Origin of the sequence: Devosia riboflavina (genome assembly GCF_000743575.1) — a bacterium.
Classification (GTDB): Bacteria; Pseudomonadota; Alphaproteobacteria; order Rhizobiales; family Devosiaceae; genus Devosia; species Devosia riboflavina.
This window is the reverse complement of record NZ_JQGC01000015.1, coordinates 1-56,814: the sequence shown is the minus strand read 5'-3', so window position 1 is coordinate 56,814 and position 56,814 is coordinate 1. Positions and strand designations below refer to the sequence as shown.

Genomic DNA, 56,814 nt, shown 5'->3' with positions numbered 1-56,814 from the left:
GGTAATTGTGTAGGAACCGAGTTCGCAGATATCGATGCCGGGCTCGATCAGCTCCGCGCCGCTGTCCATCACGAACTTGAAGTCATAAAGGCACTGGTCCGAACCATCGCCGATGGTCACGGTGCCATTATAGCCGGATTCAAGCGTGCCGGTTTCGCCCAAGAGATCATAGCCCCAACTGTCTTCATTGCTCGGCGTCGTATAAAAATAGTGCAGCGCCTGCGAGCTCTCGTTGATCAGCGTGAACTCGACATTCTGTGCCGCGGCCGGCGCGACGCCAGCCACAAATGCCAGGGCGGCAAAAGCGCCCAGCAGTTCGGTTTTCATTTGGAATTGCCCTCACACCGGGCGCCCCTGCGCCCGGACGCCACTATCTGCCATGCCGCAATTTCCCCGCCAAGGGGCGGTGCTCGGGCGATTTCATTATTGCCCGGACCAAACCTGGGCACCCAAGCCCAGCGCCTCCCTCCCCCTTGTGGGGAGGGAATGAGGGTGGGGGTGTCGGCAATCGCAAAAGGGCGAAAATCCCCCTTCGCCCCTCGATGCAAACCCACTAAAACCCCCATCATGTTTTCATCAGGCACCGTGCTCCTCCACGACAATCTTTCCCCCCACGGCCAGAGCCGCCTCTTTTCCGAGCCGAAAGAGGTGTTTTGTGCCTTTGATGCCAATGCCGCGCGCGCGGCCCTGAAGCGCATCGCCGAGGCGGGAAAAGAAGGTCTCTGGGCCGCCGGCTATTTTGCCTATGAGCTCGGTTTTCTGTTCGAGGAGCGCCTGGAGAAATTCCTGCCCGAGCGCAGCAAAACGCCCCTGCTTTGGTTCGGCCTCTATGACGCCCCAAAACCCTTCGCCGACTTTCCTGAGAGCCGGGAGGGCACCGCCGAAAACCTCGCCCCCTCAACAAGCTTCGCGGACTATGCATCTGCCTTTGACGCTGTAAAAAACTACATCGCAGCCGGCGATACCTATCAGGTCAACCTGACCTTCAAGGCCAGTTTCCAGCTCTCCGGCTCCCCCCTCGGCCTTTACCGGCGCCTCGCCCAGAGCCAAAAAACCGCCTATGGCGCCTATATCCACGCTGGCGACCATTTTGTCCTATCGCGCTCCCCCGAACTTTTCGTCTCGGGCACGGGCGACATGCTCGCCGCTCGCCCGATGAAGGGCACCCTTCCCCGCGCCCCGCTCGCGAGCAAAGATGCCGCCGACCGTGCCGCCCTCGCCAATGACGAAAAGAACCGCGCCGAAAACCTGATGATCGTCGATCTCTTGCGCAATGATCTCGGCCGCATCGCCGAAATCGGCTCGGTAGAAGTGACCGACCTCTTTACGGTCGAAACCTATTCCACCCTCCACACCATGACCTCGGGTATTTCAGCCAGGCGCCGCCCCGACGTCACCATGCTGGACGTGTTGGAAAACCTCTTTCCCTGCGGCTCGATCACCGGCGCCCCAAAACTGCACGCCATGGAGATCATCCGCGAAGTCGAAACCTCGCCGCGCGGCCTCTATACCGGCTCCATCGGCTATATCGCGCCCAATGGTGATTTTGCCTTCAACGTCGCCATCCGCACCGCCGTCATCGATGCTGACGGCAATGGGGAAATCGGCATAGGCGGCGGCATCGTCGCCGACAGCGAAGCCCAGTCCGAATATGAAGAGGCCCTGCTCAAATTGCGCTTCCTCAGCGACCCTGCCCCGCCGGTCACCCTGATCGAAACGCTAAAATGGTCACCTGAAGAAGGTTTTGTCCTCCTCGGCCGCCACCTCGCCCGGCTTCTCGCGTCCGCTGCCTATTTCGGCCTCCCCGCCGACGCCGCCGAAGCCACCACGCTCCTTCTCGCCGAAAGCGCAAACTGGACCGCCCCCATGCGCGTCCGCCTCACCCTGTCGGAAACCGGCATCGAGATATCAGCCGTCCCCCTGCCGCCAAACCCCGAAAAATTCCGCTTCATCATCGCCAGCGAAACCCTCGCCTCCACCTCGGTCTGGCTGGCCCACAAAACCACGAACCGCGCCTTTTATGACCAGCCCCGCATCGCCGCCCACGACACGCTCGGCGTCGACGAAGTCGTCTTCCTCAACGAGCGTAGCGAACTCACCGAAGGCTCCATCACCAATCTTTTCCTCCAGCGCGGTGGCAAACTTCTTACGCCCGCCCTCTCCTCCGGCCTTCTCCCCGGTACGCTCCGCGCTGAACTCATCGAAACCGGCGAGGCCCAAGAAGCCATTCTCACCCTTGCCGATTTGCATTCCGCCGATGCAATCTTCCTCGGCAATTCCGTGCGCGGCCTCCTCCGCGCCGAGTTTTTCCAACCGGAGAAGGCCGCCTCATGACCCCCATCACGCCCGAAGACGTGCTCGTCGTCGTCGATGTGCAATATGACTTCCTGCCCGGCGGCAATCTGGCCGTTTCCGGCGGCGACGAAATCGTGCCGCTGATCAATGCGCTCGCCAAAAAATTCAAAAACGTCGTCTTCACCCAGGACTGGCACCCGGCCGACCACATTTCCTTCGCGAGCAATCACCCCGGCAAAGCCCCTTTCGAAACCGTGGACCTCGACTACGGCACGCAAGTCCTCTGGCCCGACCACTGCGTCTGGGCCACTCGTGGCGCTGAACTTTCAAGCGATCTCGACATCCCCCACGCCCAGCTCGTCATCCGCAAGGGTTATAACCGCGCCATTGATTCCTATTCCGGCTTCCAGGAGGCCGACCGCGAAACCCTTACGGGCCTTGCCGGCTATCTCAACGAACGCGACGTCGGCCGTCTCTTCATCGTTGGCCTCGCCACCGATTTTTGCGTCGCCTGGACAGCTCTGGATGGTGCCGCCGGCGGATTTGACGTCACGGTTATTGAAGACGCCACGCGCGCCATCGATGCGAATGGCTCGCTCGAAAAAGCCTGGGCTGATTTGGCAGAGGCCGGCGTCGAGCGCATCATGAGTCGCGAAATTCTGGGCTAAGCTGACACAGGAGCCGTCCCAGTAGCCCTCATGGTGAGGTGCCCCGGGTTTGACCCGGGGCCTCGAACCACGGGGGGCGTGGCACCGGTCTCCACTCGCCCAACCTCGCCCTTCGAGGCTGCGCTTCGCTCCGCACCTCAGGATGAGGTTTTCAAAGTATCAAAACAAAAAGGGCGCCTCGCAGCGCCCTTTCCCAAAGAACCAAAAAAGAATCAGACGTTCTTGTCGACGCCCTCGGCCACCGGAGCCGCCCCGCCACCCTTGGCGACACCCACCATGGCCGGCCGCAGCACGCGCTCGCCAATGGCAAAGCCCTCTTGTACCACCTGCACAACCGTACCTTCCGGCACATTCGGGTTCGGCACTTCAAACATGGCCTGATGCTTGTTCGGGTCGAATTTCTGGCCCGCCGCTTCGATCGGCTTCACGCCGTGCTTGCCCAAGAGGCGCTGCATTTCACGCTCGGCCAGCTCCAGCCCTTCGATGAGGCTCTTGAGCGTGCCTTCGGCAGTCGCCCGCGTTTCCTCGGGGATCACCAGCAGCGCGCGGCTCAGCGCGTCGGTGGCGCTCAGCATGTCGCGGGCAAAGCCGGCAATGGCGTAGGAGCGGGTGTCCGCCACATCGCGCTCGGTGCGCTTCCTGAGGTTTTCCATCTCGGCATGCGTGCGCAGCACGCGGTCCTTCAGCTCGGCATTTTCCGCAAGCAGGGCCTCGACGGGATCGACTTCCGGCGTTTCGGTGGCCGGGATTTCGGTCTCCGGCGTTTCGCCCTGGGCGGCGTTCTCGTCGCTCATCATTTCTGCGTGGACCTCAGTAGTAAAAGTTTCGCCCCGCATATCGGCCAATACGGAGCGTATTTCAATAGTTCAACACTTCAGGGGCGTTTCCGTGCCATCAGCCGCGTCAGCACATTGGCGGTATAATCCACCACCGGCACGATCCGCGCATAGTTGAGCCGCGTCGGCCCGATCACCCCAAGCACGCCCACCACCTTGTCATTGGCATCCTTATAAGGCGAGAGAATCACCGAAGAGCCTGAGAGGGAAAACAGCTTGTTTTCCGAGCCGATGAATATCCGAACCCCCTGCGCCTTTTCCGCGTCGCCCAGCAGCTCCAGCAGCCCCTCCTTGCTCTCGAGCTCATCGAAAAGCTGCCGCATCCGCTCCAGCTCATCGCTCGCCATGGCGTCATTGAGCAGGTTCGCTCGCCCCCGCACGATCACCCGCGGCGCCGTCGCTGGCGAGTCCTGCACCAACGTCGCAATCCCGTCGTCCACGAGCTTTTGGGTGAGTTCATCCAGCTCAGCCCGCTGTTCCGCCCGCCGCTCATCCAGCGCTTTTCGCGCCTCCGACAGCGTCCGGCCGACAACATAGTGCGCTAAATAATTACTCGCCTGCTGCAGCGCCGCCGCCGTAAAGCCCGGCGGCAGCTCGAGAATGCGGTTCTCCACCTGCCCATCGTCGCCGACCAGAATCGCCATGGCCCGTGAATTATCGAGCCGCACGAATTCCACATGCCGCATCACCATGTCGGCCTTGGTGGCAATCACCAGCCCCGCGCCCTGGCTGAGCCCGGAGAGCAGCGAACTCGCTTCCGTAAGCAGGTCCTCCACCTGCCGCCGCCCAGCATGGCCTTCGATGTGCTGGGCAATGCTGCGTTTTTCGCTCTCATTGACCGCGCCGACCTCGAGCATGGAATCGACGAAAAACCGCAGCCCCTGCTGCGTCGGCGCGCGCCCCGCCGAAGTATGCGGCGCCGCAATCAGTCCCAGATCCTCAAGATCGGCCATCACATTGCGCACCGAAGCGGGCGAGAGTTCCGTCTGCAAAAGTTTGGAAAGATCGCGCGACCCCACCGGCAGGCCGGTATCGAGATAGCGCTCCACCAGCCGCCTGAAAATTTCCTGGCTGCGCGAATTGAGGACGCTCAAAAATTCGTCGTGCGGGTGGACCATGATGTTTTGAATGAAACTTTTGGCTTTAACCTTGCTCCCTCATTTAAGCGTTCAGTGCAAGGGCGGTAAGCGGCGCGGCGCTTGTTCCGCGCGGCTAGGAAGGTTAAGAGGCGGTAAATAGGAAAAAAGAGACCAAAGCATGCGGCCTTCCGGACGCGCCCCTGATGCAATGCGGGCTGTCACCATCGAGCGCAACGTTGCCATGAAAGCCGAAGGCTCCTGCCTCATCGCTTTCGGCAATACCAAAGTGCTCTGCACGGCTTCGGTTGAAACCAGCCTTCCCGGCTGGCTGCGCGGCAAGGGCCAGGGCTGGGTCACCGCCGAATATGGCATGCTGCCCCGCGCCACCGGTACGCGCACCCGCCGCGAAGCCACTGCCGGCAAGCAGTCGGGCCGCACGCAAGAAATTCAGCGCCTCATCGGCCGCTCGCTCCGCGCCGTCGTCGATCTGACCGCGCTCGGCGAATCTCAGATCACCCTCGATTGCGACGTGCTTGAGGCCGATGGCGGCACCCGCACCGCCTCCATCACCGGCGCCTATATTGCGCTGGCCGACGCGGTAAGATGGCTTGAGGAACGCAAACTGACCAAGGGCCCGGTGCTCAAGGAATCGGTCGCCGCCATTTCCTGCGGCATCTATCGCGGCGCCCCCGTGCTCGATCTCGACTATCTCGAAGACGTGGAAGCCGAAACCGACGCCAATTTCGTCATGACCGGCTCGGGAAAATTCGTCGAAATCCAAGGCACCGCCGAAGGCGCCCCGTTTGATCGCGAAGAGCTCAACGCCCTGATGAACCTTGCCGGCAAGGGCATTGGTGAACTCACCGAGTTGCAGAAGGCCGCGCTTGCCGCATGAGCATTTTCGATCTCCTGAAGAAGAGCCCCTCCGGCGTTGCGCAGAAGAAAAGCGCGGCGGACCCCTCGCTTCCCCTCCCTCTCGGGGAGCGGGCGGATCGCGCGAAGCGCGAGACGGGTGAGGGTGCCTTTCAGGCGGCAAACTGCGCCATCTGGAACGACATTCAACGCGCGCTGGAGTCCAAATGACCATCCCCAAACTCCGCCGCGGCGACCGTCTTGTGCTTGCCACCCACAACGCCGGCAAGTTGAAAGAATTCCAGGAGCTTTTCGCTCCCTTCGGCCTTGAGCTGATTTCCGCTGGCGATCTCGGCCTGCCCGAGCCCGAAGAAAACGGCACCACCTTTGCCGAAAACGCCCGCACCAAGGCCCATGCCTCGGCCAAGGGCGCCAATATGCTGGCGCTCTCCGACGATAGCGGCATTTCCGTCGATGCGCTCGATGGCCAGCCCGGCGTCTACACCGCCGATTGGGCCGGCGTGCCCCGCAATTTCACCAATGCCATGCAGCGGGTTCAGGACGAATTGCTGGCCAAGGGCGCAACCGCACCCGCCGATCGCACCGCCGCTTTCAACGCCACGCTTTGCCTCGCCCATCCCGATGGTCGCGACGTGCTCTATGTCGGCAAGTGCGAAGGCATTCTTATTTGGCCGCCCCGCGGCACCCAGGGCCATGGCTACGATCCCATGTTCCAGCCAAACGGCTACGACATCACCTTTGGCGAAATGTCGCCCGAGCAAAAGCATTCCTGGTCACCCGGCGAGCAGGGCCTTTCCCACCGCGCCCGAGCCTTTGCCCAATTCGTGGAGAACCAGATTGAACAGAGCTGAGAGCTCTTTCGCACAATCTGACCTCCCCCACCGGGCTGCCCTCGGGCTTGACCCGAGGGTCACTTTAGACGCCCCCGCAGCTGCGGTGCTTGCCGCGCTTGGCCCTCGGGTCAAGCCCGAGGGCAGCACGGAGCTTTTGGCGGGCAGACAGCACGCGAGTCGATCAGCATGAGCAATCCCAACGACCTGTTCGGCGTCTACGTGCATTGGCCGTTCTGCGCGGCCAAATGCCCCTATTGCGACTTCAATTCCCATGTTCATCGCGGCCCCTTCGACGAAGACGCCTTCGTTGAAGGATACAAGAAAGAGATCGCCCATATGGCGAGCCTCTCTCCGGGCCGTCTCGTGCAATCGATCTTCTTCGGCGGCGGCACGCCCTCGCTGATGTCGCCAAAGGCTGTCCAGACCATTTTGGACACCATTGCCGGCCACTGGCAGATCGACAGCAACGCCGAAATCACCCTCGAAGCCAACCCGACCTCGGTCGAAGTCGACCGCTTCAAAGGTTTTCGCAGCGCCGGCATCAACCGCGTTTCGCTCGGCGTCCAGTCCCTGCGCCCCGGCCCCCTGGCCGAACTCGGCCGCCGCCACACGGTCGAAGAGGCAGTCGCCGCCGTTCGTATCGCCCAGTCGGTTTTCGATCGCTCAAGCTTTGATCTCATCTACGCCCGCCCCAAGCAGACGCTTGAGGATTGGGAGGACGAATTGAAAGAGGCCATCTGGCTGGCTCGGGGTCACCTCAGCCTCTACCAGCTCACCATCGAGCAGGGCACGCGCTATTTTGACCTCTTCAATGCCGGCAAATTGCAAATGCCGGACGAAGATTTGGGCGCCGATTTTTATGAGCTGACTCAGGAATTGACCGCCGCCGCTGGCATGCCGGCCTATGAGATTTCCAATCACGCCGTGCCCGGCCAGGAATCTCGCCACAACATGCTCTACTGGCGCTATGGCGAATATGCCGGCATCGGCCCAGGCGCACATGGCCGCCTGCTGCTGAACCACCAGCGCCACGCCACGGCCACCGAAAAAATGCCCTTCGATTGGCTCAAGCTCGTTAACGAGTTCGGCCACGGCATGACCACCGACGATGTCCTCACCTGGGAAGAGCAGGGCGACGAATACCTCGTCATGGGGCTTCGTCTCAAGGAAGGCATTTCCCCTGCCCGCTTCATGTCCATCTCCGGCCGCACCATCGCCGAAAAACAGATCGAAGCGCTCAAGGGCTATGGCTTTGTGGAAACGCTGCCCAACGGCAATATCCGCGTGACCGAAAAGGGTTTTCCGGTTCTGGATGCCGTCGTCGCGGACCTGGCCGCCTAAAGCTTCGCCCCATCCACGGTCGTCGCCCCTCCGGCGCCGACCTTCTTTATGACCAGCGCATATTCCGACCGGCCATTACCGAGAAACCGGAACGCCCCATCCCGCCCATTGAATCCTGAAGCGCCGGTAAGAAGCCCCGGATTATACGGCGGCGTGGCCATGGACAGCGTATTCACATTGGCCAGGATCGTCGCCGTATAGGCAATCGTCGCCAGCGGATGCGGCCGCGATCCAAACTTGGCCTGATAATCCCCGGCAATCGCATTAAACCCGGCCTCATCGACCGCCGGATAAATCGCCCCCGCCAATCCCGGCGTCGAATTGATCGTAGCATCGCCCGCCCAGTCAGCCGACCCCACGATCTGCACCGCATCCCCCGTCACCCCGGCGCTAGCCAGCGCCGCGGCGAAAGCCGGCGCACTCGCCCGCTCAGGAATGAAGAAGGCGTCGATCATGCCGCGATCGATCGATTGCTTGGCCTGCGCCACGATCTGCGCCGCTTCACCCGGTCCCGAAAAAGTGTAAACCGCCGGCGGCCCAAACCCGGCCGCCACTGCCTGCTGCCGAAACGCCGTCGCCAACGCCTCGCCATAAGGCGTCGCCGGAAAAGCCCCCGCCAACCCGCGCCGCCCCTGTGCCTTCACATAGGCCATGGCGCGCTTCATCTCCATTTCCGGCAAGACCGAGAGCAAATACACCCCCTGCCCCGCCGCGCTGGCATTATTGGAGAACCCGATCAGCGGTACCCCGGCGCTCCGCGCCACGCTGGACACCGCCACCACCTGGTCGCCCTTGAGCGGCCCAAGGATCAGCTTCGCCCCACCCGCCACAGCCGCATTTGCCGCATTCGCCGCGCCGGCCGCACTGTCTCCGGTATCGCGCAGCGTGATGGTGATATTTTCCGCAATGTTTGGATTGGCCTCGACAAAGGCGATCGCCAGTTTCGATGCATTGGCGAGGGACGTTCCAACGGCCGCTAGCGACTGATCCCCCGAAAGCGGCAGCAGCAGCGCCACCGGCACCGGCCCGCGCCCAAACACCTCGCCACCCGATTGCGGCATCTGTACCGGCATCAGCGATCCGCCGCCGCTATTCCCACCACCGACATTGCCAGCCGGTTCACCCCAGCCCAAAGTGCGCGAACCGATCTGAAAAGTGCCCGGCGCGCACGAGGTCAAAGCCATCCCAAGCGCGAGCGCAAAAACGCCGCGCCGCCATTTGGCATTTACCTGACCAAAACCCATGAAAGCGGTCCGAGATGCTCACAGTCTGTTAACAAACTGCCCTCATTTCGTTAAGCAAGTCTCAACCCGAGGAGCTTCCGGCGTGTCCGATATTTTGGCCCAATATTTCATTGCCGGCTCGCCCTTTAGCGCCCCGCCGCTTAGCCCCGGCCTCTATGTCGTCTCGACCCCCATCGGCAACCTGCGCGACATCACCATCCGCGCCTTGGAGACGCTTTCCGCCGCCAGCATCGTCCTTTGCGAAGACACCAGAACATCAGCAAAACTCCTCGACCACTTTGGCATCCGCGGAAAACGCCAGCCATTACATGAACATAACGAGCGCGCCCGCGCCGAGGAAATCGTCTCCCGCATCGCCGCTGGCGAGGCCATCGCCCTGATTTCAGACGCCGGAACCCCCCTCCTCTCCGACCCCGGCTTCCCCCTCATCCGCGCCCTGGCCGAAGCCAATCTCCCCGTCTTCCCCATCCCCGGCGCCTCCGCTCTTTTGTCCGCCCTCGTCGTCGCCGGCCTCCCGACAGACGCCTTCGCCTTCCACGGCTTCCTGCCCCCCAAATCCGGCGCGCGCGCTAACGCCTTGGCAAAGCTGGTGGATTCACGTGAAACACTAGTCTTTTACGAAAGCCCCCGTCGCCTCGACGACACACTCGCCGCCATGACCGAAGTCTTTGGCGACCGCCAAGCCTCCGTCAGCCTCGAACTGACCAAGCGGTTCGAGCGCACATTCCGCGGATCCCTAGCCGAACTCGCCGAAAAATTCGCAGGCGAAGAAACCAAGGGCGAGGCCGTCATCGTCGTTGCCGGCGCCGATGAACCCAGCGCCCCTGCCGCCGAAGACTGGCAGGCCGCTCTCGTAGAGGAAATGGCCGATAACCCCATGCGCACTGCAGTCGATGAAATCGCCGCCCGCTATGGCTTGAAGCGCAAGGAGGTTTACGATGCCGCCCTCGCCCTCAAGGCCCAGCAATAAAAGGCAAATTGCCGAACGCGGTGGCCAGCGCGGTGAAGCGCTGGCGGCGCTTTTCCTGCAATTGAAATTCTATCGCATCCGCCATCGCCGCTACAAAACCCCGATCGGCGAAATCGACCTCGTCGTCGAACGCAGCGGCACCATCGCCTTCGTGGAGGTGAAAACGCGCGCTCACCATCTGCTCGAAGCCGAAGCCCTCGAAGCGGTAAACACATCGCGCATCGTCCGCGCCGCCGAGCATTGGCTTGCGCGCCACCCGCGCGAAGCGGAAAAGACCTGCCGCTTCGACGTAATTTTCCTTGCGCCCGGTCGCTGGCCGCGCCATCTCATCAACGCGTTCGATGCGGACTATTCATGAGACCTCATGGTGAGCTTGTCGAACCACGAGGTCGGGGAAACCGGCGGTGCCACGGCCCCGTCCTTCGACACGCTCAGGATGAGGCCTACTGATATGCCAGGGACAAAAATGCTCAAAGTCGCCGTCCAGATGGACCACGTCTCCACCATCAATCCGCGCGGCGATTCCACCTTCGCCATGATGCTCGAAGCCCAGGCCCGCGGCCATGAACTCCTGCACTACACGGCCGATACCCTATCCCTCCGCGACAATATCGTCACCGCTCTGGTTCAGCCGATCACGGTGACGGACGCCGAAAAGGGCCAGCATTTTACCCTCGGCGAAGCCAAGCGCGTCGACCTCTCGACGCAAGATGTCCTGCTCATGCGCCAGGACCCGCCCTTCAACATGAACTACATCACCATCACCCATATCCTGGAGCGTCTGCATCCCAAGACGCTGGTGGTGAACCCGCCCTCCGCCGTGCGCAATGCGCCCGAAAAAATCCTGGTGACCGATTTTCCGCACCTGATGCCGCCGACCCTGGTGACGCGCGACCGCCCGGAAATCCACGCCTTCCGCAAGGAGCATGGAAACATCATCGTCAAGCCGCTTTACGGCAATGGCGGCGCCGGCGTCTTCTTCATCCAGGAAGGCGACCACAATCTCAATTCGCTGATCGAACTGTTCGAGCAGAACTATCCCGAACCCTTCATGATCCAAAAATATCTGCCGGATGTGAGGAAGGGCGACAAGCGCATCATCATCATCGATGGCGAACCCGTTGCCGGCCTCAATCGCATCCCGGCCGAAGGCGAAGCCCGCTCCAATATGCATGTCGGCGGTCGCCCCGAACTTTCCCCGCTCACTGAGCGCGAAAAGGAAATCTGCGCCGCCATCGGCCCGGCTCTGAAAGAGCGCGACATGATTTTCGTGGGCATCGACGTCATCGGCGACTATCTCACCGAGATCAACGTCACCTCCCCCACCGGCATCCGAGAAATCAAGCGCTTTGGCGGCCCCGACATCGCCGTCCTCATCTGGGACGCCATCGAAAAGCGCCGGGCCTAGGCGACCACGGAGTGCGGTGCGGTGACTAGAGAAATTGTCTACACCGCACACGCACTGACGGCGATGCGTGAACGCGACGTGCCTAAAGAGTGGGTCGAGCGAACTGTACTGCAGCCTGATTGGACCGAACCCGATCCGCGGGACCCCGCCGCCGTGAGGTATTTTCGTTCAATAGTCGAATGCGAAGGACGCCATCTGCGTGTGGTCCTGGTGCAAACGGACCAAAACACTCGTATATTGACTGCATTCTTGGATCGCGGTGCGAGGCCGAAATGAACAAGCCCACTGTGAGTTACGATAGCGAAGCCGATGCCGCCTATATTCGCTTCTCCACCGGCAAGGTCAGGGAAAGCGAAGAAGTGTCGGACGGAATCGTTCTCGATTATGACGAAGACGGGCATATAGTGGGCATGGAGGTCTTGGACGCAAGGCGCCATCTGCCCCCGCAACTCCTGGAAGAAGCGGCCTAGGCGCCGCTTGGCGACACCCCGCAAATCCCGTAAGTGTCAGCTTTGGGTTTTGCGGGGATATCAGTGGACACTTCGGCTTTTCTCGTCGCCTTCGCGACGCTTTTCGCGACTGTCGGCGTCGCCGATATCGCCTTCATCTTTGCCGCGCTGACCAAGGATCATTCGCCGGCGCAGCGCCGCCTCTTCGCCACGCGTGGCGTCGTCATCGCACTGCTGATTCTTTTGTTTTTTGCCTTCCTCGGCAATGCGATCCTCGAAGTTTTCGGCATCACAATTCCGGCGCTGCGCACCGCGGGCGGCGTGCTGCTGCTGCTCATCGCCATCGACATGGTCTTTGCCCGCCATTCGGGTGGCACCGGTACGACCGACGAAGAAGAGAGCGAAGCCCGCCACGCTCACGATATTTCGGTGTTTCCCCTCGCCATGCCGCTGCTTGCCGGCCCCGGCGCCATCAGCGCCGTCATCCTGCTGACGACCGGTGCCGATTCGGATGCCGAATTCTGGCTGGTCATCGCAGCCATCGTGGTCATCCTGTTCCTCGCGTGGCTGACCCTGCTCGTCGCCATCCCGATCCAGCGCCTGCTTGGCCTGACCGGCCTTTCCGTGGTTTCCCGCGTCGTCGGCATTCTGCTCGCGGCCCTCGCCGTGCAGTTCGTCTTCGACGGTATCAAGGCTTCGGGTCTCTTGGGCGGCTGAAAAACTATTTGGCGAACTGACAGCGTCCCGTGGGCGCCAGCGCGGCAATCGCCCGCGGATCGCAGCCCGTGGACAGGAACATCAGCCAGTCATTGGTCGAGCCGTAGAAGACATTGCGGTCGACCTCGCCGCGCACGCCCGGGACAACGCCGGTCTGGGTATACTGCCAGAAGGTCCAGGGCCGGTTTTCATAGCGCTCATGCGGCTCTGCGGCGGTCGAGCGCAGCCAAAAAGTGTTCGGAAAATATTCGCCCGCGAGTATATCGCGGTGGAAATTCATGTCGGTATAGATGATCGGCAATTTGCCGGTATGCCGCTCCATCACGTCGAGCATCAGCCGGATTTTCTCGAGCGCATCGGCCTTGTTCGGCTTGGACTTGCAGCTCGAATGATTGTTCCATTCGAGATCGAGTACCGGCGGCAGGGCGCTGGGATCGGCCGGCACGTTCTGCACGAACCAATTGGCCTGTTCCGAAGCGAGGGAACACCAGGTCATGAAATGATAGGCACCGCGCGGCATGCCTGCGTCGCGCGCCCGCTGCCAATTGGCGCGGAAATTAGGATCGACATAGTCCTTGCCTTCGGTCGCCTTCATGAAGACGAAATGCGTGCCGGTCTCGCGCGCCCGGACGAAGTCGACATTTTCCTGATAGCGCGCCACGTCGATGCCCTGCACCGGCATGGTCCGCGCTCGATCGACCGCCTTGTGTGGACGATTGTCACCCGGAATGGCGCCATAAAGCCCGCCGCCGGTGGCGCAGGCCGCCAGGGCCGTGACCGCCAAGCCCATCACGGCATTGCGCAATAGAGCGGAAACAGAGGCGGGCAAACGGAAGGCGCGGGCCATCAACAAACTCGGGTCACAAAGACGAACTGAGCCTTTGATTCAACATGGCGCGGTTAATGGAAGTTTAGGGTAACCAATGTGGCAGCCTGCATGGTTAATAGACCATTCTTTGTTCGCTCTCCGTTCTTGACTCAGGTCATGCTTCTGCTAGCGTTGCGAGGGGTTTGGGGGCAATCCACATGGTGACGCGCGTCGCGACGGTGGCGTTCCAGGGCATCGAGGCGGTGCCGGTCGATGTGCAGGTGCAGATTGCGCCGGGCCTCGCCAAATTTTTAGTCGTCGGCCTGCCGGACAAGGCAGTGAAAGAGTCGAGCGAGCGCGTCCGCGCCGCCCTCGTTGCTTCCGGCCTTGGTCTGCCGCCGAAACGCATCACCATCAACCTGGCGCCCGCCGACCTACCCAAGGAAGGCAGCCACTATGACCTGCCGATTGCGCTTGCCCTGATGGCAGCTATGGGCGCCATCCCCCAGGACGCGCTGGATCGTTTTTTGGTGCTGGGCGAACTGGGGCTCGATGGGCGCCTTGCCCATGTCGATGGCGTCCTCCCAGCCGCCATCGCCGCGGCCTCGCGCGATCTGGGCATCATCTGCTCTACCGCCTCAGGACCAGAAGCTGCGTGGGCCAATGACGAGATCGACATCGTTGCCGCCGATAGCCTCCTGGCGCTTGTCAATCACCTCGTCGGCCGCCAGTTGCAGGCGCGACCCAAGCCGGCTCGGCAATTGATAGATGCCTCCGCCCTGCCCGACCTCGCCGATGTTCGCGGCCAGACCATCGCCCGGCGCGCTCTGGAGGTTGCCGCTGCCGGCGGTCACAATCTCCTCTTCGTCGGCCCGCCCGGTGCCGGAAAATCCATGCTGGCGGCTCGCCTGCCCTCCATCCTCCCGCCGCTCAGTCCCCGCGAACTGCTGGATGTATCGATGATTCAGTCGATCGCGGGCGAATTGGCCGGTGGCGCGCTCTCGGATCGGCGTCCCTTTCGCGCGCCGCATCATTCGGCCTCCATGGCTGCCCTTGTGGGTGGCGGGCTAAAAGTACGGCCGGGCGAAGCAACCCTCGCGCATAACGGCGTCCTTTTCCTCGATGAACTGCCCGAATTCGGCCCCAGCGTCCTCGATAGCCTCCGCCAACCGCTTGAAAGCGGGGAAACCGTCATTGCCCGCGCCAATGCGCGCGTAACCTATCCCAGCCGCTTCCAGCTCATCGCCGCCATGAATCCCTGCAAATGCGGCCTCGCCGGCACGCCGGGCCATATCTGCAAGCGCGGCAATGCCTGCGCTGCCGACTATCAGGCCCGCGTCTCCGGCCCCTTCCTCGATCGCATAGATATCCGCATCGACGTGCCGGCCGTTTCCGCCAGTGACATGATCGGTGCTGCCGGCGCGGCCGAGCCCTCTTCCACGGTGGCCAAGCGCGTGGCTGCCGCCCGCGAGCGCCAGCGCCAGCGCTATGAGGCCGCCGGCGTCCCCGAAATTCTCACCAATGCCGCGGCCGGGGCTACCCTGATCGAAAAGCTGGTCCAGCCAGACATCGAAAGCCAGACCCTGCTGCTGCAGGCCGCCGAACGGTTCAATCTTTCGGCCCGCGCCTATCACCGTGTCCTAAAGGTTGCCCGCACGCTTGCCGATCTTTCCGGGGTCGATAAGGTGGCCCGGCCCCATATCGCCGAGGCCCTGAGCTACCGTCTCAATTTCGGCGCCGCCTGATTTTCCGGAGTTTTTGTTCCCATGCAACACCGCATTTCCGCCGGCGTTCTTGCTCTGCGCGACGAAAAAATCCTGCTCGTGCGTCATTTTCGGCCCGGCAAGCACGATTTCTGGGCCGGCCCGGGCGGCGGCGCCGAAGGCGCTGAGGAACTCTGGCAGGCGGCCGAACGCGAGGCTTTTGAGGAAACCGGCCTGCGCGTCAAGGCGCGCTCCATGGCCTATATCGATGAGCTGGTCGACGACTGGGGCCGCATCGTCAAATTCTGGTTTCTGGCCGACTATGTCTCGGGCGAGATCGACGTCTCGGCCAATCCGGCCGAAGGCGAAAGCATCACCGAAGCCGGCTGGTTTTCGCGGGAGAACCTGCCGCAAGGCCATGTTTTTCCGGAAGTTTTGCGCGATCGCTTCTGGGACGATCTCAAGACGGGATTTCAGAGCCCGGTAAAACTCCCGCTGCGCCAGTCGATTTTCTAGGAGAAGATCGTGCGGCGCGGAGAGCTGGTGCAGTGGAACGACAGTCGTGGCTTCGGGTTCATCCTCGCCGATGACGGCGAGCGCTATTTCGTCCACATCTCCAATATCGGCCGCATCGCCACCCGGCCGCGCGATGGTGACCTTGTCTCATTCAGGCCCGGCAAATCCAAAGACGGTCGGCTGGAAGCAAAATCAGTCACCATTCTTGGTGCCAACCCAAAACCAACTCTTGCCCAACTGCGACGCGGCACCGAGGAGCCCGTCAGAAGCACGTGGCGATTGCCTGTTGCCGGCCTCTTTGCCGCGCTGATTGTGCTCGGGCTTGCTCTCGGCCATCTACCCCTGCTGCTCGCCGGCCTCTACGTCATCGTCGGGCTGCTGTCCTTCGCAGCCTATGCAAACGACAAGCGCTTCGCCGAAAGTGGGCAATGGCGCATCAGCGAGGCCACTCTGCTCGGCCTCGACCTCTGCTTTGGCATTGTGGGCGGGCTGCTTGGCCAGGAGGTTTTCCGGCACAAGACGCGCAAGGAAAGCTATGTCGGGACAACGATGTTCCTCGTCGGCGTCCACCTGCTTTGGCTTCTTGGCTTTGCTGCAGGCTTTATCCGGGTCGAAGAGCTTTCTGGCCTCGTCACCGAACTTGTCAGCGCCTTCCGCTAGAGGCGCACTGTTTCACGTGAATCCGTAGGGCGCTCAGGCCTCGCTGTGCCGGCGATCCCGCGACCAGCTATCGCGCCATTCCCGCTCCAACACGGCCCGGCGTTTGCCAAAACGTTCCTCGGTGATAACGAGGTTGACGATGCGGTCGGTGCGAAAATTGCGAAAATCCTGGCGCAGCAGGCACCAGGCGGCGATGGTCTGCTTGCCTTCGTAAAAGGCAAGGCCCACCGGCCAAAGGGTTCGCGAGGTTGCCCGCCCCTGCTCGTCTTCATAGTCGATGGCCACGGCGCGCTCCTGACGCATGGCGAGGCGAATGTCGCCCAGCACCGGAATAGGCTTGCGCCCGCCCCATATGGCCACGGGCCAGAGCGCCGTATCGCTGATCCGGTCGCGAAGATCTTCCGGCGAGGCGGTCGCGATCTTGGCCAGCGCATTGCGCGCGGCTGCGCCGAGGCCATCGTCCGGTTGCGTCTCCACCCATCTGGCGCCCAGCACCAGCGCCTCCAGCTCTTCGGGCGAAAACATCAGCGGTGGCAGGAAAAAACCGGGTTTCAGCATATAGCCGATCCCCGCCTCGCCATCGATCGGCGCGCCGAGGCCAATCAGGGTCTGGATATCGCGATAGAGCGTGCGCACCGAAACGCCCTGCTCCTCAGCCAGGGCCGCAGCGGTAATCGGCCGGCGATGGCGCCGCAGGGCATCCATGATGGCGAAAAGCCGTTCGGTCTTGTCCATGCATTCCCCTCCCGCAAAGGCGAATCTGGTGCCAGATTCTTGTCCTTGAATCCATGCCTAAACATGAATTTTGTTCATGTTTTGATCTTGTCAGGGAAAATGAAAAAGGCCGCATGATTCCGATCGGATCATGCGGCCCAAACCTTCGTACGCGTCAGAAGATGCTAGGCGATTTCGATATCGCACCAGTGGCTATAGGGGCGTTCCGGCGTGTGGATGATATTGGGGAAGTGCGGATTGTGCATGGCGTCGGCGAGATTCTGGTCTTCGAGGCAGAAGCCGGCATGCTTGCCATAATGCTTGCCGTTGAGGCCCGGCACCGGAATATCGGTCCAGACGCTATTGTAGACCTGCACGCCCGGCCGATCCGACCAAATCTTCAGGGTAAGATCCTTAGCTGGCGAAACAACCGTGGCGATCGGGTCGGCATGCTTGCGGCCGGTGTCGAGCACCATGCCGATATCATAATCGAGCGCAGCGCCATTGGCGTCGCGCATGGTGCGCGGCTGGCGAAGATCGTATTGCGTGCCGCGTGCGGGCAGGATGGCGCCGGTCGGCGCCAGATCGTCGCCGAGCAGCGTATAGGCGCTCGAATTGACCTGAATCGTGTGATCCAGCACGTTTTCGCTGGTGCCGAGATTGAAATACTGGTGCTGCACGAGACTGATCGGCGTTGCCCGGTCGGTCGTAGCGGTCAGTTCCAGCCGCAGCTTGTTTCCATGCAGGCTGTAGGTGGCGGCAAAATTGACATTGCCGGGATAGCCCATGGCGCCATCGGGCGAGAAATGAGTAAAGCGCACCGCATTATTGGCGCTATCGGCCTGGCCTGACCAGACCTGGCGGCCAAGGCCTTCGGCACCGCCATGGAGCTGCAATTCGCCGGCATTGGGCGGCAGCTTATAGGTGACGCCATCGACTTCGAAGCTGGCGCCCTTGATGCGATTGGCCACGCGCCCGGCCAGCGAACCGAAATGCGGGCTGTGTTCAGGATAAGCGGCAAAATCGTCGAAGCCGAGCACGACGCTGCGCTCGCCCCCGGCCACTGGCACGCGCCAATCGCGCACAGCCACGCCATAGCCGATGATATCGACGGTGACGCCGGTATCGCTTACCAGCCTGAACTGGTCGACGCGCTTGCCGCCATGTTCGCCAAAGGTCGAAACGTCGATGCCCATAGACAATCCCCTCAACTCTATCGGGGCGGAGCTTTAGCGCTATTTGCCCGTGCGGGGCAACGGCGCTCTTGACCTTTTGGAACGCTCCGCAAACTGTGCGACGAGACAAGAAGAAACCACTGCGGGGGATAGTGTGAGTGATGAAGCGGCTCGGCGGCGGGTAACGGTGCACGATGTGGCACGCGCGGCCGGCGTATCCCTGGCGACGGTCGACCGCGTTCTCAATGGCCGTCCGGGCGTGCGCGCAGCGACCACCGAAAGGGTCGAAGAGGCGATAAAGAACCTCGGCTTCTCCCGCGATCTCAATGCCTCCCTCATGGCTCGCTCGCGCGATCTGAAGGTGGTTTTCTTCATCCCCGATGGCTCCAATGAATTCATGGATTCTCTGGCCGAGGCCGTCACCCGCCGCGCCGGCCCGACCCTGGCCGATCGCATGCACCTGGAAACCCAGCGCATTCGCGCCCTCGATACCGGCGCCCTCGCCGCCGGCCTCGACGCGCTCGATCCCCGGACCTGCGATTGCGCCGTTATCGTCACCTCTGAAGAGCCCGATATTCTCGCCGCGGTCGATTCGGCCACCCGCCGCGGCATCGCCGTCATGACCCTGGTTTCGGATCTCCCCGGCTCCAATCGCCGCCATTTCATCGGCGTCGACAACGTCGCCGCCGGCCGCACCGCCGCCTCCCTCCTCGGCCGCTTTTTGCCTCAGGGAGGCCAGGTGGCCGTCATCGCCGGCTCGCTGCACCTGCGCGACCACCTCGAACGCCTCGAAGGTTTTCGCCAGATTCTTTCCGCCGATTTTTCGGATATCGAGCTGCTGGGCCCGCTGGAAGGCCATGATGAGCGCGGCGAAACCGAGGCGCTCGTTTCAAAACTGCTGGTCGAAAACCCAAGGCTTTCCGGCATCTACAATCTCGGCGCCGGCAATGCGGGCCTCGTCTCGGCGCTCAAAAATTCCGGGCGCGCCGGCAGGCTCCGCGTCATCGCCCACGAACTGACCGCGCCCACCCGCGAAGGCCTCCGCTCCGGCGCCATCGACGTGGTGCTCGATCAAAATCCCGATGGTGAAATCCGCGAGGCCATTGCCGCGGCGCGTTCCCTTGCTTTGGGCGCGGCGCGCCACGTTGCCACTGACCCCATTGAAATTGGCATTTTCCTGCGCGACAATCTGAGATAAGAAGACCGCCATTCCAACAGGGCGGGCCCGGAAACACGGGTGGGAGGACGATCCATTGCTTTGCAATCTCAAAATTGAGGTACGTGCCTCATGACCTATCTCGGCATTGATATCGGCACGTCCGGTGTGAAAGCGCTGCTCATCGACGAGCATGGCCGCGCTCTCGGCGAAGCTTCCGCCCCCGCGGTCGAGCCCGTGCGCCCGCATCCCGGCTGGTCCGAGCAAAACCCCACCGATTGGTGGACCGCCACGCTCGCCGCTATCGACAAGCTCAAGGCCTCGCACCCCACCGAGCTCGCTTCCGTCCGCGGCATCGGCCTTTCCGGCCACATGCATGGCGCGACCCTGCTGGGCAAAGACGACGAAGTTTTGCGCCCCTGCATCCTGTGGAATGACGGTCGCTCCGCCGCTGAATGCCTCGAAATGGAAGCCGCGCTCCCCACCCTGCGAGACCTCGCGGGCAATATCGCCATGCCCGGTTTTACGGCGCCCAAAATCGCCTGGGTCCGCAAGCATGAGCCGGCGATCTACGACAGAATCGCCAAGGTGCTCCTCCCTAAGGCTTACGTCCGCCTGCTTCTCACCGGCGAACACGTCGAAGACATGTCCGACGCCGCCGGCACGCTCTGGCTCGACGTCAAAAAACGCGACTGGTCCGACGATCTCCTCGCCGTAACCGGCCTCACCCGCGATCACATGCCCCGCCTCGTGGAAGGCTCCGCCCCCTCGGCCCAATTGAAGCGCGATCTCGCGCAGCGCTGGGGCATGGATGGCGCGGTCATCGTCGCCGGTGGCGCCGGCGACAATGCCGCGGCCGCCTGCGGCATCGGCGCCATTCGCCCGGGCGAAGGTTTTGTTTCGCTCGGCACTTCCGGCGTGCTCTTCGTCTCCAACGAAAAGTTCAGCCCCAACACGGCCGGCGCCGTCCACGCCTTCTGCCATGCCATCCCCGATACCTGGCACCAGATGGGCGTCATCCTCTCGGCCACCGATTCGCTCAATTGGCTCTCCCGCATCACCGGCAAGAAGCAGGCCGAGCTTTCCGGCGAAGCCGAAGCCCAGTTCACCGGCCCCGGCGAAGCGATCTTCCTGCCCTATCTCTCGGGCGAGCGCACGCCGCATAACAATGCCGGCGCCCGCGGCTCCTTCACTGGTCTCAGCCAATCGACCGATACCGCCCAAATGGCCCAGGCCGTCATGGAAGGCGTCACCTTCGCCATGCGCGATTGCCAGCGCGTCCTTGCCGATGCCGGCACGAAAATTGACCGCCTGCTCGCCGTCGGCGGCGGCTCGAAATCGGCGCTCTGGTTGAAGATGCTGGCGACCAATCTCGACATGGAAATCGCCCTCCCGGAGGACGGCGATTTCGGTGGTGCGCTCGGCGCCGCCCGTCTCGGCCTCTGCGCTGCCGAAGGCGCAAAACCCGCCGACGTCATGGCCATGCCGCCAATAAGAACAACCATTGCGCCCGACAAATCCCTGTCGGCCGCCTATTCCGATCAATATGCGCGATACCGCGCGCTCTATCCCGCCATCGAGGAGGCACGTAAGTGACGGATTTCTTTAAGGGACTTTCCCAGGTCAAGTTCGAAGGGCCGAACAGCAAGAACGCCCTGGCCTATCGCCACTACAACAAGGACGAAGTGATCGCCGGCAAGCGGATGGAAGACCATATCCGCCCCGCCATCGCCTATTGGCATACCTTTGCGCAGGAAGGCGGCGACCCCTTTGGCGGCCGTACTTTCGATCGTCCCTGGTTCGACAAGGGTCTTGAGGGCGCAAAACTCAAGGCCGAAGTGGCCTTTGAATTCTTCAACCTGATCGACGTGCCCTACTTCGCCTTCCATGACGTCGACGTGTCGCCCGAGGGCGCAACCCTCGACGAGAGCAACAAGAATCTCCGCGTCATCGGCGACATCATCGCTGCCAAGATGCAGGAGTCGGGCAAAAAACTGCTCTGGGGCACGGCCAATCTCTTCTCCAACCGCCGCTATATGGCTGGCGCCGCCACCAATCCCGATCCGGCCGTGTTCGCCTATGCCGCCGGCCAGGTGAAATCCGTGCTTGAGCTGACCCACGAACTGGGCGGCGAGAATTATGTGCTCTGGGGCGGCCGCGAAGGCTATGAAACCCTGCTCAATACCAAGATCGGCCAGGAACAGGACCAGATGGCCCGCTTCCTGACCCTGGTCATCGAGCATGCCGAAAAGATCGGTTTCAAGGGCCAAATCCTCATCGAGCCCAAGCCCCAGGAACCGAGCAAGCACCAGTACGACTACGACGTCGCCACGGTCTACGGCTTCCTCCAGAAGTACGGTCTCGAAAAGAAGGTGAAGTGCAATATCGAGGTCGGCCATGCCTTCCTCGCCGGTCACTCCTTCGAGCACGAACTGGCCGTCGCCTCGTCGCTCGGCATGCTCGGCTCCGTCGACGCCAATCGCAACGACCTTCAGTCCGGCTGGGATACCGACCATTTCCCCAACAATGCCGGGGAAATGGCGCTGGCCTTCTACTACATCCTCAAGCAGGGTGGCCTCGGCAAGGGCGGCTTCAATTTCGACGCCAAGGTGCGCCGCCAGTCGCTCGATCCGGCCGACCTGCTCCACGGCCACATCCTCGGCCTCGATACCCTCGCCCGCGGCCTCAAGGGCGCCGTCGCGCTCATCGAAGACGGTGAGTTCGACAAGCTGCTCGACGATCGCTATGCCGGCTGGAATTCCGGCATCGGCAAGGACATCCTCGGCGGCAAGCTGAGCCTCTCCGATATCGCCGCCAAGGTGCATGCCGAAGGTATCAATCCGCAGCCACGCTCCGGCCGCCAGGAATATCTCGAAAACCTGGTCAATCGGTTCGTCTGATGATCCGGGGAATCGAGCCCGGCGACCGGGAAGCATGGACGCAATTGTGGAAGGCGTATCTCGCCTTCTACGAAACCGTCCTTCCCGACGAGATCTATGCCTCGACCTGGTCGCGCCTCCTCGATCCCACTGAACCCACCTGGGGCGCCCTGGCGCTCCAGGATGGAAAACCAGTTGGGCTGGTGCACTGGATTTATCATCGCCACAACTGGACCATTGCCGACACCTGCTACCTGCAAGACCTCTTTGTCGCCCCCGAAGGCCGCGGCCAGGGTTTTGGCAGCGCTTTGATCGACCATGTCGCCGCCGATGCCACCGCCAAGGGCAGCTCGCGCGTTTATTGGCTCACCCACGAATCCAATGCCACGGCGCGCGCTCTTTACGACAAGGTCGCGCAGCGCTCGGGCTTCATTCAATACCGGCGGAACCTGCCGACCTCCTAGGACACTGCCATGCCGCAACTGACAAATCCCATCCTGCCGGGTTTTAATCCCGATCCGTCCATTCTGCGCGTCGGCGACGATTACTACATCGCGACCTCCACCTTCGAGTGGTATCCGGGCGTGCAGATCCATCATTCCAAGGATCTGGCAAACTGGGACCTGATCACCCGCCCGCTGACCCGCAAGAGTCAGCTCGATATGCGCGGCGATCCCGATAGCTGCGGCGTCTGGGCCCCGTGTCTGACGCATGACGGCGAAAAGTTCTGGCTCGTCTATACCGACGTCAAGCGCAAGGATGGCTCCTTTAAGGACGCGCACAATTACATCGTCTGGGCCGACAAGATCGAAGGGCCGTGGTCCGACCCGATCTATGTCAATTCCTCGGGCTTTGATCCCAGCCTCTTCCACGATGACGACGGCAAGAAATACTTCGTCAACATGCTGTGGGATCACCGTCGCCGCCCGCTGCTCTTTGCCGGCATTGCCCTACAGGAATTCGATCCCAAGGCCGGAAAGCTCGTCGGTCCGATCACCAATATCTATCAGGGTACGGACCTGAAACTGGTCGAAGGCCCGCACCTCTACAAGCGCAATGGATGGTACTATCTGCTCACCGCCGAAGGCGGCACGGCCTATGACCACGCCTGCACCTTTGCCCGCTCGCGCACCATCGATGGGCAATACGAAACCCATCCGCAAAAGCACATTCTGACCTCCAAGGATGCCCCGCTCGCGCCCTTGCAGCGCGCCGGCCATGGCGACATCGTCGAAACCCAGGATGGCAAAACCTACCTGGTTCACCTCACCGGCCGCCCCACCACCCAGGAGCGCCGCTGCGTCCTTGGCCGCGAAACGGCAATTCAAGAGGCCTATTGGGGCGACGACGACTGGCTCTATGTGAAGAACGGCCCGGTGCCCTCGCTTCACGTCGAAGTCCCCGGAACGCGTGATGAATCAAAGTATTGGGCCGAAAAGCGCTACACGTTTGAGAACGGCCTGCCGATCGACTTCCAGTGGCTGCGCACGCCCGAAACCGAGCGGATTTTTACAACCGAAGGCAGCAAGCTGACCCTCTTTGGCCGCGAGTCCATCGGCTCCTGGTTCGAACAGGCCCTGGTCGCCCGCCGCCAGCAGCATTTTTCCTATGATGCCGAAACCGTGGTCGATTTCACCGCCACCGACGAACGCACCATGGCGGGTCTTACGGCCTATTACAGCCGCTACAACTTCTTCTATCTCGCCGTGACCGCCCATTCCGATGGCCAGCGCGAACTGCTCATCATGAACTCGGAAATCTCCTGGCCCGATGGCAACCTGACCTTCCCGACGGCCCCGGTGCAGATTCCCAATACCGGCAAGGTCAAACTCGCCCTCACCATCCGCGGCAGAAAGCTGCAGTTCTTCTACGCCCTTGAGGGCCAGGAACTCCAAAAGATCGGCCCCGTCTTCGACGCTTCCATTCTTTCGGATGAATGCGGTGGCCACCAGGCCCATGGCAGCTTTACCGGTGCCTTCGTCGGCATCGCCGCCCACGACCTCAACGGCACCGCCAGCCCCGCCACTTTTGATTACTTCACCTATCGTCCACAACACGATCCATCGGATCGCTATGAGGTGGATAGCCTGCTCGGCAAGGCGCAGTAGGCACCACGTACACCCACCTACCGCTCGTCATCCTCGGGCTTGACCCGAGGACCCTGCACTTGGCGAAGCTGCGGCGAGCGTTTGGTCTCTCCCCTCATCGTCATTGCCGGGCTGGTCCCGGCAATCCATCTCACCTCCGCTTGGGACCACCGGGACAGGCCCGGTGGTGACGACTGATGGGATGGGTAGCGGCGAGTGGAAGATATCCAACTTATCCCCGCCCCCAATTATGCCCTCATAATACCCCCATCCAACCTCGCACGGACGGTCTGCAGACGACAGTAGCGAGGGGGCCCGGCGCTGGATCGTCTCCAGCGCACGTTCGGGGCTGGCCGCCTGCGACGAGCGATCAAGGGTCGCCGATAGTTCCCGCCCGAAAACTTCGAACCGTGCCGCAGGCAATTTCGCTCCGGTGGAGCGAAATTAGGCGAGGAGGCCATGAGAGCTACGCTCGAATGGCGGCAGAGCGGTATCCGCTTCACATACTAAAACACTTCGAGGCGAATACCGCTCCGGGGTCCGTCCACAAGCAGACAATCCCGCAGCAAAAGCTGCGGGAGCACAGTGCTATGGCGTCATAATACGCGCTTCACCCAAAGCATTCCAAAAAATCTCAAACAAGGAGAACGACTTATCTCCACCCAGCCTTGTCTTTCGCCGGCTGCCGCGGAATCTTGATCCCGCGTGGACAAGAGGAGCCGCAAAAATGAAACTGGAATCGATCGCCCTGCATCACGGCTATGAATCGGAGGCCACCACCAAGGCCGCGGCTGTGCCGATCTATCAGACGACCTCATATACGTTCGACAACACCCAGCACGGCGCCGATCTCTTCGATCTCAAGGTCGCTGGCAATATCTATACCCGCATCATGAACCCGACGACCGCCGTGCTCGAAGCGCGCGTCGCCGAGCTCGAAGGCGGCATTGCCGGCCTCGCACTCGCCTCGGGCATGGCGGCCATCACCTATGCCATCCAGACCATTGCCGGGGTCGGCGACAACATCATTTCGGTCGCGCAGCTCTATGGTGGCACCTACAATCTCTTCGTCCATTCCTTCCCGCGCCAGGGTATCGAAGCCCGCCTCGTCGCCCATGACGATTACGACGGCTTCGAAAAGGCCATCGACGACAAGACCAAGGCGATCTTCCTTGAATCCATCGGCAACCCCGCCGGTAATGTCGTCGATATCGAAAAAATTGCCGAGATTGCCCATCGCCATGGCATCCCGGTCATCGTCGACAACACGGTCGCAACGCCCTACCTCACCCGCCCCTTCGATTTCGGCGCCGATATCGTGGTTCATTCGCTGACGAAGTATATCGGCGGCCACGGCACCTCCATCGGCGGCATTATCGTCGATTCAGGCAAATTCGACTGGAAGGCCAACGCAGCACGCTTCCCGGTCCTCAATGAGCCCGACCCGTCCTATCATGGCGTCGTCTATACCGAGGCGCTGGGGCCTGCGGCCTATATCGGCCGCGCCCGCGTCGTGCCGCTGCGCAATACCGGCGCTGCCATTTCGCCCTTCAACGCCTTCCAGATCCTGCAGGGCCTCGAAACCCTCGGTCTCCGCATCGAGCGCCATTCTGAAAATGCGCTAAAAGTCGCCCAGCATTTGAAGAGCCACCCCAAGGTGCAGTGGGTCAACTATGCCGGCCTGCCAGACAGCCCCTTTAATGCCGTCGCCAAGAAGATATCGAAGGGTTCCGGCTCGGGCATCCTGTCCTTCGGTATCCAGGGCGGCAAGGAGGCAGGCGGTCGCTTCATCGACGCGCTGCAGATGATCCTGCGCCTCGTCAATATCGGCGACGCAAAATCGCTCGCCTGCCACCCGGCCTCGACCACCCATCGCCAGCTTTCCGCTGAAGAGCTGAAAAAGGCCGGCGTCTCCGAAGACCTCGTCCGCATTTCTGTCGGCATCGAGCACATCGACGACATCATTGCCGATATCGATCAGGCTCTCGCCAAGGCGTGATCACAATTTTCCTGGGCGGGGGCGACAAGCTCCCGCCTGGGGCGTAGGCTTTATCCGTTAGCGGTCGCAGGTTCTGCGTCTCGCGCCGGTTATGCGCAATTCGCGTCTCTGCGGCTTCCTTGCCTGAGGAGGTTCTGCCATGGCCCATATGCACGTCATGACCGGCGCCGGCGACAAGCTGGATATGCCCGTCATCCAAACCATCACTGTCAGCGATCTGATGATTGCCCTCCGGCGCGGCGCCGAGGATTTCTGGGCCAAGCCCAGCCACTATGTCGTGCTGATGCTGATCTATCCGGTCATCGGCATTGTCCTCACCGTATGGATGAACGGCTTTTACACTTGGCCCCTGCTCTATCCGCTGATCGGCGGCTTTGCGCTCATCGGCCCCGTCGCCGCCCTGCCGCTCTATGAAATCTCGCGGCGGCGCGAAATGGGCGAAGACCCGTCCTGGCGCGATGCGATCAGCGTTGTCTGCTCCCCCGCCATCGGCAGCATCATCGCCGTCGGCGCCATGCTCTTCGTGCTCTTCACCCTCTGGCTCACCAGCGCCCAGGCCCTTTACGAAAGCCTCTTCGGCTCTTCACCCCCGCAAAGTTTTCAGGGTCTCTTCGCCCAGGTCTTTTCCGAGCCCGGCGGCATGACCCTGGCCATCATCGGCACGGCCGTTGGCGCCTGCTTTGCCCTCGTCGTGCTGTGCACCTCCGTCGTCGCCTTCCCCCTGCTGCTTGATCGCGATGTCGGCGCCTATGTGGCGGTGGAAACGTCATTCCGGGCGGTGATGCGCAATCTTATCCCCATGCTCGTCTGGGGTGTTATCGTCGGCGTGTCGGTCTTCTTGGGAGCCGTTACCCTGTTTGTGGGTCTGGCGGTGATCCTGCCCATTCTCGGCCACGCCACCTGGCATCTCTATCGGCGCACGGTGGCCTCGGCCTCGATGATCCGCGACATGCCGCCGGCTTAAACAACCGGGGCAAAGCCCCAGCGAAGGAGTTGGCTTCTTAACCTCAAGGTCTTAATCTTGGTCTTTCCTTTGCCCCGAATTAGCCGAGCTCATGGACCAAACCCCTTTCGAGCCCCAAAACAGCGCCGCCACGGCGGCGCTGACGCCGATGATGGCGCAGTATTTCGAGATCAAGGCGGTCAATCCGGGCTATCTGCTGTTCTATCGCATGGGCGATTTCTACGAGCTCTTCTTCGAAGATGCCGAGATCGCCAGCGCCGCTCTGGGCATCGTCCTCACCAAGCGCGGCAAGCATCTTGGCGAAGACATCCAGATGTGCGGCGTGCCGATCCACGCGGCCAATGACTATCTCAACAAGCTCATAAAACTCGGCTACCGCGTCGCCATCTGCGAGCAGGTTGAAGACCCCGCCGAAGCCAAGAAGCGCGGCAGCAAGTCAGTCGTCAAACGCGACGTCGTCCGCCTCGTCACCCCCGGCACCCTGACCGAGGACGACCACCTCGACGCCCGCTCGGCCAACTATCTCGCCGCCCTCGCCATGGTCCGCCACGGCGACACCGACTTCGCCCTCGCCTGGGCCGACATTTCGACCGGCGAAACTTTTGTGGCCGACCTGCCCGCCGAACGCCTCGCCGACGAATTGGCCCGCATCGCTCCGGCCGAATTTTTGCTCACCGACGCCACGCGGCAGCTTCTCGTCGAAAAGCATCTCTTCGCCCCCGCCTGGAGCGCCATCGCCTCCACCATCGCGCCCGAAGCGGCCGACAGCGAAGTTGCCCTGCAGCTCCTGCGCCGCACTTTTCCGGCTGATCTTTTCGACCCCACCGCCCTCTCCCGCGCCGGTCGCTCGGCCATGGGCGCCCTCGTCGCCTATGTCGACCAGAGCCAGAAGGGCCGCACTGCACCCCTCCGCTCCCCGGTCCTCCAAGCCAGTGACGCCGTCCTCGCCATCGACGCCGCCACCCGCTCGAGCCTCGAGATTCTCCAAACCCAGCGCGGCCAGGCCAAGGGCTCGCTGCGCCAGTCCATCGACCTGACCGTCACCGCCCCCGGTGCCCGTCTCCTCGCGAGCCGCCTCGCCGCCCCCCTACGCGATTCCTCTGCCATCAACGCCCGCCTTGATGCCGTCGAACGCCTCGTCGGCGATCCCCTGCTTCGCGCCCGTCTTCGCAGCGATCTCAAGGCCGCCCCCGATCTCGCTCGCGCCCTTTCCCGCCTCTCGCTCGAACGCGGTGGCCCCCGCGATCTCGCCGCCATCGGCAAAGCCGTCGCTGCGGCGCTGGAACTCGCCGCCAATCTCGGCAGCCAGCCGGACTTGCCCAACGTCCTTGTGCGCCTGACCAACACCCTCGGCGCCGCGCCGCGTCCGCTGGCCTCCGAACTCGGCCTAGCCCTAGACGACGAGCTGCCCCTGCTCTCCCGCGATGGCGGCTTTGTCCGCGCCTTCTACGACGGAAAGCTCGACGAGGAACGCGCCCTCGGTTCTGAAACCCGCGCCGTTGTTGCGGCCCTCCAAGCCCGCCTGATGGACGAGACCGATGTCCGGTCGTTGAAGATCAAGCACAATGGCGTCCTCGGCTATTTCGTCGAAGTGCCCGCCGGCCATGGCCAGAAGCTGCTTGAGCCGCCGCATCGCGAAATCTTCATCCATCGCCAGACGCTGGCCAACGCCATGCGTTTCACGACGACGGAACTGGCCGAACTCGAAGGCCGCATTGCCAAGGCGCATGAAGCGGCGCTCGAAATAGAGCTCGGCATTTTCACCCGCCTCCGCGAAGACGTGCTTGCTCGCACCGGCGAACTGCAGGGTCTTGCCGATGCCCTTGCCGAACTCGATGTCACTACCGCTCTCGCCGAAGTGTCCGCCACGCGCTTCTATTGCCGCCCGCAAGTCGACGACAGCCTTGCTTTCGCCATTGTCGGCGGGCGGCATCCGGTTGTGGAACAGATGGTACGGGCCGAAGGCCAGAGTTTTGTGGCCAATGACGCCGATCTCTCGGGCAGCGAAGATGCCGGCGGCGGTAAACTGTGGCTGGTCACCGGCCCCAATATGGGCGGTAAGTCGACCTTCCTCCGCCAGAACGCGCTGATCGCCATCCTGGCGCAGATGGGCTGTTTTGTGCCAGCGGAAAGCGCGCATATCGGCGTGGTGGACAGGCTCTTCTCCCGCGTTGGCGCCTCCGACGATATCGCCCATGGCCGCTCGACCTTCATGGTCGAAATGGTCGAGACGGCTGCCATCCTCAATCGGGCGACGCGCCACTCGTTGGTCGTGCTCGACGAGATCGGCCGTGGCACTGCCACTTTCGATGGTCTCTCCATCGCCTGGGCGTCCGTCGAAGCCCTTCACGAAACCACCGGCTGCCGCGCGCTCTTTGCGACGCACTTCCACGAGCTGACGAGCCTTGCCAAGACGCTGTCCCGCGTCGCCAATGTCACGATGAAAGTGCGCGAATGGGAGGGCGAGGTCGTATTCCTGCACGAAGTCGGTCCCGGCGCCGCCGATCGCTCCTATGGCATTCAGGTAGCCCGACTGGCCGGTCTTCCAGATCCGGTCATCAACCGCGCAAGGCAGGTGCTCGACGTGCTCGAACAGCGCTCGGCGGGCACCGCCTCTTCCAGCCAGAAAGCCAGCGTGCTAGACGATTTGCCGCTCTTTGCCCATCAGCCCGCCCCGGCGGTAAAGAGCAAGGACCCCATCCACGAAGCGCTCGACGCCGTCCGCCCCGACGATATGACCCCCAAACAAGCCATCGAAGCGCTCTACGAATTGAAGAAACTCCGCGATGACGCTCGTCGACGCTGAAGCCAGACCGCGAAAAGCGCATTTCGTGCTCAAGACGGCCGAGACCATTCTCGCCGAGCTCGATGCGCTTGTCGGCGACCAACCCGCCAAATCCCCGGCCGCGCGTACCCTGGTCCTGACGCATATGCGCCAGACCCTGGCCGAAGCCCGCAAGGATGCCGAAGCGGAGCTGATCGCCACCAACAAGGGGACGCGCTGCGCGCAGAACCTTTGTTCGGCCGAAGACGAAATCATCACTGCCGTTTATCTTTTTGCGACGACGCGGGTCTATCCGGTGGACAATCCCTCGGGCGCTGAGGCGATCGCCCTCTCCGCCGTCGGCGGCTATGGCCGCGGCACGCTGGCCCCCGGGTCGGACATCGATCTCCTGTTCATCCTGCCCTACAAGCAGACGCCCTGGGGCGAGCAGGTCACCGAATATATTCTCTACATGCTCTGGGACCTCGGCCAGAAGGTCGGCCACGCCGTCCGCTCGGTCGATGAATGCATCCGCATGGCCCGCGCCGACATGACCGTGCGCACCGCCACCCTCGAAGCGCGGTTCCTGACGGGCGACAAGTCGCTCTTCGACAATCTCGTAAAGCGCTTCGAAACCGAGATCATGCCCAAGACGGGGCCGGAATTCATTGCCGCAAAGATGGCCGAGCGCGATGAGCGCCACCGGCAGATGGGCAATACGCGCTACGTCGTCGAGCCCAATATCAAGGACGGCAAGGGCGGCCTGCGCGATCTCAATACGCTCTTCTGGATCGGCAAGTATTTTTATCAGGTCAAGACCAGCCACGAACTGGTGGCCAAGGGCGTCCTCACCGATGCCGAATATCGCCTCTTCCAGCGCGCCGAGGATTTTCTGTGGGCCGTGCGCTGCCATCTCCACTTCGTCACGCATCGCGCCGAGGAAAAGCTGACTTTTGACGTGCAGCCCGACCTTGCCCGCCGCATGGGCTATGCCGAGCGCGTCGGCATGTTGGGCGTCGAACGCTTCATGAAGCGCTATTTCCTGGTCGCCAAGGATGTTGGCGACCTCACCCGCATCATCTGTGCCAGCCTCGAATTCCGCCACGCCAAGGATATGGATCTCGTCGGCCGCGTGCTGGCCCCCTTTCGTGCCGGCAAGACCAAGATCAAGGGCGAGACCGATTTCGTCATCGATACCGGCCGCCTCAATATCGCGGCCCCGGACGCTTTCGAGAAGGACCCGGTCAATCTCATAAAAATGTTCATGGTGGCCGGGCGCGAGGAACTGCTGTTCCATCCCGATGCCATCAAACATATTCGCGACAGCCTGCGCCTCATCGACAACAAGCTCCGGAATGATCCCAAGGCGAACGGCTATTTCCTCACCATTCTGACCAGCCCCCTCTATGTCGAGCGCATTCTGCGCCAGATGAACGAGAGCGGTGTGCTGGGCAAATTCGTGCCCGATTTCGGCAAGATCGTCGCGTTGATGCAGTTCAACATGTACCACCACTACACGGTGGACGAGCATCTGATCCGGGCCGTCGGCTGCATGGCCGACATCGCCAATGGCGGCCTGCGGCAGGAATTGCCGCTGACCCACGAATTGCTGCCGCAGCTCAACGACACGCGGCTCCTCTACGTAGCGCTCTTCCTCCACGACATAGCCAAGGGCCGGCCGGAAGATCACTCCATTGCCGGCGCTCGCATCGCCAAAAAGCTCTGTCCGCGCTTTGGGCTCAATGCGGCCGAAACAGACACGGTCTCCTGGCTGATAGAATTTCATCTTCTCATGAGCGAGATCGCCCAGGCCCGCGATATTCAGGACCCGGAAACGGCCAAGGCTTTTGCCGATGTGGTGCAGTCGCCCCAGCGTCTCGCCCTGCTGATGATCCTCACCGCTTGCGATATTCGCGCCGTGGGCCCGGGCACATGGACCGGCTGGAAGGGTTCGCTGCTGCGCGCGCTCTACTATGCAACCGAACCGCTGCTTTCGGGCGGTCATAGCCAGGTCAGCCAGTCCGATCGCGTACAGGCCGCCAAGGAAGCACTCGCGAACGCCCTCACCAAATGGGCACCGGCCGATGTCGAAGCCTATGCGGCGCGCCATTACGACCACTATTGGCTGCGCGCCGAGCCCGAACTGCAGATCGAGCATGCCCGCATGATCCGGCAGGCCGACGAGGCCGGCCAGCCCTTTGCCGGCTCGATCCGGGTAAAAGCCTTCGAAGGCATTACCGAGGTCAGTTTTTACACGCCGGACCACCCGCGCCTGCTCTCGCTCATTGCCGGCGCCTGCACCATGCAGGACGCCTCCATTATCGGCGCCCAGATTTTCTCGACCCGCGACGGCCGCGCCATCGACACTTTCAGGCTGCGCCGCTCCTTCACGTCCGACGAGGACGAAAAGGTTCGGGCCACCCGCATCATCGACACCGTCAAGCAACTGCTGCAGGGCAAGCGCACCGTGCTGATCGATCTCGGGAAGGAATCGCGCCACAACAAGCGCCTGAAACCTTTTGCCCTGCCGGCGCAGGTATCGGTCTCCAATGCCATCTCGGAAAAGTTCACCGTCATCGAGGTTTCCGGCCTCGATCGCATCGGTCTGCTCTATGCGCTGACCCGCGAGATTTCCGATCTCAATCTCACCATCGGCTCGGCCCATATCGGCACCTATGGCGAAAAGGCCGTCGACGTTTTCTACGTCACCGACCTGACGGGCCAGAAGATTCACGTGAAACAGCGGCAGCGTAAAATCTACGGTGCGCTGATGGATGTGTTCGAGCGCCCCGAGGAGAAGAAGGCGGCGAATGGCTGATCTGCCTCTTTGAGCCTCTTTCGCAATTTCTTTTCGGTCGGCGCCTGGACACTGGTCAGCCGGGTTTTTGGTCTTGTCCGCGATGCGCTGATGGCCGCCGTGCTCGGCGTCGGCCCCGCGGCTGACGCTTTCAACGCTGCTTTCCGTTTTCCCAATCTCTTCCGCCGCCTCTTTGCCGAGGGCGCCTTCAACACCGCCTTCGTGCCGATGTTCTCGGGCGCCCTGGAGCAGCAGGGCGAGGACGGCGCAAAGCTGCTGGCCTCCAAGATCATGAGCTGGCTGCTGGCGATGCTGGTCATCGTGACCGTCCTCGTCGAAATTTTTATGCCCCAGATCATGGTCGCCTTCGTGCCTGGCTTCGTGGACGACAAGGCAAAATTCGACCTGACAGTGCTGCTGACCCGGATCATGTTCCCCTATCTCGCCTGCATGTCGCTGATGGCGGCCTATGGGGCGATCCTCAATTCGCTGGGGCGTTTCTTCGCCGCCGCCTTCGCGCCGGTTCTGCTCAATATCGTCAATATTTCGGCGCTGATACCGCTCGCCACTTTTTGGGTGCAGGACCCGCAAGGCGCGACCGTCTGGGTGGCGCTCGCCACCATGCTCGGCGGCATCGCCCAACTCTGGCTCGTCTGGGTGGCTATCGAACGCACCGGATTTCGGCCCGAGTTCCGCCTGCCGAGATTTGATCCCGAGGTGCGGCGCTTCTGGGTTCTGGCCGTGCCGGCCATCCTTACGGGCGGCATCACCCAGATTAATATTTTCGTCGGCACCATCATTGCCTCCGGCGCCGACAGCACGATTTCCATTCTCTCTTATGCCGACCGGCTCTATCAATTGCCGCTCGGGATCATTGGCATTGCCATCGGCACCGTGCTGCTGCCTGAACTCAGCCGTCATCTGAAGGGTGGTCGCGAGGCCCAGGCACTGGCGAGCCAGGAACAGTCGCTGTTCATTTCGATGCTGCTGACCATGCCGGCTGCAGCGGCGCTGATCGGCATGTCCGAACCCATCGTGCGTCTGCTCTTCGAGCGTGGCGCCTTCGATGCTTTGGCGACGAAGCAAACCGCCGAAGCGCTTGTGGCTTTCTCGGTCGGGCTGCCCGCCTATGTGCTGATCCGCGTATTGCAGCCGGGCTTTTTCGCCCGCGAGGATACGGTGACGCCCACCATTTTTGCTGGCGTCAGCGTCGCCGCCAATATCGGCATTTCGCTGCTGCTGTTCCCGACCATGCTCCATGTCGGCATCGCCATTGCGACCGCCGTGTCCTCCTGGATCAATGTCGTGCTGCTGGCGGCGACGTTGGCCATCCGCGGACATTTTTCCCTGCCGCGCAGCCAGTGGTGGGGCCATATCATGATCGTCCTGATCAGCGCCGCCATGGGCCTGAGCCTGATGCTGCTGGCCAATCATGGCGCCCACCATATCGCCGCGGGCGCCCCGCTCTGGCGGCAGGTTGCGGTGGTCGGCGCGCTCATCGCCTATGGCGTCGTCTTCTATTTCACCCTCGTCCACATCACCGGCACGCAACGCCTGGGCACGCTGATGCGGCGCCTGCGCCGCTCCCGCTGATGGTTTCCAATCGGCGCGGCTCCGTATAGAACGGGGCCATCTGCCTATCATCCGCTTCTGGGACCCATGGCCTTTTCTCCTCGCGTTTTTTCCGGCATCCAGCCTTCGGGCGATCTGCATCTGGGCAATTATCTCGGCGCCATCCGCCGTTTCGTGCCCCTCCAGGACACGCATGAGACCATCTATTGCGTGGTCGACATGCATGCGATCACGGTCTGGCAGGAGCCCAACGATCTCCGCCGCGCGACCCGCGAGGTTGCCGCGGCTTTCATCGCCGCCGGCGTCGACCCCAAGCGCTCGATCGTCTTCAACCAGAGCCAGGTCATGCAGCATGCGGAACTGGCCTGGGTGTTCAATTGCATCGCCCGTATCGGCTGGATGAACCGCATGACGCAGTTCAAGGACAAGGCCGGCAAGAATTCCGAGAATGTTTCGCTCGGGCTTCTCGCCTACCCGTCCCTGATGGCTGCGGACATCCTGCTCTACAAGGCGACCGCCGTGCCGGTGGGCGACGATCAGAAGCAGCATCTTGAGCTGACGCGCGACATTGCGGCCAAGTTCAACAATGACTATGCCGCTTCGATCGTCGAACAGGGTCTCGATCCCGATTTCTTCCCGATCACCGAGCCGCTGATTGCAGGCCCGGCGACGCGCATCATGTCCTTGCGCGATGGAACCAAGAAAATGAGCAAGTCGGACCCGTCCGACCAGTCGCGCATTTCCCTGCTCGACGACGCTGATGCGATCTCGAAGAAGATCAAGAAGGCGACGACTGACCCGGCCGAATTGCCTCTCGACGTCGAGGGCCTCAAGGGCCGGCCGGAGGCGGACAATCTTGTCGGCATCTATGCTGCGCTTTCGGACAAGACCAAGGCCGAGGTGCTGACCGAATTCGGTGGCCAGGGCTGGGGCAAGTTCAAGCCGGCTCTGGCAGATCTGGCGGTGGCCCAGCTCGCGCCCATGTCCGGCGAAATGCGCCGCCTCATTGAAGATACCACCACGATCGACGGCATTTTGCGCGATGGCGGCGAGCGGGCGGCCGCGATCGCTGAAAAGACCATGCACGACGTTCGCCGCATCGTCGGTTTCATCCGCTAGTTCGGAGGCGCCTTTGTACGATACCGAATACAAGCGCAAATTCCTCGTCGTTATCGATGAGACCGAAGAGTGTGACCGCGCCCTGACCTTTGCCGCCTTTCGCGTCAAGCGAACGGGCGGCACGGTCGTGCTGGTCACGGTGATCCCCAAGCCGGAATTCATCGGCATGGGCGTCGAGGACGTGCTGCGGGCCGAAGCGGTGGAAGAGGCCGAGCGCAACCTCGACTCGCGCCTGGCGCGCATCAAGGAAATCGGCGACGTCCGGGCCGAAACCGTTATCCGCGAGGGCAATGGGCCCGAGCAGATCGAGCAATTGATCGACAAGGATCACGGCATTGCCATTCTGGTGCTGGCGGCGTCCAAGTCGGGTGAAGGCCCCGGTCCTTTGGTGACCCACTTTGCCGCCCGCGCCAATGCCCTGCCGATCCCACTGACCATCGTGCCGGGCCGGATGAGCGACGAAGAGATTATCGCGATCTGCTGAGCGTGCCGCAGGCAAAATCGCGCCAGTGGCGCGATTTTAGCGCAGCAGGCCCGAAGAGCTATGCTCGCAGGGCGTGGCCCCACGCTCAGACCATTGGCACTGCTCACGCCAAAGATGGATTGCCCGGATAAACCGGGCAATGACGGCGGCCGTGAAGTTGGGCTGCCTTACTTCAAAGTCGCTTCGGACAAGAATGGGTCGTTGAGAAACGTCCCGAACGGAACGAATGTCGCGAGCACCGCCCGCACCCAGTCAAACCCTGCAAATCCCCTCCCCGGCAGACAGATCGTCATCGCCAGAATATAGCCGATGAAGGCGACCCCGTGGATAAGTCCCACAGGCGGCACGAAGCCGTGATAGCCGAGCCAGCACTTTGCCGGCATGGCGGGAAGGAACAGCGTCAGGGTTGTAATGCCTTCGGCGACGCCGATATATCTGAACAGAGCGATCATGATATGGTGCCAGCGCATGGCAGCCATGGCGCGCCACGCCGCAAAGCCATGCAAATTGGGCTTGCAGCGAACCCGTCTCTAATTTAGAAGCGTTCTAAGTCTACTCCACGGAGAGAGTTTATGTTCATCCAGACCGAAGCCACGCCGAACCCGGCCACGCTGAAATTCCTGCCCGGTCGTGATGTGCTGGTCGGCGAACCGCGCGATTTCCGCACCGTCGATGCCGCCGAAGCCTCTCCGCTGGCCGCCAGCCTGTTCGGCATTTCCGGCGTCACCGGCGTTTTCCTCGGCTCCGATTTCATCTCGGTGACCAAGGACGACACCAACTGGGCCCATATCAAGCCGGCCATTCTCGGCGTGATCATGGACCACTTCCTCTCCGGCAAGCCGGTCATCTCCGAAGGCGGTGAGGTCGACACCGATTTTGCTGCCGGCGAAGAATTCTTCGAGGAGGAAGACAAGGAAATGGTCGAAGTCATCAAGGAACTGCTGGCGACGCGCGTGCGCCCCGCAGTGGCCATGGATGGCGGCGACATCATTTTCCGCGGTTTCAAGGAAGGCACTGTGTTCCTCCACATGCAGGGCGCCTGCTCGGGCTGCCCCTCCTCGACCGCCACCCTCAAGAGCGGTATCGAAAATCTCCTCCGTCACTTCGTGCCGGGCGTGGAATCGGTCCAGCAGGTTTGACCGAGTCTAAAGCCAGAATCGCTCCAGTGGAGAGATTTTAGCGGCCAAGCCATTTGGGCTATGCCCGCACTATCAGTTAAGCAGCAAGCCAGGGGCCTCGATGAGCAATCATCGGGGCTTCTGACTTTTTGGCAGGTACTTTTTCGGAATGTGGCAGACCATGGTGAAGGCTGGGTCGAACACGTTCCCGACCTCGTAGCGCACGGCCTGGCCCATCAGGTGGCTGGCGGCGACGGGGGAGAGGCCGTATTCGCCGGTCAGCCAGTCGAACATTTCGGTCGTTGCGTGTTGCAGCGCCTGGTCGAGTGGGCGGGCATTGCCGACGGTGTAGATCGTCTCGGCGGTTTCGCCGCGTGGCCAGGCCTGCTTGCGGTCCTTGAGGACGCTGAGGCGCATTTCGACTTCCATGGCGGTTTCAACGCCCGTGCCGACGATTTCGCCATCGCCCTGGATGGCGTGGCAATCGCCGAGGTAGAAGAGGGCGCCGGGTTCGAAGACGGGGAACCAGATGCGGGCGCCCGGCCCAAAGCCGCGATAGTCCATATTGCCGCCGTTCTCGGCGCTGGTGGCGGTGGAAATGGCCTGGCCATGGGCCGGGGCCACGCCGAAGCAACCGAGCATCGGTTCGATGGGCAGGATGAGTTGTTCCAGCCCTTCGACGGGTTCCTTGAGGCGCACCGTGCCGGCCTCGGCATCGATGATCCAATCCACCTTGGCGCGCGGCGGCAGGTCGCGAACCCGCTCGGGATCGACGACATTGGCGGCAAGTGCTCCGCGGGTCCAGCCGTGTCCGCGGATCGGTGTCATGCGGATGATATCGACCTGCAGCACGTCACCCGGCTCGGCGCCGTCCACATGGATCGGCCCGTTCATCGGGTTGGAACCCTGGGCGCGGGCAATGCCGTGCTTGTCCACCCCAGCGGCGTCGAGCGTCTCGGTGATGACAGTGTCACCATTGGTTACGTGCAAGGCGGCCGGGAGCTTGGCGAGGACGTTGTGCCACGCCGTGGCTTCGAAGCGATGGGTGGTCACTATTCGGCCGCTGCCTTCTGGTCTTCGGGACGCTGGTCGGTGATGGCGAGGAGTTCTTCGACTTCTCCACGCTTACGGCGAATGCGCAGGCGCTTGATGCGGCGGCCATCGGCGGCGAGGATTTCGAACTCGAAGCCGTCGAGCCCGGTCACCTTTTCGCCGCGGCGCGGCACGTGGCCGGCGAGGTCGAAGACGAGGCCGCCCAGGGTTTCGACGTCCTCGGCATGGGTGCCGGGGTCGAAATCGGGGCCGACAACGGCGCGGACTTCGTCGAGCTCGGCGCGGGCATTGGCGATATAGGTGTCTTCGCCGACCTTGCGCACCATGGCGCGGACGGCTTCGTCGTGCTCGTCCTCGATCTTGCCCACGATGGCTTCAAGGAGATCCTCGATGGTCACGAGACCATCGGTGCCGCCATATTCGTCGACGACGATGGCCATGTGGACGCGGGAGGCGCGCATGGATTGGAGGAGATCGCCGGCCGGCATGAAGGTCGGCACGAACATGGCCGTGCGGGTAATGCCGAGCTTGTTGATTTTTTGGCGCAGCGCCGCCGAGAGCAGTTTTACCGGGACATCCTTTTCAGGATCGGTCACCGGCTCGGTGATCTTGGCCATGGCATCCTTGATGTGGATGAAGCCGATGATCTTGTCGAGTTCGTCTTCGTAGACCGGCAGTCGCGAATGGCCGACCTGGCGGAATTTTGCGAGCAGGGTTCCGAGATTGATATCGGCCTCGACGGCCTGGATATCGGAGCGTTCGACCATGATGTCGTCGATCGAGACGGCTGACAGTTTCAGCACGTTTTGCAGGATCGTGCGTTCGCTCTCGGTAAAATCCTGCGTTTCGGCCCCGGCGCTCTCGTCGAGCGCCACCTGCAGGTCGTTGCGCAGGGAGGCTGGCCGGAGCGTCAGAATGGATTTGAGTCTGTTGATCAGGCTCGGCCCTCGCGTCGGCTGAGCGAGGGCGGGACTAGAGGAAGGTTCGGGATTATCGGGCACCCGGTTGCCCTTGCGATCGGTGTCGTTCATCAATCTCAGGCTGCATAAGGCAGCGCGCTATCCTCACATGGACAAATAAAGCAGCCAGACCGGAAATTCTCGGGGCCTAGTCGGCGTAGGGATCGGCAATACCGAGCCCGGCCAGTATCTGGGTTTCGAGGCCTTCCATTTCCAGGGCCTCGTCCTCATCGAGGTGATCATAGCCCAAAATGTGCAAAAAGCCATGCACAACGAGATGGGTGAAATGATCGTCGAGGCTGGTGCCCTGTTCTTGGGCCTCGCGGATCAGGGTTTCCCGGGCCAGCGTGATGTCGCCCAGAATGCCGATGACGGGGTCGAAAGGCTCGATCTGCGGGAAGCTCAGGACATTGGTCGAGGAATCCTTGCCCCGATATTGCGCGTTGAGTTCGCGTTGTTCCGCGTCGTCGGTGAGCAGCACCGAAATCTCGGCGGCGCCCTTTATCTTGGGCTTGGCGCCGGCGAGGGCGGCCAAAACCGCGCGCTCGGCCAGGGCGTCAAAATGGTCGGGCCAGTCATCCGCATTGCGGATGACTGCAATTTCTAGCGGCGTTGTGCTCATAGGCGTCTGGATCAGCTCCGGGGCGATGTGCCGAGGGTCCGCGCCAGCCCTTCCGTGTCCCCGTCTTTCCGGGCCAGGCGCCGCGCAGTATCGGCTTCATAGGCCCTGACGATCCGCCCCACAAGCGCGTGGCGCACCACGTCCTTGTCGTTGAAGCGGGAAATATGGACGCCCTCGACCCCATCGAGGAGGCTGACCGCTTCCACGAGGCCCGATTTTTCGCCACGCGGCAAGTCGACCTGGGTCGGGTCGCCGGTGACGATCATCTTCGAGTTCTCACCGAGACGGGTGAGGAACATCTTCATCTGCATGGATGTGGTGTTTTGGGCTTCGTCGAGGATGACGACGGCATTGGAGAGGGTGCGGCCGCGCATGAAGGCGAGCGGGGCGACTTCGATGATCCCGGACGTGATGCAGCGCTCGACATTTTCGGGCTTCATCATGTCGTAGAGCGCATCATAGAGCGGGCGCAGATAGGGATCGACCTTGTCCTTCATGTCGCCGGGGAGAAAGCCCAGGCGTTCGCCGGCTTCGACGGCCGGACGGGAGAGGATGATGCGGTTGATATCGCCGCGCTCGAGGAGCGAAGCCGCGTGGGCCACGGCGAGATAGGTCTTGCCGGTACCGGCAGGGCCGACGCCGAAGACCAGTTCCGAGCGGTCCATGGCGCGCATATAGGCGTCCTGGGCCGGGGTGCGGGCGGCAATGGTGGCTTTTCGCGTGGCGATCTGGGCCATGCGTACCTTGCCCTTGCGCTCGAGCGTGGGCAGGGTGAGCTGGCTATCTTCGGTCTCGACCATGCGAATGACCGCGTCGACATCGGAAATGTCGGCGGTTCGGCCTTCTTCAAGGCCCTCATAGAGCGATTCGAGCACCCGGCGCGCCTGATCGACCCGTGACGCCGAGCCTTTGAGCAGCACATGATTGCCGCGCGGCGTGGCCGAGACGGTGAGGCGCTGTTCGATAAGGGCGAGGTTCTGGTCGAAATCGCCGTAGAGCTGGGCAGCCAGGCGATTGTCTTCAAAGGCGAGTTCGAGTTGCGATGCGAGGGCGTTATCGGCGGTGGGTGGCAAGTGCCTGCTCAAACTTTCTCGGCTCCCGAAGGGGGCGCCGCGGACTGCGTCGCCCATGCATTAATGAGGCTAGGATGATTTGGGTTCGATGTCTGTAGATAAATTGTGACACTCCACCCCGGCCGCAAGAGCGGCCAAATCGCTCCGGTGGAGCGATTTGAGGGGTGGAGGCCATTCGAGCTACGCTCGAATGGCACGAAGCTTTGGCCGGACTCGATCCGCAACTGGCATCGGCCCGAGGGGCATCGGTGTCTGGTGGCAGAGGAAGAAGCCGTCCGGCATCCAGTCATAGCGAACGATCGCTTGGGAGACGGTGCCTTCCCTGCCGTTTCCGTCGAGTTACCTCGATTGTCACCCCGGCGAAGGCCGGGAGTGAACACTTTGGGCGTTTGGCTCATCAGTGAAATGACCACTTCCACGGTGCTGCCCTCGGACCTGATCCGAGGGCCGGTGCGGGAGCCGCAGAGTTTGTGCCTGAGATGAGTGGCCCTCGGGTCGGGCCCGAGGGCAGCCCGGTGGAGTGGATGAAAAATGCGCAAAACAAACACTCCCGGCGGGTGCTCAATGATATCCAGCACAAAAGTCCGCCCAGCCTTTTCGGCTTGCGGTTGCACGGTCGCGACGCCCCTTCTGGCGCACGGTGAAAAGCGGCTTTCGCCCCGAAAATGTAAAGATAGAAGAGGCGAAAGCCGCTTCCCACGATCGGGATTTTTTGCGCACGCCTCGAGCGGCCCCCTTTTGGGGTTTTGCGGTCCAGCTTGCCGTCGGAAGCATCCGGGGATGCAACGGGGGCTCGCTGCCGCTTGGCCGGTGGTCGGCATCCACGCATCCGCCTGAGCGACCTCAAGCAGCCCGTCTCCCCGCCCGGCACTTCGTCGGTGCCGCGTGTTGTCGGCGGGAACGGGCAAAGAATGGCACGGTTTTGCGGGGCGGGGATAAGATGGATATCCTGCTTTTCGCACCATTGCCCATGCATGTCCGGCAATGACGGTACTGGGGAGATAGGGGCGCATGGTTGGTATAGCGATTGATCCCCATCCCAGCGACGCGGTGTTGCGAGAACTGTGGCTTTCGGCCTGGGGCGACGCTGGACCGGCGAGTTGGCAACCGATCCTCCAGCGCAGCCTTGCTCATGTCGGCGCCTATGAGGACGAAAAGCTCGTGGGCTTTGTGAACATTGCCTGGGATGGCGGGGTGCACGCCTTCATTCTCGACACCTGCACGCATCGGGATTTTCGGCTTCAGGGTATTGCCACCAAACTCGTGAAGGCGGCGGAGAATGTGGCCAGGGAGCGCGGCGCCAAGTGGCTGCATGTCGATTTCGAGCCGCATTTGTTGGGATTTTATCGTGGGTGCGGGTTTCGGCCGACGGAGGCGGGGCTGATCGCGCTCTAGGAGCGATGCGGATCCTCAATCGGTCCGATAGACATAGTCGAGGCGCGGCCAAGCATCGCTCGCCAGCCAGGCCGTGACCTTTTCCCTGAAAGATTGCCTCGAAATTTCGACGCCGCTGCGCCACCACCAGATCACATCGGCCGTCTGTTCGCCGGCAATCGAGGGATAGATGTAGAGGCAGCCGAGGTATTCGCCCTGGGTGTTTTCGATTACCCAGGCAAAACTCCGCCGGGCCTCGAACTCTCGCTGGTGCCAGGCCAGGTCGATGAGGTTCTTTTCCCGCGTCAGCCCCTCGGGCCAGCTCGAACCGGGATTGGCCGCCTTGATTTCGGCGGCGCTTTCCATGACGGCCGCAAAATCCCGGTCGAGGTCGCCGATCGAGAGCGATCGCAGGGTAAACTCACCCAAAGCATGAACGGCTGGGATCGACCGGGCTTTGAAGAGAGGATGAGGTCTCATGGCGAAGCTACCGGTTGGCTGGCGTCGTTTGTCGAACCCCTAGGCCGCAACAGCCTGCCGCAGGCGGCCGACCAGCGAATTGGTCGATGTGCCGATGATTTCCACCTCGTGAATCCCGCCGATAAGGTCCGTAGAACCTTCGAGGTGTACGGCCTGGAGATAAGGCGAGCGGCCACCCACCTGCCCCGGCATGCGGCCGACGCGTTCGATCAGTACCGGGAGCGTGCGACCGACGCATGACGCATGAAAATCGCTGGTCTGCTTGTTGACGAGGTCCTGCAGGCGGGCGAGGCGCTCGACCTTGACGGCTTCGTCGATCTGTTCGGTGAGATTGGCGCCCGGGGTGCCGGGGCGGGTCGAATATTTGAAGGAATAGGCCGAGGCATAGCCGACATCCCGGATGATTTTGAGCGTGTCCTCAAAATCCGCGTCCGTCTCGCCGGGAAAACCGACGATGAAATCGCCCGACAGCGCCATGTCCGGGCGTGCGGTTTTGATGCGCTCGATGAGGCGCATATATTCCGCAGCGGTGTGCTTGCGGTTCATCGCCTTCAGGATGCGGTCGGAACCGGACTGCACCGGCAGGTGCAGATAGGGCATGAGGAAATCGAGATCGCGATGCGCTGCGATCAGCGCGTCGTCCATGTCGCGCGGATGGCTCGTGGTGTAGCGCAGGCGCTCGAGGCCAGGGATTTCGGCGAGAAGATAAGCCAGCTCACCAAGTCCGACGGCACGGCCCGAAGCGTCTTCGCCGTGATAGGCATTTACGTTCTGGCCCAGAAGGGTGATTTCCTTCACCCCGGCATCGGCGAGGCGGCGGGCTTCTTCCACGACCTGCGCCACCGGGCGGCTGACTTCGGCGCCACGCGTATAGGGCACGACGCAGAAGGAGCAAAACTTGTCGCAGCCTTCCTGCACGGTGAGAAAGGCGGTGAGGCCGCGGCCGATGGTGACGTCCTTTTTCGCCGCCGGCAGGTGGGCGAATTTATCTTCCTCGGGAAAATCGGTGTCGACCACGGCGCGTTTCAGCGCCGGGTGCATGTGGCGATTGGCTTCGGCTTTTGCCAGCATGTCGGGCAGGCGGTGATAGGCCTGGGGCCCGAAAACCATGTCGACCATGGGGGCGCGGCGGGCGATTTCCTCCCCTTCGGCCTGCGCCACGCAACCGGCGACGCCGATCATCAGGTCGCCGCCGGTGGCGCGCTTTTCGTTCTGCAACTCCTTGAGGCGCCCGAGTTCGGAAAAAACCTTCTCGCTCGCCTTTTCGCGGATATGGCAGGTATTGAGCAGAACGAGATCGGCTTCCGCCATGTCCTGGGTCGGCGCATAACCATGCGGCGCCAGGGCATCGGCCATGCGGTCGCTGTCATAGACATTCATCTGACAGCCATAGGTTTTGATGAAGAGTTTCTTCGGCGCGATCTGGTTCATGACGGGCTATTTACCAGACGAGAAGGTGTGATGCTACCGCCTGCAACCGCGCTGGGTCCCCGCGTGTTGTGTGATCGCAGAATAAAGGATCTGGTCATGAGCACACCACACAAGGCAGAAGCCGCCGCCATGAGGGACGGGCACAAGCCTGGACCGAAGGATTCCCCGGTGCAGGTCCGCAATGCGGGGGCTGAAGCGCAGGCTGACAAGCCGAAGAAATGGGATAAGGTGGACGAGGCGGTAGACGAGAGTTTTCCTGCCAGCGACGCTAGCGCCAAATATTGACTGGCCCGCCCGGGCCCAACCTGCCAGTCGGCAAGGACCAGAACGCCATGGCAGCACAAGCCCAGGACCGGGCCGCAGAGTCCGGCAAGGCGCGGAGTTTGAGATCGCGACGGCCCCTGCCGGTCGCGCTCTACCTGCTCACGCTCATGCTTGTCATTCTGATCCCGGCGCTGATCGTGGCGCTGGTGCTGCTCAACAGCACCAATGACGCGCAGGAACAGGTCGTCGAATCCCTCACCAATGCCACTGTGCAGGCCATGGGCCAGGCGGTGGATCGCGAAATTTCGGGCATGGCGACGACCTTGCGCGTGCTCTCGTCCGACCCGTCCCTTGCCGGGGGCGATCTCGGGGAATTCCATCGCCGCGCTACCGTGGCGCTGGCGGGCACCGGTTCTTATCTCATCGGCACCGATGCCAACGCCCAGCAATTGCTCAATAGCCGGGTCGAATTCGGTTCGCCCCTCGGGCTCTCCTCGGATGCAGCGACGGCAACGCGGGCCATCGAGCGCGGGCGGCCGACGATTTCGGGCCTGTTCTTCGGCCAGGTGGCGCAGACCTGGGTCTATAATGTGTGGCTGCCCCTGCCCGATGAGCAGCCGGTGCGCCTCCTAGCGCTGACCCAGAATGCCCGGGATCTCATTCCCGTCCTGCAATCGCGGGAATTGCCGCAGGGCTGGAATGCGGCGCTGGTCGACAGCAGCAATACCGTCATCGCCTCGACCACCGGGGACGAATTTGCCATTGGCGACACTTTGCCGATGCGGCGCAATCTCGAGGACACGACCTCGGGCTGGACCGAGGAACAATTGCACGGGGAAACCGTCGTGACCTCGGAATGGCGCTCGGGCCTGACCGGCTGGCGCATCATTGCCTGGGCTTCGGCCTCGAGCGTCAAGCGCCCCTTGGGGGAATCGCTGCTGCAACTGGCGGCCTGGGGTCTCGTTATCGCCGTTGTCGCTTCGCTGATCGCTGTTTTCATCGCCCAGCAATTGAGCCGCTCGGTGCGGGGCCTGCGGCTCGATGCGCAACGCCTTGGGCGCGGCGAAGCCGTGTTCGAGCGGCACTATCCGGTCGCCGAGATCGACGAGGTTTCAAAGGCCCTGGTGCAGGCCTCGCGCCAGCGGCAGACGGCGGAGCGCGACGTGCGCTTCCTGATGCGCGAACTGGCGCATCGCTCGAAAAACCAGATGGCCGTCATTTCCGCCATGGCCAAGCAGACGGCGCGGGGCGCGACGGACGTGCCGCGCTATGTCGAGGGGCTGGAGCGGCGCATCATGGGGCTGGCGCGCTCGACCGACCTGTTGCTCGCCCATGGACGAGCCGGCGTGTCGCTGCGCGAACTGATCGACCTGCATCTGGCCCCGTTCCGGCCGCAGGACGCGACGCGGGTGCGCATCGAGGGCGCCGATTTGAGGATCAATCCGCAGGGGGCGCAGATCCTGGGCATGGCGGTGCATGAGCTGGCGGTCAACGCCACCCAATATGGCGCCTTTGCTGATGAAAGGGGCAAATTGACCCTTTCCTGGAATGAGGACGACGACCAGCTCGCCATGCGCTGGCGCGAAACCCTGTCGGCGCCGCTTAAGGCCAGCGAAAGGGCGGGGTTCGGGACGACCGTGCTGCGTTCCATGGTGGGCGGGGCGCTCGGGGCCAAGGTCGAGCGCCATGAACATGCCGATGGGGTCGAATGGACCATCGATATTCCCATGACCGCGCTCGATCCGGCCTTTGCCGCGGTGCGGCCCGACGAGCAGCTCGAAGAGCGCCGGAATCAATAAGCTGGCTTTATCAGGTGCTTTGCACTATAGGGACCGCCAGCAGGCTCACTTTGCCCGCGCTATAAACAGGCCCTACCTGGACGACATCCTGGCTGGGGCTCTTTCATCCTCAAAATTCTAGAAGGATTTGCCGATGTCGATTACCGCTGAGCGCAAGACCGCCCTCATCAAGGAATATGCAACCACTGCCAACGATACCGGCTCGCCGGAAGTGCAGGTTGCCATCCTCTCCGAGCGTATTGCCAACCTCACCGAACACTTCAAGGGCCACAACAAGGACAACCACTCCCGTCGTGGTCTCCTCAAGCTGGTTTCGACCCGTCGTAGCCTCCTCGACTACCTCAAGAAGGTCGACGAGAACCGCTACAAGACGCTGATCGAAAAGCTCGGCCTCCGTCGCTAAGCGACCCAAGTTTCCGGCGCGGGAGGTCTCTTCCGCGCCGGTTGCCCTTTATGGGCTTACTCGGAGCTATTGCTCCCCCTTAGGCCGGCAGCGCCGGAGCATGGCAGGATTATTGGCGCCTTCCGCTGAGGAGACGCTTGTTGTCTTGTCCATGTTCTGAACCTGTCACAGACAGAAACAGTGCCTGATTTTGAGCCGGCGCGCACATGGGGTGCGGCACCGGTGCGGGCACACCGAAGCGTTCGCGGACCCTCGCCTATTCCGCGTTCCCGCGCTCCGGCAGAATGGAAAGACACCAAATGTCGATCAATTTTGACCACCACAAGGTCGAACTCAACTGGGGCGGCCAGCCGCTGACGCTCGAAACCGGCAAGATCGCCCGCCAGGCGGACGGCGCCGTGCTCGCGACGCTGGGCGAGACCGTTGTGCTCGCAACCGTGGTTTCGGCCAAGTCGCCCAAGCCGGGCCAGGATTTCTTCCCCCTGACCGTCAACTACCAGGAAAAGTATTTTGCCGCCGGCAAGATCCCGGGCGGCTACTTCAAGCGCGAAGGTCGTCCGACCGAGAACGAAACGCTGGTTTCGCGCCTCATCGACCGTCCGATCCGCCCGCTCTTCCCCGATGGCTACAAGAACGAGACCCAGGTCATCGTCACTGTTCTGCAGCACGACATGGAAAACAATCCTGACGTGCTCTCGATGGTCGCAGCCTCTGCTGCGCTGACCATTTCCGGCGTTCCCTTCATGGGCCCGATCGGCGCAGCCCGCGTTGCCTATATCGATGGCGCCTATGTGCTGAACCCGTCGATCGATCGTCGCTCGGACAGCAAGCTCGATCTCGTCATGGCCGGCACCCAGGACGCCGTGCTCATGGTTGAATCGGAAGCCCAGGAGCTGTCCGAAGAAGTCATGCTCGGCGCCGTCATGTTCGGCCACGCCGAAAGCGCCAAGGTCATCCAGGCGATCATCAAGCTGGCCGAGCTTGCCGCCAAGGAACCGCGCGATTTCACGGCTCCGGATTTCTCGGCACTTGAAGCTCAAGTTCTGGCCATTGCCGAAGCCGACCTCCGCGCTGCCTACCAGATCACCGAAAAGGCCCAGCGCTATGCTGCGGTCGATGCCGCCAATGCCAAGGTCAAGGAAGCTTTTGCGGCCAAGATCGAAGCCGGCGAGCTGACCAAGGAAGAGCTGGGCGAAGTCGTCCACAACCTCCAGGCCAAGATCGTTCGCTGGAACATTCTGGATACCGGCAGCCGTATCGACGGCCGTGATCTGAAAACCGTCCGCCCGATCCTGGCGGAAGTCGGTGTCCTGCCGCGTACCCACGGTTCTGCCATCTTCACCCGTGGTGAAACCCAGGCCCTGGTTGTTGCCACCCTCGGCACCGCCGAAGACGAGCAGTTCATCGATTCTCTGGAAGGCACCAAGAAGGAAAACTTCCTGCTGCACTACAACTTCCCGCCCTACTCGGTCGGTGAAGCCGGTCGCATGGGTTCGCCCGGTCGTCGCGAAATCGGTCACGGCAAGCTCGCTTGGCGCGCCATCAACCCGATCCGCCCCTCGATCGAAGAATTCCCCTACACGATCCGTATCGTGTCCGAGATCACCGAATCCAACGGCTCGTCCTCCATGGCGACCGTTTGCGGTACCTCGCTGGCGCTGATGGATGCCGGTGTGCCGATGAAGCGCCCGGTGGCCGGTATTGCCATGGGTCTCATCCTCGAAGGCGAGAAGTTCGCCGTTCTCTCCGACATTCTCGGCGACGAAGATCACCTCGGCGACATGGACTTCAAGGTGGCCGGCACTGAAGCGGGCGTGACCTCGCTGCAGATGGACATCAAGATCGCCGGCATCACCGAAGAGATCATGAAGATCGCTCTCGGCCAGGCCAAGGACGGTCGTATTCATATCCTCTCTGAAATGTCCAAGGCCCTCTCGGCCTCGCGCGGCGAAGTGGGCGAGTTCGCTCCCCGCATCGAAACGCTGAAGATTCCGACCGACAAGATCCGTGAAGTGATCGGCACCGGCGGCAAGGTCATCCGCGAGATTGTCGAAAAGACCGGCGCCAAGATCAACATCGAAGACGACGGCACCGTAAAGGTTTCGTCCTCGGATGGCTCGCAGATCGAAGCCGCGATCAAGTGGATCCGTTCGATCACCGACGAAGCCGAAGTTGGCGGCATCTATCAGGGCACCGTCGTGAAAACTGCCGATTTCGGCGCCTTCGTGAACTTCTTCGGCGCCAAGGACGGCCTCGTCCACATTTCCCAGCTCGCCGACCAGCGCGTTGCCAAGACCACCGACGTGGTCAAGGAAGGCGACAAGGTCTGGGTCAAGCTCCTCGGCTTTGACGAGCGCGGCAAGGTCCGCCTGTCGATGAAGGTGCTCGACCAGGCGACCGGCAAGGAAATCGTCCGGGAAGCCAAGGACGACGCTGCCGAATAAGGCGCGTTTTCCAAGCAAGAATATTGAAAGGCCCGGAGCGATCCGGGCCTTTTGCTTTTCGTGCCTTTGGGTCACTATCCCCACATGATCACGGTGCTTTTCATCCATAGCGCCGGTCCGCAGGGGCCGGGAGAAGGCAGCAGCGCCCTCGTCGGGGCATTGCGCGCCATTCTGCCGCCTGATCTGAGGCTGATTGCGCCGCTGATGCCCAAGCCGGACGCGCCCGAGGCCGAACCGTGGATCGCGGCGGTGGCAGGTGAAATCAAGGCGATTCCCAGCGACTTCGTCCTTGTCGGGCATTCGCTGGGCGGGTCGACCATTTTGCAGGTTCTGACGCGGTTTGGCCTGCCGGATCGGCTCCTCGGCGTCTTGACGCTGGCCGCGCCTTTCTGGAGCGCCGAGGACTGGGAGATCGCCGAATTCGCCCTGCCCGAGGATGCCGGGACGAGGCTGCAGGCCCTCTCGAACCTCGTCATCCTTCAGGGCGACAGGGACGAAGTGGTCGCGAAAAACCACCCCGCCCTCTATAAGGCACTGCTGCCGCAGGCGCGGGTGAGCTTCTTGTCCGGTATCGACCATGAAGCAGCCGCGGCCGGGCCTGATCTCGTCGCTGCCATCCACTCCATCACAGCCGCGTGAGACCTGTGGGATTTCGGCAACAGGCCGAACTATGATCACATTGTGGCGAGGAACCGCCGCATTCGTGCCACGTTAAGCGGGAGAAGCGTTACTGCAAGGAACGAGGCGGCGCCCTGCCCTCTCGACGTGATTCTTTGCCTGTCCCGAGGTTCCAGTTTTGATTTCCCGCCGCCTTTTCCTCATCGGCCTCTCCGCGACGGCCCTGGCAGCCTGTTCGACCACGCGTCAGCCTGTGGTCCAGGAGCCGACCATCGATCCGTACTACCTGCGCATGTACGGCCCGGTCACCAATGAAGCCTACCCGATCGCCGCCATGGATCTGCGTCGCGTCGATCCGAAATGGTGGCGCCAGGAAGTGCCCTATTTCACCACCGAACGTCCCGGCACGATCGTGGTCGATACCCCGGCACACTATCTCTATCTCGTCATGGAAAATGGCCGCGCGCTGCGCTACGGCATCGGCGTCGGCAAGGACGAGGCTCTCGTCTTCCGCGGCGATGCCACCATCGGCCGCAAGGCCGAATGGCCGCGCTGGACCCCGACCAAGTCGATGATCGCCCGCGAGCCCGATCGCTATGGCCCCTGGGCCAATGGCATGGGCGCAGGTCCGGAAAACCCGCTGGGGCCGCGCGCGCTTTACCTCTACAAAAACGGTGCCGATACGCTTTTCCGTATCCACGGCACGACCGAACCCTATACGATCGGCACCAACGTTTCCTCGGGCTGCATTCGCCTGATGAACCAGGACATCATCGATCTCTATGCCCGCGTCCCCTCGGGCACGCGCGTGACGGTGATCAACGCCTAAGTGCGGATTACGGGAAAACCGGTAACAGTTTTCCCGACCGTGCCTTTCGCAATGTCGCCGCAATAGTTCTGGCGGATCGTGGCACCCGGGAGCGAAAACTCTCGTCACGACCTCCAAAATATACTGCCGGCCGCGGTTCATACCGTAGTCACCCGCATCCGGCATCCAGGGCCCGTTCCGCAAGGAGCGGGCTCTTTCGTTTTTAGGGGCCGATGCTAGGGTCGATTCGCCCAACGGGTTGGGTGACAAAGCCTTTTGGACGCCCCGAGCATTCGAGCGTTTCACATGTCGATGAAACGGTTTGGTAAGGTGGTTCTCTTCCACCAGATGTCACCCCGGCGAAGGCCGGGGTCCACCCTGAGATCGGGAGATGGGCCCCGGCCTTCGCCGGGGTGACAATCGAGTTTGGGACAGACCCGGTGAAGGATGAAACGCGCTATTCGCGAACTGCTTGCGCCCGGGCCTTGAGGAAGCCGATATCGGCCTCGTTGGTGGCCAGGGCGATGGCTCTTTCATAGGCGGCTTGCGCTTCGGCTTTCCGCCCGCTGCGGGCCAGCAGCTCGGCAAAAGCCGCGTGAAACGGCTGATAGGCGCCGAGTTCGGCCTGGAGCGGCATGATCATTGCGAGCGCGGTGTCCGGGCGGCCGGCCTCGGCTATGGCGACGGCGCGGTGGAGCCGGACCACGGGCGTCGGTTCGAAGCGCAAGAGGCTGTCATAGAGCAGCACGATCTGCGGCCAATCCGAGCCGTTTTCGCCGATATGGCAGGCGGCGATGGCGGCCTTGATCTGATAGGGGCCGGGCAGGCGCCGGTTCATGGCGCGATCGAGCAGGCCGAGGCCTTCGGCAATCAGCGCCCGGTCCCAGCGGCCGCGATCCTGTGCGGCGAGCGGCACGGTGGCGCCGGTATGGTCCTCGCGGGCGCCGTGCCGGGCATGGGTGATGAGCAGGAGGGCGAGACACCCTTCGATCTCCGGATCGGCGGGGCGCAGGCTGTCGAGCAGGCGGGCGAGGAAGATCGCCTCGGCTGCGAGATTTTTGCGGCTCTCGGCAGTGCCGGCATAGCCGCTGGTAAAGACCAGATAGATGACGGCCAGCACGGCCTGCAGCCGTTCGGCCCAATCCTGCGGCTCCGGCACGGCATAGGGAATGCCCGCCGCCGTGATCTTGGCCCTGGCGCGGGAGAGGCGCTGCCCCATGGTCGGTTCGGCGTCGAGAAAGACGGCGGCGATGTCATGTGTCGACAATCCGCAAATGGTGCGCAGGGTCAGCGCCACCTGCGATTTGGGCTCGAGAGCGGGGTGGCAGCAGGTAAAGATCAGCCGCAGCCGTTCGTCGGGAATGTCGTAGGCGTCATCCTCGCGCGTTTCGGCAGTAAGCAGGCGTAGGGCGTCGACCTTCCGGCCCTCCGATTTGCTCTGGCGCAGGCGATCGATGGCCTTGCGATAGGCGGTTTGCAGCAGCCAGCCGAGCGGCGCGGCGGGCACGCCATTGCGGCCCCAATGGCTGACGGCGGACAGCATGGCATCCTGCAAGGCTTCCTCGGCCAATTGGAAATTGCCGAGGCGGGCGATCAGCGCCGCCATGAGCCGCCCCCGGTCATTGCGCATCAAACCCTCGAGGGCCCTTGTCGCCGCAACGGCGCCGGAGGCGGCCTGCGTCATCTCAATTGCCCGCGGGATTGAACGTCATCAGCGGGCGCACTTCCACCGTGCCATAGGCCGCGGTGGGGATCAGGGCGGCATAGCGCAGGGCGGCGTCGAGATCGGGCACCTCGATGACATAATAGCCGCCCAGATGCTCGCGCGTTTCGGCAAAGGGGCCGTCCATGGTTTCGACCTTGCCGCGATTGAGGCGCAGCGAGGTGGCGGTGTCTATGTTTTTGAGGGCCTCGCCGGCGACGAGCACGCCATCGGCCTTCATCTGCTGGTTGGCAGCGAAATAGCCGGACATCATGGTCTCGTGTTCGGGCGTGCCATATTTGGGCTCGCGCTGCGGGTCGGCATAGATGAGAAGCATATATTGCATTTTGTAACCTCTGGTTGGATCAGGCTTAAGAGAAGACGGAAGACGGCGCTAGGCCGGGCGACCGAGTAGGATCAGCACGAGGCAGACGACCAGCACCGCCACGGCAAGAAAGTTGGAGCCATTGCCGAGATAGCGCAGGGGATGTGCCGCGTTCCCCGGCGGGAGGCCGAAGGGATGAACCAGGCGGCCCAGCACCAGCAGGGCGCCGGCAATATGGAGCCAGATGGCGCTGGTGCCCTGCGCCTCGGCGAGCAGCATGAGCAGCAGCACGAAGGGCACCCATTCGATGAAATTGCCGTGCTGGCGAATTTTTTGCAGCAGGTCGGCATGGCCGCCATCGCCGAAGGACTGGTTGTATTGCGCCCGGGTCGCCGAAACCCTGACGAAGAGCACCAGCCAGATCAGGATGAGCGGCAGGCTATAGAGCGTGGTGGCGGTAAGGGGCATTGGACGCTGTCCTCGATTGGAAATGACCCAAGAACGGAGGCCATTGCCGAATTTCGACATCGCGATTTTATTTTTCTCGACATGCGCCATCGGGACGCGGGACGCGCTAAGACTGGCTCATGCCACAGTTCCCCCAAAGCTATCTCATCTGCGGCACGCCGCGCTCGGGCAGTACGCTGATCTGCGAAATGCTCTATCGGAGCGCCGTCGCCGGCAGGCCGAACTCCTATTTTCGCGAGGTCGATATTGCGCATTGGGCGCAGGATTGGGGTGTTTCCCCGGCCAAGGGCATCGATACGCCGGCCTTTGATCGTGCCTATCTCGCGGCCATGCGCGAAGCCGGCAGGGCGGGAACGGGAATCTTTGGGCTGCGGGTGATGTATTCGAGCCTTGCCGATGCCGGGCGGCGGCTGGAGCGGGTTTTTGGCAGCGCGGATACCGTGCCGGCGCAGCTCGAGGCGGCGTTTGGGCCCCTCCTCTATATCCACCTCTCGCGCGGCGACAAGCTCGGTCAGGCGGTCTCGCTGGTGCGGGCTGAACAGACCGGGCTCTGGCACCTCAATGCCGATGGCAGCGTGCTCGAGGGATCGCTGGAGCGGCCGGAGCCGGTCTATGACGGCAAAAGGATCGCGGCGGTGCTGGCGGACCTGGAAGCGGACGACCGGGCTTGGGACGCTTTCTTTGCGGCCTATCGGATCACGCCGCTGCGGCTGACTTATGAAGGGGTCACTGCTGCGCCGCAGCGGGCCCTGGCGGAGATTTTTGCGCGCCTCGGGCTCGACGAGGGCATTGCCCTCGCCATGGCGGTGCCGACGGCCAAAATGGCCGATGCGACGAGCCGGCAATGGGTGGAGCGGTTCAGGCGGGAAAACGTCTAGGGACTTTGGCGAGTTCGTCAAGCAGCGACATGTTCGCCCGCCAGTGAATGGCATTCCATCCCTGCTCGCGCGCGGCGATGACATTGTCTTCCGTGTCATCCACGAGGGTAATGTCGTCGGGTGAACTGCCCAGCGTGTCCTGGATGTGCCGATAGAATTGCTGGCTGGGTTTTCGGTGTCCGATGGCGGCCGAGTAAAAGATGCCGTCGACCTGGCGGGCGAGGCCCATGACCTCCATCAGATAGGTGGCGCGCATGTGCTCCTGGTTTGTCGCGAGATAGACCAGGTGTCCTCTGGTGCGCAGTTCTGCCATACCCTCGATAACCGCTTCAACGAGCCGGGAGTCATTCTCAAACCAGTAGTCGATCAGGGTTTGGGCGGAGACGGCTGACGCGATGTCGGTGAGGAATTCGGCGAGTTCGGGAAGGAGCGCCTTGCGTCCGGTGATGATATCCGGCCAGCGCGGTTTGAAGAACTCGCGTTGGAGGGTCGGCGCCGAGATGCCGAGGTCGGCTTCGAGGTCGGTAAAAAGGTGCGCGCCATCCTTGGGACGACCGGCAACGAGGACGCCGTCGACGTCCATCATGATGATCTGCATGTAGCTCTCTCCTCCGCGCCTCGATCTTAGGAAGATGGCAGCGAAGGGCACAAACAAAAAGGGCGCGGCCCGTGGCCACGCCCTTTAATTTTCTTGTCTGGCAGCGTTTTAGAGCGTGCGCTGCACGGTCTCGACGCGGAAGCATTCGATGACGTCCTTGGGGCGGATGTCTTCGTAGTTTTCGAAGGCCATGCCGCATTCCTGGCCGACCTGGACTTCCTTGACTTCGTCCTTGAAGCGCTTGAGCGTCTTGAGCTTGCCTTCGTGGATGACGACGTTGTCGCGGAGGAGGCGCACGCCGGCGCCGCGTTCCACAAGGCCCTCGGTGACGCGGCAACCCGCGACCTTGCCGACCTTGGTGATCTGGAAGACTTCGAGGATTTCCGCGTAGCCGATGAAGGTTTCGCGGCGCTCTGGCGCCAAGAGACCAGACATGGCCGACTTCACGTCATCCACGAGGTCGTAGATGATGTTGTAGTAGCGGATTTCGATGCCTTCGCGGGTCGCCAGGTCCTGCGCCTGCTTGTTGGCACGGACGTTGAAGCCGATGATGACGGCCTTGGAAGCCGTTGCCAGCGTCACGTCGCTTTCGGTGATACCACCAACGCCCTGATGCAGGATCTGCGCCGAGACTTCGTCGGTGCCGAGCTTGTCGAGGCTGGCCACGATCGCTTCCACCGAACCCTGCACGTCACCCTTGATGATCAGCGGGAACTTGGCGATGCCATTGGCCTTGAGCTGATTCATCATCTGCTCGAGGCTGGTGGCGCCGCCGCCGGCCGTCTTTTCACGGATGGCGCGCTGACGATATTCGGTGACTTCGCGGGCACGCGCTTCGGTTTCGACGACCGAGCAACGATCGCCGGCCGAGGGCACACCGGTAAAGCCGAGGACTTCAACCGGAACCGAGGGACCAGCTTCCTTGACCTGCTCGCCCTTGTCGTTGATGAGGGCGCGAACTTTCGCGAACTCGGTGCCGGCGACGAGAATGTCGCCGACGCGCAGCGTGCCGCGCTGCACGAGAACGGTGGCCACGGCGCCGCGGCCGCGATCGAGCTTGGCTTCGACCACGATACCTTCGGCGCGACCGTCACGGGCGACCTTGAGTTCGAGGACTTCGGCCTGCAGCAGGATGGTTTCGAGCAGTTTGTCGAGACCGGCGCGGGTCTTGGCCGATACTTCCACATCGAGCACTTCGCCGCCCATGGATTCCACGAACACTTCGTGCTGCAGCAGTTCCGTGCGCACGCGCTGGGGATTGGCGTCCGGCTTGTCCATCTTGTTGATGGCCACGATGATCGGAACACCGGCCGCCTTGGCGTGCTTGATGGATTCGATGGTCTGCGGCATGACGCCGTCATCGGCCGCCACGACCAGCACCGCAATATCAGTTGCCTGGGCGCCACGGGCACGCATGGCGGTGAACGCCTCGTGGCCCGGGGTGTCGAGGAAGGTGATCTTGGTGCCGTTCTTTTCGACCTGGTAGGCGCCGATATGCTGGGTGATGCCACCGGCTTCACCGGAAACCACATTGGCTTCGCGGATGGCGTCGAGGAGCGAGGTCTTGCCGTGGTCGACGTGGCCCATAATGGTCACGACGGGCGCACGATCGGTCAGATCCTCGGCCTTGTCGTCGGAGGGAAGATCGAAGAGACCTTCTTCGACGTCGGCTTCCGAGACGCGCTTGACGGTGTGGCCGAGTTCGCCGGCGATCAGTTCAGCGGTATCGGCATCGATCACATCGGTGATCTTGGCCATATTGCCCTGCTGCATCAGCATCTTGATGACGGTGACGGAGCGTTCGGCCATGCGGTTGGCGAGTTCGCCCACCGTGATGACTTCCGGAATGACCACTTCGCGGCTGAGTTTTGGCGCATCCTGCTGGTTGCGGCCCATCTTCTTGTCGCGACGGCGCTTCATGGCGGCGAGCGAGGGACCGCGATCCCTATCGCTTTCGGTCGTGGCGCTCGAAACCGTCAGACGGCCACGGGCGGCACCCTCATCGCCACGGCGCGAGGGGCGCTCGGGCTGGGCGCGCGAGGCGCGGCGGGCATTTTCGAGTTCGGCTTCGGTCGTCGGACGCTGCTGCGGCGCGCCGGTCCGGACGCGACGGCCATCGGCCTCGCTGGGGGCCGCGGGCGGCACATTGCCGATCGGGGCCATGCCGGCGCCGGCGGGACGACGATCGCCGGCCGGGCGGGTGCCAGTGCCTGCGGGGCGCGTGCCGGTGGAGCCGGCCGGGCGCGTATTGCCGGTCGGACGGGCATTGGGGTTCGGCCGTTCGCCA

At 62.4% G+C, this 56,814-nt stretch carries 55 protein-coding genes (1 of these 55 only partly in view); 36 read left to right on the top strand and 19 right to left on the bottom strand.

All coding sequences use genetic code 11. The annotated features are described in order from the left end of the window. Nucleotides 1-327, bottom strand: the 5' portion of a protein-coding gene (locus JP75_RS26595; RefSeq protein WP_035084662.1) for a hypothetical protein. 6 nt of this gene lie to the left of the window's left edge; the window shows 327 of its 333 coding nt (coding positions 1-327); it begins with the start codon at nt 325-327; its stop codon lies beyond the left edge, outside the window. A gap of 240 nt (nt 328-567) precedes the next feature. On the opposite strand from JP75_RS26595, the gene pabB reads away from it, so the two are divergent. After that, nucleotides 568-2,334, top strand: coding sequence for an aminodeoxychorismate synthase component I (gene pabB / locus JP75_RS15540; protein ID WP_035084658.1), 1,767 nt, complete (start codon nt 568-570; stop codon nt 2,332-2,334). Beyond that, nucleotides 2,331-2,963, top strand: a complete 633-nt coding sequence (gene pncA, locus JP75_RS15535) for a bifunctional nicotinamidase/pyrazinamidase (protein WP_035084655.1) — start codon at nt 2,331-2,333, stop codon at nt 2,961-2,963. Before pabB ends, pncA begins: the two co-directional genes overlap by 4 nt. Before the next feature lie 212 nt (nt 2,964-3,175). Here the strand turns inward: pncA and grpE are convergent, their stop codons facing one another. After that, nucleotides 3,176-3,757, bottom strand: coding sequence for a nucleotide exchange factor GrpE (gene grpE, locus JP75_RS15530; RefSeq protein WP_035085102.1), 582 nt, complete (start codon nt 3,755-3,757; stop codon nt 3,176-3,178). Nucleotides 3,758-3,837: 80 nt separating this feature from the next. After that, nucleotides 3,838-4,917 (bottom strand): heat-inducible transcriptional repressor HrcA, encoded by a 1,080-nt coding sequence (hrcA, locus tag JP75_RS15525; RefSeq protein ID WP_035084652.1) that lies wholly within the window; start codon nt 4,915-4,917, stop codon nt 3,838-3,840. Nucleotides 4,918-5,056: 139 nt separating this feature from the next. Here hrcA and rph point away from each other — a divergent pair, with 139 nt between their 5' ends. The 4 genes from rph (at nt 5,057) to hemW (ending at nt 7,925) form a co-directional block, all read left to right on the top strand. After that, entirely contained in the window at nt 5,057-5,773 is a 717-nt protein-coding gene (gene rph, locus JP75_RS15520; protein ID WP_035084649.1) for a ribonuclease PH, read from the top strand. Next, nucleotides 5,770-5,961 carry a hypothetical protein gene (locus tag JP75_RS15515; protein WP_035084646.1) on the top strand — a complete coding sequence of 64 codons (192 nt, stop codon included), beginning with the start codon at nt 5,770-5,772 and terminating at the stop codon, nt 5,959-5,961. The genes rph and JP75_RS15515 overlap by 4 nt, the downstream gene beginning before the upstream one ends. After that, nucleotides 5,958-6,602: a non-canonical purine NTP pyrophosphatase gene (locus JP75_RS15510; protein ID WP_035084644.1), complete on the top strand. Its 645-nt coding sequence runs from the start codon at nt 5,958-5,960 to the stop codon at nt 6,600-6,602. Before JP75_RS15515 ends, JP75_RS15510 begins: the two co-directional genes overlap by 4 nt. Before the next feature lie 168 nt (nt 6,603-6,770). Beyond that, the gene (gene hemW, locus JP75_RS15505) at nt 6,771-7,925 is read left to right on the top strand and encodes a radical SAM family heme chaperone HemW (RefSeq protein WP_035084643.1); all 1,155 of its coding nucleotides are present in this window, start codon (nt 6,771-6,773) and stop codon (nt 7,923-7,925) included. On the opposite strand, the gene JP75_RS15500 is transcribed toward hemW, so the two are convergent. Further along, nucleotides 7,922-9,169 (bottom strand): penicillin-binding protein activator, encoded by a 1,248-nt coding sequence (locus JP75_RS15500; RefSeq protein WP_051960768.1) that lies wholly within the window; start codon nt 9,167-9,169, stop codon nt 7,922-7,924. The genes hemW and JP75_RS15500 overlap by 4 nt on opposite strands. An 82-nt stretch (nt 9,170-9,251) precedes the next feature. On the opposite strand from JP75_RS15500, the gene rsmI reads away from it, so the two are divergent. The 6 genes from rsmI (at nt 9,252) to JP75_RS15475 (ending at nt 12,713) form a co-directional block, all read left to right on the top strand. Beyond that, complete coding sequence (rsmI, locus tag JP75_RS15495) at nt 9,252-10,139, top strand: 16S rRNA (cytidine(1402)-2'-O)-methyltransferase (RefSeq protein WP_035084642.1); 888 nt, start codon at nt 9,252-9,254, stop codon at nt 10,137-10,139. Next, nucleotides 10,108-10,497, top strand: a complete 390-nt coding sequence (locus JP75_RS15490) for a YraN family protein (protein WP_035084641.1) — start codon at nt 10,108-10,110, stop codon at nt 10,495-10,497. The genes rsmI and JP75_RS15490 overlap by 32 nt, the downstream gene beginning before the upstream one ends. A gap of 108 nt (nt 10,498-10,605) precedes the next feature. Next, entirely contained in the window at nt 10,606-11,547 is a 942-nt protein-coding gene (gene gshB, locus JP75_RS15485; protein WP_035084638.1) for a glutathione synthase, read from the top strand. 21 nt (nt 11,548-11,568) lie between these two features. Continuing rightward, nucleotides 11,569-11,823, top strand: a complete 255-nt coding sequence (locus JP75_RS27375; protein WP_152565867.1) for a DUF4258 domain-containing protein — start codon at nt 11,569-11,571, stop codon at nt 11,821-11,823. Next, the gene (locus tag JP75_RS15480) at nt 11,820-12,017 is read left to right on the top strand and encodes a DUF2283 domain-containing protein (protein WP_035084635.1); all 198 of its coding nucleotides are present in this window, start codon (nt 11,820-11,822) and stop codon (nt 12,015-12,017) included. Before JP75_RS27375 ends, JP75_RS15480 begins: the two co-directional genes overlap by 4 nt. Before the next feature lie 63 nt (nt 12,018-12,080). Then, nucleotides 12,081-12,713, top strand: coding sequence for a MarC family protein (locus tag JP75_RS15475; protein ID WP_035084633.1), 633 nt, complete (start codon nt 12,081-12,083; stop codon nt 12,711-12,713). 4 nt (nt 12,714-12,717) lie between these two features. On the opposite strand, the gene JP75_RS15470 is transcribed toward JP75_RS15475, so the two are convergent. Beyond that, the gene (locus JP75_RS15470) at nt 12,718-13,560 is read right to left on the bottom strand and encodes a glycoside hydrolase family 25 protein (protein ID WP_035084630.1); all 843 of its coding nucleotides are present in this window, start codon (nt 13,558-13,560) and stop codon (nt 12,718-12,720) included. Between the two features lie 179 nt (nt 13,561-13,739). On the opposite strand from JP75_RS15470, the gene JP75_RS15465 reads away from it, so the two are divergent. The 3 genes from JP75_RS15465 to JP75_RS25400 are packed head-to-tail and all read left to right on the top strand — an operon-like array spanning nt 13,740 to nt 16,400. Then, entirely contained in the window at nt 13,740-15,266 is a 1,527-nt protein-coding gene (locus tag JP75_RS15465) for a YifB family Mg chelatase-like AAA ATPase (RefSeq protein ID WP_035084628.1), read from the top strand. 21 nt (nt 15,267-15,287) lie between these two features. Next, nucleotides 15,288-15,740 carry an NUDIX domain-containing protein gene (locus JP75_RS15460; RefSeq protein ID WP_051960767.1) on the top strand — a complete coding sequence of 151 codons (453 nt, stop codon included), beginning with the start codon at nt 15,288-15,290 and terminating at the stop codon, nt 15,738-15,740. 9 nt (nt 15,741-15,749) lie between these two features. Beyond that, nucleotides 15,750-16,400, top strand: coding sequence for a DUF1294 domain-containing protein (locus JP75_RS25400; RefSeq protein ID WP_051960766.1), 651 nt, complete (start codon nt 15,750-15,752; stop codon nt 16,398-16,400). 33 nt (nt 16,401-16,433) lie between these two features. Here JP75_RS25400 and JP75_RS15450 read toward each other — a convergent pair whose 3' ends face one another. Together JP75_RS15450 and JP75_RS15445 are read right to left on the bottom strand one after the other, a co-directional pair. Beyond that, the gene (locus tag JP75_RS15450; protein WP_035084625.1) at nt 16,434-17,135 is read right to left on the bottom strand and encodes a helix-turn-helix transcriptional regulator; all 702 of its coding nucleotides are present in this window, start codon (nt 17,133-17,135) and stop codon (nt 16,434-16,436) included. Nucleotides 17,136-17,299: 164 nt separating this feature from the next. Further along, nucleotides 17,300-18,310 carry an aldose epimerase family protein gene (locus JP75_RS15445; protein WP_051960765.1) on the bottom strand — a complete coding sequence of 337 codons (1,011 nt, stop codon included), beginning with the start codon at nt 18,308-18,310 and terminating at the stop codon, nt 17,300-17,302. A gap of 133 nt (nt 18,311-18,443) precedes the next feature. On the opposite strand from JP75_RS15445, the gene JP75_RS15440 reads away from it, so the two are divergent. The 12 genes from JP75_RS15440 to JP75_RS15385 all read left to right on the top strand — a co-directional run bounded on the left by JP75_RS15440 (nt 18,444) and on the right by JP75_RS15385 (nt 36,110). Then, nucleotides 18,444-19,487 carry a LacI family DNA-binding transcriptional regulator gene (locus tag JP75_RS15440; RefSeq protein ID WP_035084621.1) on the top strand — a complete coding sequence of 348 codons (1,044 nt, stop codon included), beginning with the start codon at nt 18,444-18,446 and terminating at the stop codon, nt 19,485-19,487. Between the two features lie 90 nt (nt 19,488-19,577). Then, nucleotides 19,578-21,041: a xylulokinase gene (gene xylB / locus JP75_RS15435; RefSeq protein WP_035084619.1), complete on the top strand. Its 1,464-nt coding sequence runs from the start codon at nt 19,578-19,580 to the stop codon at nt 21,039-21,041. Further along, on the top strand, nt 21,038-22,345 hold the full coding sequence (gene xylA / locus JP75_RS15430) for a xylose isomerase (RefSeq protein ID WP_035084616.1): 1,308 nt from the start codon (nt 21,038-21,040) through the stop codon (nt 22,343-22,345). Before xylB ends, xylA begins: the two co-directional genes overlap by 4 nt. Beyond that, nucleotides 22,345-22,788 carry a GNAT family N-acetyltransferase gene (locus JP75_RS15425; protein WP_051960764.1) on the top strand — a complete coding sequence of 148 codons (444 nt, stop codon included), beginning with the start codon at nt 22,345-22,347 and terminating at the stop codon, nt 22,786-22,788. Before xylA ends, JP75_RS15425 begins: the two co-directional genes overlap by 1 nt. Before the next feature lie 9 nt (nt 22,789-22,797). After that, nucleotides 22,798-24,432: a glycoside hydrolase family 43 protein gene (locus JP75_RS15420; protein ID WP_051960763.1), complete on the top strand. Its 1,635-nt coding sequence runs from the start codon at nt 22,798-22,800 to the stop codon at nt 24,430-24,432. 706 nt (nt 24,433-25,138) lie between these two features. Continuing rightward, a complete protein-coding gene (locus JP75_RS15415) occupies nt 25,139-26,410 on the top strand; it encodes an O-acetylhomoserine aminocarboxypropyltransferase/cysteine synthase family protein (protein WP_035084614.1) in 1,272 nt (423 codons plus the stop codon). A gap of 139 nt (nt 26,411-26,549) precedes the next feature. Continuing rightward, nucleotides 26,550-27,374, top strand: coding sequence for a DUF2189 domain-containing protein (locus JP75_RS15410; protein ID WP_035084613.1), 825 nt, complete (start codon nt 26,550-26,552; stop codon nt 27,372-27,374). Between the two features lie 91 nt (nt 27,375-27,465). Beyond that, nucleotides 27,466-30,180, top strand: coding sequence for a DNA mismatch repair protein MutS (gene mutS / locus JP75_RS15405; RefSeq protein ID WP_035084611.1), 2,715 nt, complete (start codon nt 27,466-27,468; stop codon nt 30,178-30,180). Next, a complete protein-coding gene (locus JP75_RS15400; protein WP_051960762.1) occupies nt 30,161-32,956 on the top strand; it encodes a [protein-PII] uridylyltransferase in 2,796 nt (931 codons plus the stop codon). The genes mutS and JP75_RS15400 overlap by 20 nt, the downstream gene beginning before the upstream one ends. Nucleotides 32,957-32,965: 9 nt before the next feature. After that, entirely contained in the window at nt 32,966-34,528 is a 1,563-nt protein-coding gene (murJ, locus tag JP75_RS15395; protein WP_035084610.1) for a murein biosynthesis integral membrane protein MurJ, read from the top strand. A gap of 66 nt (nt 34,529-34,594) precedes the next feature. Continuing rightward, entirely contained in the window at nt 34,595-35,626 is a 1,032-nt protein-coding gene (gene trpS / locus JP75_RS15390; protein WP_035084608.1) for a tryptophan--tRNA ligase, read from the top strand. A gap of 13 nt (nt 35,627-35,639) precedes the next feature. Continuing rightward, entirely contained in the window at nt 35,640-36,110 is a 471-nt protein-coding gene (locus JP75_RS15385; protein ID WP_035084606.1) for a universal stress protein, read from the top strand. 167 nt (nt 36,111-36,277) lie between these two features. On the opposite strand, the gene JP75_RS15380 is transcribed toward JP75_RS15385, so the two are convergent. Then, a complete protein-coding gene (locus JP75_RS15380; RefSeq protein ID WP_201772946.1) occupies nt 36,278-36,589 on the bottom strand; it encodes a DUF3817 domain-containing protein in 312 nt (103 codons plus the stop codon). Between the two features lie 93 nt (nt 36,590-36,682). Here JP75_RS15380 and JP75_RS15375 point away from each other — a divergent pair, with 93 nt between their 5' ends. Continuing rightward, nucleotides 36,683-37,249, top strand: coding sequence for a NifU family protein (locus JP75_RS15375; RefSeq protein ID WP_035084604.1), 567 nt, complete (start codon nt 36,683-36,685; stop codon nt 37,247-37,249). 108 nt (nt 37,250-37,357) lie between these two features. On the opposite strand, the gene JP75_RS15370 is transcribed toward JP75_RS15375, so the two are convergent. The 4 genes from JP75_RS15370 to JP75_RS15355 form a co-directional block, all read right to left on the bottom strand. Beyond that, nucleotides 37,358-38,281 (bottom strand): acetamidase/formamidase family protein, encoded by a 924-nt coding sequence (locus JP75_RS15370; protein ID WP_035084602.1) that lies wholly within the window; start codon nt 38,279-38,281, stop codon nt 37,358-37,360. Continuing rightward, nucleotides 38,281-39,312 carry a hemolysin family protein gene (locus JP75_RS15365; protein WP_035085080.1) on the bottom strand — a complete coding sequence of 344 codons (1,032 nt, stop codon included), beginning with the start codon at nt 39,310-39,312 and terminating at the stop codon, nt 38,281-38,283. The genes JP75_RS15370 and JP75_RS15365 overlap by 1 nt, the downstream gene beginning before the upstream one ends. A gap of 76 nt (nt 39,313-39,388) precedes the next feature. Continuing rightward, on the bottom strand, nt 39,389-39,862 hold the full coding sequence (gene ybeY, locus JP75_RS15360; protein ID WP_035084599.1) for an rRNA maturation RNase YbeY: 474 nt from the start codon (nt 39,860-39,862) through the stop codon (nt 39,389-39,391). Between the two features lie 11 nt (nt 39,863-39,873). After that, complete coding sequence (locus JP75_RS15355; protein WP_084587711.1) at nt 39,874-40,992, bottom strand: PhoH family protein; 1,119 nt, start codon at nt 40,990-40,992, stop codon at nt 39,874-39,876. Between the two features lie 954 nt (nt 40,993-41,946). Here JP75_RS15355 and JP75_RS15350 point away from each other — a divergent pair. Continuing rightward, on the top strand, nt 41,947-42,330 hold the full coding sequence (locus JP75_RS15350; protein ID WP_035084597.1) for a GNAT family N-acetyltransferase: 384 nt from the start codon (nt 41,947-41,949) through the stop codon (nt 42,328-42,330). Between the two features lie 15 nt (nt 42,331-42,345). Here the strand turns inward: JP75_RS15350 and JP75_RS15345 are convergent, their stop codons facing one another. Further along, nucleotides 42,346-42,789: a GNAT family N-acetyltransferase gene (locus JP75_RS15345; RefSeq protein WP_152565866.1), complete on the bottom strand. Its 444-nt coding sequence runs from the start codon at nt 42,787-42,789 to the stop codon at nt 42,346-42,348. Between the two features lie 39 nt (nt 42,790-42,828). Next, a complete protein-coding gene (gene miaB, locus JP75_RS15340; protein WP_035084594.1) occupies nt 42,829-44,220 on the bottom strand; it encodes a tRNA (N6-isopentenyl adenosine(37)-C2)-methylthiotransferase MiaB in 1,392 nt (463 codons plus the stop codon). Between the two features lie 96 nt (nt 44,221-44,316). Here miaB and JP75_RS15335 point away from each other — a divergent pair, with 96 nt between their 5' ends. The 6 genes from JP75_RS15335 (at nt 44,317) to JP75_RS15310 (ending at nt 50,577) form a co-directional block, all read left to right on the top strand. After that, nucleotides 44,317-44,505, top strand: a complete 189-nt coding sequence (locus JP75_RS15335; protein ID WP_152565865.1) for a hypothetical protein — start codon at nt 44,317-44,319, stop codon at nt 44,503-44,505. A gap of 47 nt (nt 44,506-44,552) precedes the next feature. Further along, on the top strand, nt 44,553-46,283 hold the full coding sequence (locus JP75_RS15330) for a sensor histidine kinase (protein ID WP_035085074.1): 1,731 nt from the start codon (nt 44,553-44,555) through the stop codon (nt 46,281-46,283). Nucleotides 46,284-46,416: 133 nt separating this feature from the next. Further along, the gene (rpsO, locus tag JP75_RS15325; protein ID WP_035084587.1) at nt 46,417-46,686 is read left to right on the top strand and encodes a 30S ribosomal protein S15; all 270 of its coding nucleotides are present in this window, start codon (nt 46,417-46,419) and stop codon (nt 46,684-46,686) included. Between the two features lie 299 nt (nt 46,687-46,985). Beyond that, nucleotides 46,986-49,130: a polyribonucleotide nucleotidyltransferase gene (gene pnp, locus JP75_RS15320; protein ID WP_035084585.1), complete on the top strand. Its 2,145-nt coding sequence runs from the start codon at nt 46,986-46,988 to the stop codon at nt 49,128-49,130. 84 nt (nt 49,131-49,214) lie between these two features. Then, nucleotides 49,215-49,769 carry an alpha/beta hydrolase gene (locus tag JP75_RS15315; RefSeq protein ID WP_152565864.1) on the top strand — a complete coding sequence of 185 codons (555 nt, stop codon included), beginning with the start codon at nt 49,215-49,217 and terminating at the stop codon, nt 49,767-49,769. Between the two features lie 157 nt (nt 49,770-49,926). Beyond that, nucleotides 49,927-50,577 (top strand): L,D-transpeptidase, encoded by a 651-nt coding sequence (locus JP75_RS15310; protein ID WP_035084583.1) that lies wholly within the window; start codon nt 49,927-49,929, stop codon nt 50,575-50,577. 436 nt (nt 50,578-51,013) lie between these two features. Here the strand turns inward: JP75_RS15310 and JP75_RS15305 are convergent, their stop codons facing one another. The 3 genes from JP75_RS15305 to JP75_RS15295 are packed head-to-tail and all read right to left on the bottom strand — an operon-like array spanning nt 51,014 to nt 53,051. After that, the gene (locus JP75_RS15305) at nt 51,014-52,240 is read right to left on the bottom strand and encodes an RNA polymerase sigma factor (RefSeq protein ID WP_035084580.1); all 1,227 of its coding nucleotides are present in this window, start codon (nt 52,238-52,240) and stop codon (nt 51,014-51,016) included. A gap of 1 nt (nt 52,241) precedes the next feature. Further along, complete coding sequence (locus tag JP75_RS15300; protein WP_035084577.1) at nt 52,242-52,604, bottom strand: YciI family protein; 363 nt, start codon at nt 52,602-52,604, stop codon at nt 52,242-52,244. Between the two features lie 48 nt (nt 52,605-52,652). Next, nucleotides 52,653-53,051: an MAPEG family protein gene (locus tag JP75_RS15295; RefSeq protein WP_035085066.1), complete on the bottom strand. Its 399-nt coding sequence runs from the start codon at nt 53,049-53,051 to the stop codon at nt 52,653-52,655. 119 nt (nt 53,052-53,170) lie between these two features. Between JP75_RS15295 and JP75_RS15290 the strand changes: the two genes are divergently transcribed. Beyond that, a complete protein-coding gene (locus tag JP75_RS15290; protein WP_035084575.1) occupies nt 53,171-53,929 on the top strand; it encodes a Stf0 family sulfotransferase in 759 nt (252 codons plus the stop codon). On the opposite strand, the gene JP75_RS15285 is transcribed toward JP75_RS15290, so the two are convergent. Further along, nucleotides 53,910-54,527, bottom strand: a complete 618-nt coding sequence (locus JP75_RS15285) for an HAD-IA family hydrolase (protein ID WP_035084571.1) — start codon at nt 54,525-54,527, stop codon at nt 53,910-53,912. The genes JP75_RS15290 and JP75_RS15285 overlap by 20 nt on opposite strands. A 108-nt stretch (nt 54,528-54,635) precedes the next feature. Continuing rightward, a partial coding sequence (infB, locus tag JP75_RS15280; protein WP_169745532.1) for a translation initiation factor IF-2 occupies nt 54,636-56,814 on the bottom strand: 2,179 nt, incomplete at its 5' end.

Bases quoted from the DNA above. Each gene is read 5' to 3' on its own strand.
- pabB (WP_035084658.1), top strand. From the start codon at position 568: ATGTTTTCATCAGGCACCGTGCTCCTCCACGACAATCTTTCCCCCCAC.
- pncA (WP_035084655.1), top strand. From the start codon at position 2,331: ATGACCCCCATCACGCCCGAAGACGTGCTCGTCGTCGTCGATGTGCAA.
- grpE (WP_035085102.1), bottom strand. From the start codon at position 3,757: ATGAGCGACGAGAACGCCGCCCAGGGCGAAACGCCGGAGACCGAAATC.
- hrcA (WP_035084652.1), bottom strand. From the start codon at position 4,917: ATGGTCCACCCGCACGACGAATTTTTGAGCGTCCTCAATTCGCGCAGC.
- rph (WP_035084649.1), top strand. From the start codon at position 5,057: ATGCGGCCTTCCGGACGCGCCCCTGATGCAATGCGGGCTGTCACCATC.
- JP75_RS15515 (WP_035084646.1), top strand. From the start codon at position 5,770: ATGAGCATTTTCGATCTCCTGAAGAAGAGCCCCTCCGGCGTTGCGCAG.
- JP75_RS15510 (WP_035084644.1), top strand. From the start codon at position 5,958: ATGACCATCCCCAAACTCCGCCGCGGCGACCGTCTTGTGCTTGCCACC.
- hemW (WP_035084643.1), top strand. From the start codon at position 6,771: ATGAGCAATCCCAACGACCTGTTCGGCGTCTACGTGCATTGGCCGTTC.
- JP75_RS15500 (WP_051960768.1), bottom strand. From the start codon at position 9,169: ATGGGTTTTGGTCAGGTAAATGCCAAATGGCGGCGCGGCGTTTTTGCG.
- JP75_RS15490 (WP_035084641.1), top strand. From the start codon at position 10,108: ATGCCGCCCTCGCCCTCAAGGCCCAGCAATAAAAGGCAAATTGCCGAA.
- gshB (WP_035084638.1), top strand. From the start codon at position 10,606: ATGCTCAAAGTCGCCGTCCAGATGGACCACGTCTCCACCATCAATCCG.
- JP75_RS15480 (WP_035084635.1), top strand. From the start codon at position 11,820: ATGAACAAGCCCACTGTGAGTTACGATAGCGAAGCCGATGCCGCCTAT.
- JP75_RS15470 (WP_035084630.1), bottom strand. From the start codon at position 13,560: ATGGCCCGCGCCTTCCGTTTGCCCGCCTCTGTTTCCGCTCTATTGCGC.
- JP75_RS15465 (WP_035084628.1), top strand. From the start codon at position 13,740: ATGGTGACGCGCGTCGCGACGGTGGCGTTCCAGGGCATCGAGGCGGTG.
- JP75_RS15460 (WP_051960767.1), top strand. From the start codon at position 15,288: ATGCAACACCGCATTTCCGCCGGCGTTCTTGCTCTGCGCGACGAAAAA.
- JP75_RS15450 (WP_035084625.1), bottom strand. From the start codon at position 17,135: ATGGACAAGACCGAACGGCTTTTCGCCATCATGGATGCCCTGCGGCGC.
- JP75_RS15445 (WP_051960765.1), bottom strand. From the start codon at position 18,310: ATGGGCATCGACGTTTCGACCTTTGGCGAACATGGCGGCAAGCGCGTC.
- xylB (WP_035084619.1), top strand. From the start codon at position 19,578: ATGACCTATCTCGGCATTGATATCGGCACGTCCGGTGTGAAAGCGCTG.
- JP75_RS15425 (WP_051960764.1), top strand. From the start codon at position 22,345: ATGATCCGGGGAATCGAGCCCGGCGACCGGGAAGCATGGACGCAATTG.
- JP75_RS15420 (WP_051960763.1), top strand. From the start codon at position 22,798: ATGCCGCAACTGACAAATCCCATCCTGCCGGGTTTTAATCCCGATCCG.
- JP75_RS15415 (WP_035084614.1), top strand. From the start codon at position 25,139: ATGAAACTGGAATCGATCGCCCTGCATCACGGCTATGAATCGGAGGCC.
- JP75_RS15410 (WP_035084613.1), top strand. From the start codon at position 26,550: ATGGCCCATATGCACGTCATGACCGGCGCCGGCGACAAGCTGGATATG.
- mutS (WP_035084611.1), top strand. From the start codon at position 27,466: ATGGACCAAACCCCTTTCGAGCCCCAAAACAGCGCCGCCACGGCGGCG.
- JP75_RS15400 (WP_051960762.1), top strand. From the start codon at position 30,161: ATGACGCTCGTCGACGCTGAAGCCAGACCGCGAAAAGCGCATTTCGTG.
- trpS (WP_035084608.1), top strand. From the start codon at position 34,595: ATGGCCTTTTCTCCTCGCGTTTTTTCCGGCATCCAGCCTTCGGGCGAT.
- JP75_RS15380 (WP_201772946.1), bottom strand. From the start codon at position 36,589: ATGGCTGCCATGCGCTGGCACCATATCATGATCGCTCTGTTCAGATAT.
- JP75_RS15375 (WP_035084604.1), top strand. From the start codon at position 36,683: ATGTTCATCCAGACCGAAGCCACGCCGAACCCGGCCACGCTGAAATTC.
- JP75_RS15365 (WP_035085080.1), bottom strand. From the start codon at position 39,312: ATGAACGACACCGATCGCAAGGGCAACCGGGTGCCCGATAATCCCGAA.
- ybeY (WP_035084599.1), bottom strand. From the start codon at position 39,862: ATGAGCACAACGCCGCTAGAAATTGCAGTCATCCGCAATGCGGATGAC.
- JP75_RS15355 (WP_084587711.1), bottom strand. From the start codon at position 40,992: ATGGGCGACGCAGTCCGCGGCGCCCCCTTCGGGAGCCGAGAAAGTTTG.
- JP75_RS15350 (WP_035084597.1), top strand. From the start codon at position 41,947: ATGGTTGGTATAGCGATTGATCCCCATCCCAGCGACGCGGTGTTGCGA.
- JP75_RS15345 (WP_152565866.1), bottom strand. From the start codon at position 42,789: ATGAGACCTCATCCTCTCTTCAAAGCCCGGTCGATCCCAGCCGTTCAT.
- miaB (WP_035084594.1), bottom strand. From the start codon at position 44,220: ATGAACCAGATCGCGCCGAAGAAACTCTTCATCAAAACCTATGGCTGT.
- JP75_RS15335 (WP_152565865.1), top strand. From the start codon at position 44,317: ATGAGCACACCACACAAGGCAGAAGCCGCCGCCATGAGGGACGGGCAC.
- JP75_RS15330 (WP_035085074.1), top strand. From the start codon at position 44,553: ATGGCAGCACAAGCCCAGGACCGGGCCGCAGAGTCCGGCAAGGCGCGG.
- rpsO (WP_035084587.1), top strand. From the start codon at position 46,417: ATGTCGATTACCGCTGAGCGCAAGACCGCCCTCATCAAGGAATATGCA.
- pnp (WP_035084585.1), top strand. From the start codon at position 46,986: ATGTCGATCAATTTTGACCACCACAAGGTCGAACTCAACTGGGGCGGC.
- JP75_RS15315 (WP_152565864.1), top strand. From the start codon at position 49,215: ATGATCACGGTGCTTTTCATCCATAGCGCCGGTCCGCAGGGGCCGGGA.
- JP75_RS15305 (WP_035084580.1), bottom strand. From the start codon at position 52,240: ATGACGCAGGCCGCCTCCGGCGCCGTTGCGGCGACAAGGGCCCTCGAG.
- JP75_RS15300 (WP_035084577.1), bottom strand. From the start codon at position 52,604: ATGCAATATATGCTTCTCATCTATGCCGACCCGCAGCGCGAGCCCAAA.
- JP75_RS15295 (WP_035085066.1), bottom strand. From the start codon at position 53,051: ATGCCCCTTACCGCCACCACGCTCTATAGCCTGCCGCTCATCCTGATC.
- JP75_RS15290 (WP_035084575.1), top strand. From the start codon at position 53,171: ATGCCACAGTTCCCCCAAAGCTATCTCATCTGCGGCACGCCGCGCTCG.
- JP75_RS15285 (WP_035084571.1), bottom strand. From the start codon at position 54,527: ATGCAGATCATCATGATGGACGTCGACGGCGTCCTCGTTGCCGGTCGT.